The organism is Pseudomonas sp. 7P_10.2_Bac1 (assembly GCF_025465935.1).
GTDB lineage: Bacteria > Pseudomonadota > Gammaproteobacteria > Pseudomonadales > Pseudomonadaceae > Aquipseudomonas.
This window is the reverse complement of sequence record NZ_JANLNV010000005.1, coordinates 57,510-104,969: the sequence shown is the minus strand read 5'-3', so window position 1 is coordinate 104,969 and position 47,460 is coordinate 57,510. Positions and strand designations below refer to the sequence as shown.

Here is a 47,460-nt window from a genome sequence, read left to right as displayed (position 1 = left end):
AAACCACCCCGCCCCACCCACGCTCCTACAGGCGATTTTCAGGGTTTATCCAGCTTCTTCATAAACACGGTCATTTCTTTCTCGGCCTGTTTATCGCCATGGCCTTGCGCCGCGACGATCCCCTGCTCCCATGCCGCACGCGCGCCAGCACGGTCACCGGCAGCCAACCGGGCCTTGCCCAATAGCTTCCAGGCCGCCGAATACTTGGGATCAAACTCAACGCAACGCTGCAAATGCTCCGCCGCCTTCACGTTATCCCCAAGGTCGAGATAACCCTTGCCCAGGCCGAAGCGCAACAGTGCGTTATCCACACCCTTGGCCAGCATTTTTTCCAGTGACTCCAGCATCCCTGACTCCTTAGAAAAAACTCAAGCCCACGTGGAACAGCTTCTCCACGTCGCGAATATGCTTTTTATCCACAAGGAACAAAATCACGTGGTCGCCGGAATTGATCACCGTGGCGTCGTGAGCGACCAGCACTTCATCGTCGCGAATGATCGCGCCAATCGTGGTGCCCGGCGGCAGGTGGATTTCACCGATGCGCCGTCCAATCACCTTGCTCGATTTGGAATCCCCGTGGGCAATCGCCTCGATGGCCTCCGCTGCACCCCGGCGCAGCGAGTGCACGCTCACAATGTCGCCACGGCGCACGTGCGTCAGCAAGGTACCAATGGTGGCCAATTGCGGGCTGATGGCGATGTCGATTTCGCCGCCCTGGATCAAGTCCACATAGGCCGGGTTGTTGATGATGGTCATCACCTTCTTCGCGCCCAGGCGCTTAGCCAGCAACGAGGACATGATATTGGCCTCGTCGTCGTTGGTCAGGGCCAAAAACACGTCGGCATCGGCGATGTTTTCTTCAAGCATCAAATCGCGGTCTGATGCACTGCCTTGCAGCACCACGGTGCTGTCGAGGGTGTCGGACAAATGACGGCAGCGCGCCGGGCTCATCTCGATAATCTTGACCTGATAACGGCTTTCGATGGCCTCGGCCAAGCGCTCACCAATCTGCCCGCCTCCGGCAATCACAATACGTTTATAGCTTTCGTCGAGGCGGCGCATTTCGCTCATGACAGCGCGAATGTTGGCCTTGGCGGCGATGAAAAACACCTCGTCGTCGGCTTCAATCACCGTGTCGCCACGAGGTGTAATCGGTCGGTCGCGTCGGAAAATCGCCGCGACCCGTGTATCCACATTCGGCATGTGCTCACGCAACTGGCGCAGTTGCTGGCCAACCAGCGGGCCGCCGTAGTACGCCTTGACCGCCACCAACTGCGCCTTGCCTTCGGCAAAGTCGATGACCTGCAAGGCGCCGGGGTGTTCGATCAGGCGCTTGATGTAGTTGGTCACAACCTGCTCGGGGCTGATCAGCACATCAACCGGGATCGCATCGTTATCGAACAGCTCCTCGCCACGCGTCAGGTAGGCCGATTCGCGCACCCGGGCGATTTTGGTCGGCGTGTGAAACAGCGTGTAGGCCACCTGGCACGCGACCATGTTGGTCTCGTCGCTGTTGGTCACCGCCACCAGCATGTCGGCATCGTCGGCGCCCGCCTGGCGCAACACGTTGGGCAGCGAGGCGCGGCCTTGCACAGTACGAATGTCGAGGCGGTCGCCCAAATCGCGCAGGCGATCGCCATCGGTGTCGACCACGGTGATGTCATTGGCCTCGCTGGCCAAGTGTTCTGCCAGTGTGCCGCCGACCTGTCCTGCGCCGAGGATGATGATTTTCATGCCGTGATGTCCTGTTCCCGTCGTTAGCCGCGTGCGGCAGCGATCTTGATCAGTTTGGCGTAATAGAAACCGTCGTGCCCACCCTGCTGGGCCAGTAACTGGCGCCCGTGAGGTTGCTTGATGCCAAATTCACCGGCGATATCCAGCTCGCGCGCACCCGAGGTGCGGGCCAGGAAGGCTTCGATCACGTCAGTGTTTTCGGTCGGTAAGGTCGAGCAGGTGGCGTACAACAGGATGCCGCCGACTTCCAGGGTCTGCCACATGGCGTCCAGCAGTTCGCCTTGCAGGCTGGCGAGGGCGGCAATGTCATCTGGCTGGCGGGTCAGCTTGATGTCCGGGTGGCGGCGAATAACGCCCGTCGCCGAGCACGGGGCATCGAGCAGAATGCGCTGGAACGGTTTGCCGTCCCACCAGGTCGCGGTGTCCCGGCCATCGGCAGCAATCAGCTCGGCACTCAGGCCCAGGCGTTCGAGGTTTTCACGCACGCGCACCAAGCGCTTGGCTTCCAGGTCGACGGCCACCACGCCTGCGAGCTTGGGCTCGGCCTCAAGGATGTGGCAGGTCTTGCCGCCCGGCGCGCAGCAGGCGTCGAGCACGCGCTGGCCGGGGGCCAGGTCGAGCAAGTCTGCCGCCAGTTGCGCAGCTTCGTCCTGCACGCTGATCCAGCCTTCGGCAAAGCCCGGCAGCGAGCGCACGTCGCAGGCTTCGGCCAGCACAATGCCGTCGCGGCTGTACGCACACGGTTGCGCCTCAACTCCGTTTTCAACCAGCAATTGCAGGTATTGGTCGCGGGTTTTATGGCGGCGGTTAACCCGCAGAATCATCGGCGGATGGGCGTTGTTGGCCGCACAGATGGCTTCCCACTGGTCGGGCCAGAAGGCTTTCAGCGACTTTTGCAGCCAGCGCGGGTGGGCCGTGCGCACCACTGGGTCGTGCTCAAGCTCGGCCAGCAGTGCTTCGCTCTCACGCTGGGCGTTACGCAGCACGGCGTTGAGCAGGCCTTTGGCCCATGGTTTTTTCAGCTTGTCGGCGCAGCCCACGGTTTCGCCAATCGCGGCGTGCGCCGGAATGCGGGTGTAGAGCAGTTGGTACAGGCCAACCAGCAGCAGCGCTTCAACGTCGGCGTCGGCAGCCTTGAACGGCTTTTGCAGCAACTTGTTGGCCAGCGCCGACAAACGCGGATACCAGCGCGCGGTGCCGAAGGCCAGATCCTGGGTCAGACCGCGGTCGCGGGCATCCACCTTGTCCAGTTGCAACGGCAGCGAACTGTTCAGCGATGCCTTGCCGTTGAGTACGGCAGTCAGTGCCTTGGCGGCGGCCAGACGCGGGTTCATTGCGCAGTGCCCAGAAGGGTGCCGACGGCGAACTTCTCGCGGCGGCTGTTGAACAAGTCGCTGAAGTTAAGCGCCTTGCCACCGGGCAATTGCAGGCGTGTCAGGCACAACGCGCCTTCGCCGCAGGCGACGATCAGGCCGTCTTTGCTGGCGTCGAGAATTTGCCCTGGTTCGCCCTTGGCGTCCGCCAGCGTGGCGGCCAGCACTTTCAGCGCTTCGCCATTGAGCGTGCTATGGCAGACCGGCCAAGGGTTGAACGCGCGAATCAGGCGCTCCAACTCGATCGCGGGGCGGTTCCAGTCGATGCGCGCTTCGTCTTTATTGAGCTTGTGGGCGTAGGTCGCCAGGCTGTCGTCCTGTACCTCGCCGTGCAACGTACCGTCAGCCAAGCCTGCAATGGCCTCGATTACAGCGGGCGGGCCCAGTTCGGCCAAGCGGTCATGCAACGTGCCGCCGGTGTCTTGGCTGCTGATCGGGGTAATGGCTTTAAGCAGCATCGGGCCGGTGTCCAGACCCGCCTCCATGCGCATCACCGTCACGCCGCTTTGCGCGTCGCCCGCTTCGACCGCGCGCTGGATCGGCGCCGCCCCGCGCCAGCGTGGCAGCAGCGAGGCGTGGCTGTTGATGCAGCCCAAACGCGGGATATCCAGCACCACTTGCGGCAGGATCAGGCCGTACGCCACCACCACCATCAAGTCGGGCTTGAGGGCCGCGAGTTCGGCTTGCGCCTCGGGGGCACGCAAGGTGGGCGGCTGCATCACGGCGATGTTGTGTTCCAGTGCCAACTGCTTGACCGGGCTTGGCATCAGCTTTTGCCCACGCCCGGCCGGACGGTCCGGTTGGGTGTAAACCGCAACGATCTCGTGCGGGCTGTCGAGCAGCGCCTTGAGGTGTTCAGCGGCAAATTCGGGGGTGCCGGCAAAGACGATGCGCAGTGGCTCAGTCATGGATTACTCACTTGGAATGGAGGGAAGGCGGGAATAACCCTGTAGGAGCGAGCTTGCCTCGCGATCTTTTGATCGTTGAAAACATCGCGAGGTAAGCTCGGTCCTACAGTGAGTCCGAGACAAGCGCAGGGTTAACCCGAGGATCAAGCGTTCTGGCGGTGCAGCTTTTCCAGCTTTTTCTTGATCCGGTCACGCTTGAGCGTAGACAAGTAATCGACGAACAACTTGCCGTTGAGGTGGTCGCACTCGTGCTGAATGCACACGGCCAGCAAGCCATCGGCGGTCATTTCAAAAGGCTTGCCGTCACGGTCCAGCGCTTTGATCTTGACCTGCTGCGGGCGGTCCACGTTTTCGTAGTAACCCGGCACCGACAGGCAACCTTCCTGGTACTGGCCCATTTCGTCGGTCAGGGTTTCGAACTCGGGGTTGATAAACACCATCGGCGCGCTGCGGTCTTCGCTCAGGTCCATGACCACGATGCGCTTGTGCACGTTGACCTGGGTGGCCGCCAGACCAATGCCAGGGGCTTCGTACATGGTTTCAAACATGTCATCGATCAACTGACGGACTTCGTCGTCCACAACCGTCACCGGCTTGGCGATGGTACGCAGACGCGAGTCTGGAAATTCGAGGATGTTTAAAATAGCCATAAATTTGATTGGGGCACTGTGTGGAAGATTCAAAAACGGTTGTCAGGGCGTCTTGAAGACTCGGCAACCTGTGCAAAACGTCTCCTTCAGAGAGAGCCCGCTCGGGCTCTGGCGTTTCACGCGAGCGCACATAATAAAGGGATTCAACCCCGGATGAAACGACTAGCTGCCCGGCTGCAGGTGGTGGGCGTGTCGCAGTTTGAAACCAATGTGCGCGGCCTGTGGGGAGCGTTCAACTAACGTTGGGGGTGCTGACGTTATTTCAAGGACTGACTAACGATCACACTCAGGGTTACCGACACGTGCCCAACAACTTGTTAACAGAGTTATCCACAGGTTGCTCCTACCGTAACGCTGCTGAAACAGATCAAGGATGATCCGATGTCGCTGTCTGATATTTCCCCAGCCGAGCTGGAAGCCCGTTTGCGTTTACACCGCCTGCCAGAGGTTGGCCCCCAGCGTTACCACGCCTTGTTTCGTGCCTTTGGCTCGGCCAGTTCGGCGCTCAGTGCCCCGGCCAGCGCATGGCGGGCCTTGGGCTTGCCTGCCGCCTGCAGCGACGCGCGGCGCAACCCCGACGTGCGTGACGGCGCTAGCGCTGCAATGCGCTGGCTTGAGGGCTGCAAGCAACATGTGGTGCTGCACGATCAGCCCGATTACCCGGCCTTATTGAGTGAAATAAAAGACGCGCCGCCCCTGTTATTCGTGGCCGGCGACCCTGCCATTCTGGAAAAACCCCAGCTGGCGATGGTGGGCAGCCGGCGTGCTTCACGGCCTGGGCTGGACACCGCGACAGCCTTTTCGCGATGTTTGGCTGGCGCCGGTTTTGTGATCACCAGCGGGTTGGCGCTGGGTATCGACGGGGCTGCACATCAGGCTGCATTGGACATGGGCGGGCAGACCATCGGCGTGTTGGGCACCGGCCTCGAAAAACTTTATCCACAGCGCCACCGCGCGCTGGCAGACGCGATGATTGCCAACGGCAGCGCGGTGGTTTCGGAGTTTCCGCTGGACGCTGGGCCGCTGTCGGCCAACTTCCCCAGGCGCAACAGAATCATCAGCGGCATGTCCTTGGGCGTGCTGGTGGTCGAAGCCAGTGTGGCCAGCGGCTCGCTGATCACTGCCCGTCTGGCGGCCGAACAAGGCCGAGAGGTCTACGCCCTGCCGGGTTCTATTCATCACCCGGGCGCGCGTGGGTGTCATCAACTGATACGCGATGGCGCGACTCTGGTCGAAACGGTGGAACACATCCTGGAAGGCTTGCGCGGCTGGCGCTCAATGCCCTTATCCACAAGTGAACTCTTCACACACAGCTGTCATCCATTAGTGCAATTGTTGCAAGCAGCGCCCTACACCAGTGAAGCCCTGGCCTGTGCCAGCGGCTGGGAGTTGCCCCGGTTGCTGGCGGCGTTGACTGAACTTGAACTCGACGGGCACGTGGTGTTTGAGGGCGGGCGTTGGTTTGCTCGCGCCAGCTAAGTACACTGCGCCCAGCACATATCTGGAGACACTCAATGATCAGCACCTGGCGCGTCCAACAAGCAGCACGAGCCATACGCGCGGGCGGTGTGATCGCCTACCCCACCGAAGCTGTCTGGGGCCTGGGCTGCGACCCGTGGGATGAAGACGCGGTTGAACGTTTGCTGGCGATCAAATCGCGACCTGTGGACAAAGGCCTGATTCTGGTTGCCGACAATATTCACCAGTTCGATTTTCTGTTCGAGGACTTCCCCCAGGACTGGATTGACCGCATGGCCAGCACCTGGCCCGGGCCGAACACCTGGCTGGTGCCGCATCAGGATTTGCTGCCGGAGTGGATCACCGGCCAGCATGACACCGTGGCGTTGCGCGTGAGCGATCATCCGCTGGTGCGTGAGCTGTGTGCGCTGGTGGGGCCTATTGTGTCCACGTCTGCCAACCCGGCAGGTTTGCCGTCAGCCCGTACGCGGTTAAAAGTTGAGCAGTACTTTCGCGGGCAGATTGATCACGTGCTGGGCGGCAACTTGGGCGGGCGTAAAAACCCCAGCCTGATCCGTGATCTGGCGACCGGCAAGGTCATGCGCCCGGCGTAACCCCCACTAAATCTGTATGAGCGAGCATGCCTCGCGATCTTTTGTACGTTTAAAAGATCGCGAGGCAAGGTGTGTTACGGCAGCAAAATTGTCGAGCCGGTGGTGCGGCGCGATGCCAGTTCGATGTGAGCCTTGGCCGTGTCTTTCAACGCAAAGCGTTGGCTGATCTCAACTTTGATCTTGCCGCTGCGGACCATCTCAAACAGCTCGTCGGCCATTTTTTGCAGGTTTTCCGGCGTGTTGGCGTAGCCCGCCAAAGTTGGACGAGTCACGTACAGCGAACCCTTCTGCGACAAAATCCCCAGGTTCACGCCCGTCACCGCACCCGATGCGTTGCCGAAGCTGACCATCAGGCCGCGCAGCGCCAGGCTGTCCAGCGACGTGAGCCAGGTGTCTTTGCCGACGCCGTCGTACACCACCGGGACTTTCTTGCCGTCGGTCAGTTCCAGTACGCGCTGGGCCACGTCTTCATGGCTGTAGTTGATGGTTTCCCAGGCGCCCAGCGCCTTGGCGTAGGCTGCTTTTTCTTGCGAGCTGACTGTCCCGATCAGTTTGGCGCCCAGCGCTTTTGCCCATTGGCAGGCAATCGAGCCGACGCCCCCGGCGGCCGCGTGGAACAGAATGGTGTCCCCGGCTTTAACCTCGTAGGCCTGGCGCAACAGGTATTGCACGGTCAAGCCCTTGAGCATGACGGCAGCGGCTTGTTCGAACGAAATATCGTCCGGCAGCTTCACCACGTTCGCGGCAGGCAACACGTGGAATTCACTGTTGGCCCCCAGCGGGCCAGTGCCGTAAGCCACGCGGTCGCCGACCTTGACGTTGTGTACGTCACTGCCGACCGCGTCGACGATGCCAGCGCCTTCATTGCCCAGCCCCGATGGCAGCTCAGGCAGTGGGTACAGGCCGCTGCGGAAATAGGTATCGATGAAGTTCAGACCAATGGCCTGGTTACGAACACGTACTTGCTGCGGGCCCGGCTCGGCAGGTTGGTAGTCGACATACTCAAGTACTTCGGGCCCGCCGAGGGTCCGAAACTGGATACGTTTAGCCATTTGCACTGTCCTTGCTGAATTGACGAAGGCCCTATCCAACGCTTTAGCGTGATCTTCGTCAACTGCGACGAGGACAAGTGCGGTGTTATGCTAGCCGCCCTTCGCTGGCGGCCCCGCTCTGTCGCTTTGCCCGATTTAAGGTGATGTCATGACTACTCGCACCGAGGCCGTTAAAGCCTACTTGCTCGACCTTCAAGACCGTATCTGCGCTGCGCTGGAAACCGAAGATGGCGGCGCGCACTTCATCGAAGACGCCTGGGAGCGTCCGGCAGGCGGTGGCGGGCGGACCCGTGTGATCGAAAACGGGCAGGTGATCGAAAAAGGCGGTGTGAACTTTTCCCACGTGTTTGGCAGCGGCTTGCCGCCTTCTGCCAGCGCCCATCGCCCGGAGCTGGCGGGCCGTGGCTTTGAAGCCCTCGGCGTATCGCTGGTGATCCACCCGCATAACCCACATGTGCCGACATCCCACGCCAACGTGCGGTTTTTTATCGCTGAAAAAGAAGGCGAAGAGCCGGTCTGGTGGTTTGGTGGCGGCTTCGACCTCACGCCCTACTACGGCGTTGAAGAAGACTGCGTGCACTGGCACCGCGTGGCCGAGCAGGCCTGCGCCCCGTTCGGCGCCGACGTATACCCGCGCTACAAAGCCTGGTGCGACCGCTACTTCCACATCAAGCACCGCAACGAGCCGCGTGGCATCGGCGGCTTGTTTTTCGATGACCTGAACGAGTGGGACTTCGACACCAGCTTCGCCTTCGTGCGTGCCATCGGCGACGCCTTTATCGACGCCTACTTGCCAATTGTGCAGCGCCGCAAGGCTGACGCCTACACGGCCCAACAGCGCGAATTCCAGGAATATCGCCGGGGCCGCTACGTCGAATTCAACCTGGTGCACGATCGCGGGACCCTGTTCGGCCTGCAATCGGGTGGGCGAACCGAATCTATCCTGATGTCGCTGCCGCCCCATGTGCGTTGGGGCTATGACTGGAAAGTGGCGCCTGGCAGTGAAGAGGCCCGGCTGACGGAGTACTTTCTGCAAGACCGCGACTGGTTGGCCAACGCCTGATTTTGCCTGAGGAACCTGCTGATGGACCGTTACGTCGTTTTTGGTAATCCGATCGCCCACAGCAAATCGCCGGTGCTGCACCGTCTGTTTGCCGAGCAAACCGGGCAGTCGATGCAGTACGACACGCTGCTCGCACCGCTCGACGACTTTTCTGGCAGCGCCTCGGCGTTTTTCCAGCAGGGTCGCGGGGCTAACGTCACTGTGCCATTCAAAGAAGACGCCTATCGCCTGGCCAACGGCCTGACCGCCCGGGCGCAGCGCGCGGGCGCGGTGAACACCCTGCACAAACAGCTCGACGGCACGTTGTTGGGCGATAACACCGATGGTGCCGGGCTGGTGCGCGATCTGACGGTGAATGCGGGTTTCAGCCTCAAGGGCAAACGCATTTTGATCCTCGGCGCGGGCGGAGCGGTACGTGGCGCGCTGGAGCCGATCCTGGCCGAAGGTCCGGCGTCGGTGACCATCGCCAATCGCACGGTCGAAAAAGCCGAAGCGCTGGTGGAATTGTTCAGTGATCTGGGGCCGGTGGCCGCCAGTGGTTTTGACTGGTTGCACGAGCCGGTCGATTTGATCATCAACGCGACCTCGGCCAGTTTGGCCGGTGAAGTGCCGCCGATTGCCAGCAGCCTCATCGAGCCGGGTAACACCCTGTGCTACGACATGATGTACGGCAAGGAGCCGACGCCGTTTTGTGTGTGGGCCACCGCCCATGGCGCGGGTCACGTCATGGATGGTCTGGGCATGTTGGCTGAACAGGCGGCTGAAGCTTTTTACCTGTGGCGCGGCGTGCGTCCGGACACCGCCCCGGCGCTGGCCGAATTGCGTCGGTTGCTGGCGCAGTAAACCCCTTGTAGGAGCGAGCTTGCCTCGCGATCTTTTGATCTTCAAAAAGATCGCGAGGCAAGCCCGCTCCTACAGGTCAGTCCTCAAATAAAATCGGGCAGTTGTCCGCGCCTTCCAGCTTCTTCAATTCTTCCACCACCGGCGCCCGCGCCCGGCGCAAGGTCAGGCTGCGGCCCAGCCCCAGCAACCGGCGGGCTTCCTGGTGCAGCATCTCCACGCCCGAATAGTCGATAAAGTTGATCTGCTGCGCTTCAATCACCACCTGTTGCCCGTGGGTGCGCTGCAATCGCACTTGCAGGTAATGGCTGGCACCAAAAAAGATCGACCCGCCCACCCGTAACACCTCTTCATCGCCCTCTGTCCATTGCTGGATGCGCGGGCGCGAGGTGCGCTTGAGATAGAAGAACAGCGAAGCCAGCACCCCCGCGTAAATCGCCGTTTGCAACTCCAGCAACAAGGTGGCGATGCAGGTCAGCGCCATCACCGCGAACTCGGCGCGGCTCACGCGCCACAACGCGCGAATGCCACGCGTGTCCACCAGCCCCCAACTGATCAGCAAAATACTGCCCGCCATGGCCGGGATCGGAATGTGTGCAATCAGCGCCGAGCCGGTGACCGCAAACAGCGCCACCCACAACGCGGAAAACACCCCGGCCAGCGGCGAGCGGGCACCGGCTTCGTAATTGAGCCCCGAGCGGGTAAATGAACCCGACGACAAATACCCCGAGAACAACGCACCCGCGATATTGGATAAGCCCTGTGCACGAATCTCTTGGTTAGCGTCGAGCATTTGCTGCGAACGTGTCGCGATTGAGCGGGCAATCGACAAACTGGTCACCAGCCCCAACATGCCCACCGCCACGGCACTCGGCAACAGACGCAACACCGTCTCCACGTCCAGCGGCAGTGGGCTGAGCGGCGGTAACCGCCCGACAAAAGCCTGCACCAGCTGCACATGCCCAAACACCTGCGGCAACACCCATACGGCCACACTGGCCAGCACCAGCGTTATCAACAGCGTCGGCCAGCGTGGCAGCCAATATTTGAGCGCGGCGCCTAACAGCACCGTCCCCAGGCCCAGCCCCAGCGAGGCCGGATCGAAGTCCCGAACATGCCTGAGCAACGTCAGCAGGCTGTCCAGCGCAGTGGCCTTGCCCGGCACATCCACGCCCAGCACATTGGGTAACTGGCCCAGTGCAATCACCACCGCCGCGCCGAGGGTGAACCCAAGCACCACCGAGTGCGAAACAAAATTGGCCAGTGCGCCGAACTTCAGCATCCCCAGCAGCCACTGGAAAATCCCCGCCAGAAACGTCAGCAGCAGGATCAGGCCGATGTAGTCCTGCGTGCCGGGCACGGCCAGCGGGCTGATACTGGCAAACAATACAATCGAAATCGCCGCCGTCGGACCGCAGATCAAATGCCACGACGAGCCCCACAAACAGGCAATAATCACCGGCACAATCGCCGCATACAGCCCATATTCCGGTGGTAGGCCTGCAATCAAGGCGTAGGCAATGGACTGCGGCAGTGCCAGAATTGCACCACTCAAACCCACCATCGCATCACGGCCTACACTTGCGCGGGTCTGCTGGGGCAGCCAATTTAAAAATGGCAGGATGTGTGCACGATTGAGCTGGGGCATAGCGCTCTCGTCAGGTTGAAGTGCAAGCCAGCACCCTACCATGTCGCCGTAGTACAAGAATGAAGCTTTCGATGCGGGCTTAAGGGCATCAAAAACAGGGACCGTTACCTTCTAAAGAGGCGCTTATGCAACGAATCAAGGGCTATCACGCCCACGTCTATTACGACGCCAGCACCATCGAGCAGGCGCGCGCCCTGTGCGAAGAAGCGGCGCACCGGTTTGGTATTCAAATGGGCCGCGTCCACGAACGCCCGGTCGGCCCGCACCCCGACTGGAGCTGCCAATTGGCCTTCGGCCCCGAAATGCTTGGCATCGTCCTGCCGTGGCTGGCCATCAGCCGACACGGGCTGGTGATCTTTCTGCACCCCGACACGGGCAATGACCTGCTGGATCACACCGATCATGCGATCTGGATGGGTGAAATCAGACCATTGAATTTGGCTATTTTTTGATCGGAAAGCTACGCGCCTCATTTTTTTAGAATTTTTTTCACCCCCCCAAATCCTGCCCGCGACCAGCCGTCGGCAAATCCCGGATAGCCCCGTGCCATAACGGCTGAACGTTCGTACGCGGGCATGTGTCATACCTTGCCATGAGCTAACGTAAGACGCGTGTAGCCAAGGGTAGCGATTAGTCCTCACACGCCATCCATGTTTAACTTGAATGCTCGTTCAAGTTAAACCGGTGGTCCGCTGCCCGCTCACAACAGGAGGCTAACCTTTGCCGAACTCGCTCTTTTTACGCCTGTATCACTGCTGCGAGGTGTATTTGCCATGAGTGCACCTTCGACGTCGCAGACGTCTCTCATCCGCATGAACCCGCCGGTGTTCTACTTTGCCGCCGCGTTTATTCTGGTCTTCGGGCTGGTGGTGATTTCATTGCCCGAAGCCGCCGGTGAATGGCTGTTGGCGGCACAAAACTGGGCGGCCAATACGGTCGGCTGGTACTACATGCTAGCGATGACCCTGTATCTGATCTTCGTGGTCGTCACCGCCTTGTCCGGCTACGGCAAGATCAAGCTCGGTGCCGACCACGACGAACCTGAGTTCAGTTACCTGTCCTGGGCGGGCATGCTCTTCGCCGCCGGGATCAGCATCACGCTATTTTTCTTCTGTGTGTCAGAACCCCTCACCCACATGCTCAACCCGCCACAAGGCCCGGCCGGTAACGCCGAGGCGGCGCGCCAAGGCATGCAGTTGCTGTTTCTGCACTGGGGCCTGCACGGTTGGGGCGTGTTTGCCTTTGTCGGCATGGCGCTGGCGTACTTTGCCTACCGGCATAACTTGCCGCTGGCGCTGCGTTCGGCGCTGTACCCGCTGATTGGTAAACGCATCAATGGCCCCATCGGCTACGCGGTAGACGGCTTTGGCATCATCGCCACGGTGTTTGGTCTGGGCGCCGACATGGGGTTTGGGGTGCTGCACCTCAACTCCGGGCTCGATTACCTGTTCGGCGTGCCGCATACCCAATGGATTCAAGTGGGGTTGATCACCCTGATGATGGGCGCGGCCATTTTGGTGGCCATTGCGGGCGTCGACAAAGGCGTGCGCGTGATGTCCGACATCAACATGCTGCTGGCCTGTGTGCTGCTGCTGTTTGTGTTGTTCGCCGGGCCCACCCAGCATTTGCTCAACACCTTGATCCAGAACATCGGTGACTATTTGGGCGCGCTGCCGACCAAGAGTTTTGATGTGTATGCCTACGACAAGCCAAGCGACTGGCTGGGCGGCTGGACCGTGTTCTATTGGGCCTGGTGGATCGCATGGTCGCCGTTTGTGGGCCTGTTTATTGCGCGTATCTCCCGTGGCCGCACCATTCGCGAATTTGTGTTTGGCGTGCTGCTGATTCCGCTGGGCTTCACCCTGGCGTGGATGTCGATTTTCGGCAACAGCGCCATCGACCAAGTGCTCAACCACGGCCTGACGGCGTTGGGCCAAGCCGCGATCGACGACCCGTCGCGCGCCTTGTACCTGCTGCTCGAAACCTACCCGTGGAGCAAAACCGTGATCACCGTGACGGTGTTCATCAGTTTTGTGTTCTTCGTGACCTCGGCCGACTCCGGCACCGTGGTGCTGTCCACCCTCTCGGCGCGTGGCAATAACGCCGATGAAGACGGCCCCAAGTGGCTGCGGGTGTTCTGGGGCGGGCTGACCGCGCTGGTGACCAGCTCCCTGCTGTTCTCGGGCAGCATCGACGCGCTCAAATCGGCGGTGGTGCTGACCTCGCTGCCGTTCTCGTTGATCTTGCTGCTCATGATGTGGGGGCTGCACAAGGCGTTCTATCTGGAGTCGCAGAAGAAGATCGCGCAGATGCACTCGCTGGCCCCGGTCGCGGTCTCGCGGCGCGGGCGTGGTGGCTGGCGTCAGCGCTTGAGCCAGGCCGTGCACTTCCCGTCGCGTGACGAGGTGTACCGCTTCATGGACACCACCGTGCGCCCGGCGATTGAAGAAGTGAGCGCGGTGTTCGTTGAAAAAGGCCTCAATGTCGTCACCCAGCCGGATCTGGCTTTCGACAACGTCAGCCTGGAGATCGGCCACGGTGACCAGCATCCGTTCGTGTACCAGGTGCAAATGCGCGGCTACTTCACCCCATCATTTGCCCGTGGCGGCATGGGGCCCAAAGAACTGCGCAACCGCCGTTACTACCGTGCCGAAGTGCACCTGAGTGAAGGCAGCCAGGACTACGACCTGATGGGGTACACCAAAGACCAGATCATCAACGACATCCTCGACCAGTACGAGCGCCATATGCAGTTCCTGCATTTGGTGCGTTGAATCTGGGCGGCGATCTTTAGGTGTTCAAGATCTAGAGATCGCGAGGCAAGCTCGCTCCTACAGGGCCTGTGTAACACCTGTGGGAGCGGGCATCAGGACTCGCCAAATAGCCATGGGTTGATCAGATTCAAAGTGCCTTGCGAGAAGTCTTTAACGTTGCGTGTCGCGAGACTTGCCTGAAGCTTGACTGGTTGCGACCCACATTGCGTAACGGGGTGCCGTATGTGCATCGAAAGGCAAGACTCTGTCAGCAAAGTCTTCGTCGAACAAAGCCTGTGCAATGACGTGCAACTGATCTTTACGTTTGCCAGCGGGAAGCCGCTCGATGCCGTGAAGTATTTCGGCCATGGTGATGGCGCTGATAAACAAATCATCAGATGGCTGAGCGTCTACCCACGCAACCACGGCTGGCTGGGTTGGGGGCGCATAAGTTCAGAGAGTACGTTGGTATCGAGAATGATCATTCATCCAAGCCCACGGTGCGCACACGCTCATCTCTAGTGGGTAACTCTAATTCAATGCCGCCTGTCTCAGCGAAGCGAGCGCGGATACGGCTGGCTAAACCTGGGTTTTGGGCGGGTTTTCTTAATGCCCTGCGCAAGATAAGCCGAGCCTCTTCTTCCATGGAATGGCCATTAAGGGCTGCTTCTATACGCAGGCGTTCCTTGATTTGATCATCCAGGTTTCTAATGGTGATGCTGGCCATAAATAACCTCATGCAATCAATGAAATCATTGCAATCATAGGGCGATGAAATTGACACCTTCAGAGCGTGCAGACCAGCGGTCCTTAGCTAAAGCGCGCTTGGTGTAGATGATTTACAGACCTTTCCCTGACTCATGTGGGATGGGGCTTGCAGGCGCTTACCCCCATTGTGGTGCCCGTTGCGGGCTGCCTATAGTCCGCTCCGTCGCTGAATCATCAGCGTTCGGGCGTGCAAGCCTGAGTCATAGGTTTTCAATTTTCCATATCGCTTGGTAGGCTCCGCGCCTGCACTCTGCGTTATGGCGGTTGCGCGCGGGAGATCTTCGGGTCTGCCGGGTTCCTATGGTCGGTCTTGCACACCCGCGCACAACTGCCACCCTCTCTCTGCGTGCAAGCTGATTGAAGTGGCTCCTTAATCCATAGGAGTTTCACCATGTCGCACTTTCTTCCGCTCACCGACAATCCTGTCGATGCCAACGTCCTGTTAATTGATACCCGCGCCTCTGTGTCTGCCCTGCTCACGTGTGCCGAGCAGCGCTTTCAGGCGGCCAAGAATTTGTTGCGCAGTTTGTCCCACATGAACGCCTACAGCAGTGATCCGCATGATGTGAGCGCGGTGTGCGAGGCAACTTCGTTGTTGTTGCAGGAAGGCTGCGATGTGCTGGGGGTGTTGGTGTTGCGCGAGGTGTAACGCCCCGCAGGCTGCGAGCTTGCTCGCGATCTTTTAACGGTCAAAAGATCGCGAGGCAAGTTCGCTCCTACCCGGTCAGTGAATGGCCGGTGGCGGGTTTTTGTTTTCTTTGATGCGGTACCAGGCCACGTACAAGGCTGGCAGGAACAACAAGGTCAGCAAGGTGGCCGAGAAGATGCCGCCGATCATGGCGTAGGCCATCGGGCCCCAGAACACGTCGCGGGCAATCGGGATCATGCCCAGGCTGGCCGCCGCCGCGGTCAGCAAGATGGGCCGACGACGATGATGCGTGGCCTGCAACACGGCGTGCCACGGGTCGAAGCCGTCACGCTCGAACTGGCTGATCTGGGTCACCAGAATCACCGTGTTACGAATGATGATGCCGATCAGCGCCAGGATCCCCAAGATCGCGATAAAGCCCATCGGCGTACCTGTCGGCACCAGCGCCAACACCACACCAATCAGTCCCAGCGGCGCGACGCTCACCACGATGAACATTTTCTGCACGCTTTGCAGTTGGATCATCAGGAAGGTCGCCATCAAAAACAGCATCAACGGGATGACCTTGGCGATCGGGCCTTGGGCCTTGGCGCTCTGCTCCACGGTGCCACCGGTTTCGACTTTGTAGCCTTGCGGCAGTTTGGCGATGAAGTCATCGATGGTCGGTTTGAGATCGTCCACCAGGTCAACCGCTTGAATGTCGCCGCGCACCGCTGCCTTGAGGGTCAAGGTCGGGACGCGGTCGCGGCTCCAGACCAGCGGTTGCTCCAACTCGTAGCGCACCGAGGCAAACGCCAGCAACGGGATCGAGGTGCCGCTCGGGGTGGTGATCTGCAGGTTGAGCAGGGTCTCTGGCGTGTTGCGCTCGCTGCCATTGGCCCGGCCGACGATGTCGATCAGGTAGATGTTGTCTTTGACCTGGCTGACCGTCGCACCGGTCACGATGGTGTTCATCACCTGGGCGACGTCTTCGGAGGACAAGCCAAACTGGCGGGCCTTGTCTTGCGCGATGTCGACGCGCAGCACCTTGCCCGGTTCGTTCCAGTTGAACAGGGTTTCGCCCACGTTCGGGTTGGCGTCCAGTACGGTGGCCAGGTCGATGGCGTGTTTGCGCACCTGGTCGATGTTCGGGCCGCTCACCCGGTATTGCAGCGGCTGGCCCACCGGCGGGCCCAGCTCCAGGGTGTGGACGTAACTGCCCACGCCCACAAAGTCTTGGCGCAGGCGCTTGTTGAGGCGCTCCATCAGAGCGTCGCGGCTCTCTAGGCCGGTGCTGACGATCACCAACTGGGCGAAGAACGGGTTTTGCAGTTGCTGGTCCAGGGGCAGGTAAAAACGAATCGCCCCCTCGCCCACATAGGTGCTCCAGCGCACGATGTCCGGGTCGCCCTTGAGTGACTCCTCAAAGCGTTGAGTGACTTTGAGGGTTTCCTGGATCGAGGCGTTTTGCGGCAGGTTAAGGTCCACCAGAATTTCGGGGCGTTCAGAGGCCGGGAAGAACTGGTTCTGGACGAAGGTCATGCCCACCACCGAGGCCAAGAACATGGCCGCGGTGCCGCCAATGGTCCACCAGCGATGGGTCATGCACCACAGCAGGCCGGTGTTGAAGGCCTGGGCCAGCCGCCCCGGTTTTTCGGGCTTGGGTTTGACCTTGGCCGGCAGCACGTGCACGCCGAGCACCGGGGCAAACAATACGGCCACCATCCACGACACCAGCAGCGCCACGCCAATCACCGCGAACAGGGTGAAGGTGTATTCACCCGCCGCGCTGTTGTTAAGACCAATCGGGACAAAACCCGCCACCGTGACCAAGGTCCCGGTGAGCATGGGGAAGGCCGTGGAGTGATAAGCATACGTCGCGGCCTGTTGCTTGGTTTCACCCAGCTCTAGCCGCGAGATCATCATCTCCACCGTGATCATCGCGTCGTCCACCAGCAGGCCCAGGGCGATGATCAACGCGCCCAGCGACACCCGCTGCATGGCGATGCCGGTGAACTCCATGAACACAAAGACCAGCGCCAGCACCAGCGGGATCGAGATCGCCACCACCATGCCCGCGCGCAGCCCCAAACTGATAAAGCTCACCGCCAACACGATGATCACCGCTTCAAACAGCGCACTGGTAAAGCCGTGCACGGCCACCTGAACCACTTCGGCCTGGTCAGACACCATGTGCACGCCCACGCCAACCGGCAGTTGTGCGGTCAGTTCGTCGATGCGCTCCTGCAGTTGTTTACCGAACTCCTGAATGTTGCCGCCGGTGTTCATGGCCACGGCCAGGCCGATGGCCGGCTGGCCGTTGTAATGGAACATCGGCGCGGCCGGGTCGACATAGCCGCGGGTGATGTCGGCCACATCGGCCAGTCGGTAGAAGCGGTTGTTGACCCGCAGGTTCACGGCCTCAAGGTCGGCCACGCTGTGAAACTGCCCCGATGCACGCACCGACATGCGCTCGGGCCCGGCCTCAATGACGCCTGCCGGGGTCACGGCGTTTTGCTCTTGCAGGCTTTGCAGAATGTGCTGCTGATCCAGGCCCAGTGCGGCCAGTTTGCGGGTCGAGAAGTCGAGGTAGAACGTTTCGGCCTGCTCGCCGATGGTCATCATCTTGCCGCGGTTGGGAATGTCGCGAATCCCCAGGCGCACCTGCTCCACGTAGTCGCGCAGTTGGCGCATGCTGATGCCGTCGCCGGTAAAGGCGTAGATCGTGCCGTACACATCACCGAACTCGTCGTCGAACCCCGGGCCAATGATGCCTTGGGGGAAGTCGCCGCGAATGTCACCGATCTTTTTGCGCACCTCGTACCAGATATGCGGGATGAGCTCGGCCTTGGTGGTGTCTTTCAAAAACACAAACACCGTGGATTCACCCGGCCGGGTATAGCTCTGGACGTAATCGAGGGTGTCCAGCTCTTCGAGTTTTTTCTCGATGCGGTCGGTGACTTGCAGCATGGTGTCATCCACCGTAGCGCCGGGCCATTTGGTCTGGATCACCATGGTTTTGATGGTAAAGCTGGGGTCTTCGGCGCGGCCCAGATTGAAGTACGAAAAGAACCCGGCAAGCACCGCGACGAACATCAGGTACCACACGAATGATTGATGCTCGAGGGCCCACTCGGACAGGTTAAATTTCCCATTCATTGCGAGCTTTCCTTGTCGAGTCTGACTTTCTGTCCGGGTTTGAGGCTGTAAGCGCCTGCACTGACCACGGCGTCACCGTTGTTGATACCGCCCGAGAGCAAGACGCTGTTGCCCACGCGGCGCCACACGGTCACATCGCGGGTGTTGGCGGTGTGGGTTTGCGGGTCTACGACCCAGACGCGGGTCTGGCCATCGGTTTCTTGCAGAGCGGTCAGCGGGACCTGGAAGTGCTGGGTAATCGGGCTGCTGACCGTCACGCTGATGGAGCTGCCCAGGCGGAAAGCCGGTGGCGTCTGGTCCAGGGTCAGGCGTACGCGTCGGGTGCGGGTGGCGCTGTCGGCTTGTGGCGCGATTTCGCGCACATGGGCCTTGGTGTTGACGTTCGGGTCCAGTTGCCCGGCGACCAGGAACGTCACGTCCTTGGGCAGCGCTTCGGCCAGCGGCGCCGGCAGATCGATAACCGCTTCTTTGATTTCAGGCCGCGCCAGGGTGGCCACGGCTTCACCGACACTGACCACCTGGCCGGCTTCGATCGCCCAATCGGTGATCACCGCGTCATGGTCTGCGCGCAGGTTGCAGTAGCTGAGCTGGTCCTTGGCCTGATTGAGCGCCGCCATCGCCTGTTTCACAGAGGCCTGGGTGGTTTTGAGGTCGGCTTGTGCCGTGTCCAGCTGGGCTTGTGCGCCCACGCCCTGGTTGAACAGCTCTTGCTGACGACGGGCATTGGCCTGGGCGTTGATCAACTGCGCCTGGGCCTTGTCGAGATCGCCTTGGGCTGCCCGCACATTGTTTTGCTGATCGGTCGGGTCGAGGCTGGCCAGAATGTCGCCTTCCTTGACCATGGCGCCCACATCGTAATAACGCCGCACAATGCGCCCCGGTACGCGAAAGCCGAGTGTGCTTTCGTAGCGCGCTTCGATATTGCCGGCAAAGCGGCCCAGGTGTTGGGTCAGGTCCGGTTTGGCCAGCACGTACAGCACCGGCCTGACGGGAGGCTCGGGCGATTTTTTTTCAGAGCAACCGAACAGAAACAAGGCCGCGAAGGGGGCTATCCATAAACGGTTCATAGCGCCATCCCCCCTGCTGGCGTGGGGGCGATCTCGACCATCATGCCGGGGTGTAACAATTGTCCGCCTGCGACCACCACCTGTTCTCCGTCCTTGAGGCCTTCACTGATGATCACGCTGCCGGTCAGGTAGCGCCCCACTTTGACTTTCTGCAGGCGGGCCTTGTTATCGCCGTCGACCACCCACACCGCCGGTTCGCTCTCATCTTTGGTCAGGGCCGACCACGGCATCTCAATGCTGCGTTGCGGCGCCGGGGTCAGGTTGACGCTGACAATCGAGCCTAAATCCATGCCCTTGGGCAGTGAGTCCAGCTGCACCTTGATCTGCAACGTGCCGCTTTGGGCTGCCACGGCGGGCGTGATCTCGCGGATAAAGCCCTTGGCCTGGACCTCGGGATTGTTCAGCAGCGTGATGTGCACGGTGGGGTCTTTGGGCGGCTCGATAAACAGCGACTCGTACACGTTGAACACCGCATCGCGGGCACCATCACGGGCCAGCGAAAACATCGGCATGGTGGCCTGTACCACTTGCCCGACCTCAGCCTGGCGCGCGGTGATGATGCCCGGTGCTTCGGCCACCAGGTTGCTGTAACTGAGTTGCTCACGGGCATTGGCCAATTGCGCCTGTGCGGCGGCCAAGGCACTTTGGGCGCTCTGCTGGGCCGCGTAGGCCGTATCGTATTCGCTTTGGCTGGTGTAGCCCTTGGGCAGCAATTTTTGCTGACGCACATAAGCGGCGCGGGTTTGTACCACTTGCGCCTGTTGGGCATACACGTTGGCTTGTGCGGTGTCGACCTGGATCTTCAGATCCTTGGGGTCCAGACGTGCCAAGACTTGATTGGCCTGAATGTGATCACCGACATCGACTTTACGTTCGATAATCTTGCCGCCCACACGAAAGGAAAGCTGCGTTTCGACCCGAGCCTGAATATCGCCACTGAGCGCAATGGGTGGTGCAAATTCGCGGGTGGTAACTTCTTGTACATAAACCCGTGGTGATAAAGGCTCTTTGGGGCCTTCCTTACCGCAAGCCGTCAGGAGCGCCAAAAGGCTCAAGCCCCAAACACACTTGATTCGTGGACCAGCCATGCAGACTCCTTTGCTTGATGCTGATTGATCGGGACAATCCGTCACATAGCGTAGAACAGGGTTCAGACTTTGTGGGACTCTGTTTGCTGCTATCTACACTCACGTTGAGGTCACGCATGCTCACCACACTGGCGGTGGCCAATTATCGATCTATCAATCAATTGGTCGTTCCCTTGGCTCGGCTTAATTTGATAACCGGCCCTAACGGCAGCGGTAAATCCAATCTGTACCGTGCGCTGCGGTTGTTGGCCGAAACGGCTCAGGGCGGGGTGATCAATGCGCTGGCGCGTGAAGGCGGGCTGGAGTCCACGTATTGGGCCGGGCCTGAGGTGATCTCGCGGCGCATGAAATCCGGCGAAGTGGCGATTGAGGGCGGGCCGCGAAACAAGGTCAAACGCCTGCGCCTGGGCTTTGCCGCCCAAGACTTCAGCTACGCCATCGCCTTGGGGATCTCACCGCCTGAGCGCTCTGCGTTTACCCTCGACCCGCAAATCAAGCATGAGAGCATTTGGGTTGGCCCTTGCTACCGCCCGGCCAGTGAGCTGGTGGAGCGAAATGGGCCGATGATTCGTGCCCGTGCCGGGCGCAGTTGGGAGGTGCTGGCGCAACATACGCCGATGTTCGACAGCCTGTTCGACCAGGTGGGCAGCTTGCAGACTTCGCCCGAAGTGCTGCAACTGCGTGAGTCGATCCGTGGTTGGCGTTTTTATGATCACTTTCGCACCGATCCTGATGCGCCGGTGCGTCAGCCGCAACTGGGTACGCGCACGCCGGTGCTGCACCACGATGGCCGCGACCTGGCGGCAGCCTTGCAAACCATCCTGGAAATGGGTGACTCGCAGGCGCTGCACAACGCCATCAGCGACGCCTTCCCCGGTGCTCGCCTCAAGATCAACGCGTTAGTCGGCGGGCGCTTTGCAATCGAGTTTTATCAAGAAGGCTTGTTGCGGCCGTTGTCGGCCGCAGAGCTGTCGGACGGCACTTTGCGCTACCTGCTGCTGGTGGCTGCCCTGCTCACCCCGCGCCCACCGACGCTGATGGTGCTCAACGAGCCCGAAACCAGCCTGCACCCCGACCTGCTGCCTGCGCTGGCGCGGTTGATCATTCGCACTTCTCATCATTCCCAGGTGTGGGTGGTGTCCCACGCCCGACGGCTGATTGCTGCCTTGCAGCAAGACCCGGAGTGCAACTGCATCGTGCTGGAAAAAAACCTCGGCCAGACCGAGGTGGTGGGGCAGCGAATGCTGGATCAACCGGCTTGGCATTGGGCGGATTAATAGAGCGATCAAGCCCCTCGTATCCGGCTTACCCAAGGTAGAAGCCCGGGAGCGGGTATATTGGTGTTGGGCTTCCGAGGCTTGGGCGTTGGCGGTACGGAGGTGCCCTCTTCGGTGGTTTGTTTAACAGTGTGTGACGAGGTTGAGCTCGACGTTAAGGAAGTAGAGCGCCTTTCACCCATTAACTCGGCAACTCTCTTAGCTCTGGCTGCCTTTCTAATGCCTCTCCAGCCCAGCTTAGTGGCCAAGATAGAGCTGCTTAAACCTAAAATGGCCAAGGCCACGCCCGCCACGGTCATTTCAGTGCTGCCTGTGTTGTTATTTCCCGCTGCCAGGCTCAATCGAACGGTGCCGATAATACCTGCGGAGGCTGTAAACCCCACACCAGCGACCTTCGCAAGATCAACGACCTTGAGGGGGCCAGCTTTTAACGCTTTTAAGGATGCGTAAAAGCCCACAGAGGGAATTGCTCCGACCGCTGTCCCGCCCAGCCCAATGACCGACAGGACCACAGGGGCTATCAAGGCAAAGGAAAACTGTCCATTGGGGTCTATCCGGTTAACCGGATCACCCAGGCAATAGCTGTAGGGGTTCACTCCTCCGGCTCCAAACGGGCTCAACGTGTCGGGGCTGTTAAAGCGCATCAATACGGGGTTGTACGCGCGGTGACCGTTGCCCAGCAGATAGTGGCCGGTCAACGGATCGGGCGCTTCTCCGTTAAACCCCAACAGGCCAGGCTGCCCACCCTGATGACCATAGGGGGTGTAAGCCCGCGGGTGTTGGTGTACGCCGCTGAGGGAGTGCAGCACGCTGCGTTGCAGGTCGGTGCCCAGCAACAGAGTGGCGGTTGTGCGTTTTTCAGCCAGCAACTGGTCGTGATTTTGAAAGACTGTCAGGCTGTCTTCACCCTGGCGTACAGTGCCCAAGCGATCATGGTGATAAAAACGCTGAGTCGATGGCTGGGCGACCACTGTGGTGGTTGTCAGGCGATCCAGAGGGTCGTAGGCATAGCGTTTAAGAGGCATGTGGGTTGGCTCTATGCTGGAAGTCCCCCCAGCTTTGCCCCAATGCCAGACCTTGCCTACCTGTGAAATCTGCTAGGTACTATTGCCAAATACTAAAAAACGCCGACGCTGTAGGAGCCGTCGGCGTTTTGAGTGGGTGGGCGTTGGATTAGAACGCTGGCACGACCGCACCGTTGTACTTCTTCTCGATGAAGGCTTTGACTTCTGGGCTGGTCAGCGCCTTGGACAGCTTTTGAATAGCGTCGCTGTCTTTGTTGTCCGGGCGAGCCACCAGGAAGTTCACGTATGGGGACTTGGCGTCTTCGATGATCAACGCGTCTTTAGCTGGGTTCAGGCCCGCTTCCAGCGCGTAGTTGGTGTTGATCATGTCCAGGTCAACCTGGTCCAGCACGCGCGGCAGCAGTGCGGACTCAAGCTCTTTGAACTTGAAGTTGTGCGGGTTCTTGGCGATGTCTTTAGGCGTGGCCAAGGCATTGCTCGGGTCTTTCAGTTCGATCAGACCGTTCTTCTGCAGCAGGAGCAAGGCACGGCCGCTGTTGCTACCTTCGTTAGGGATCGCGATGGTTGCGCCGTCTTTCAGGTCTTTGATGTCTTTAACTTTCTTCGAGTAGCCGCCGAAGGGTTCAACGTGCACACCGACCACGGTTACCAGGTTGGTGCCTTTGCCTTCGTTGAAGTTCTGCAGATATGGCAGGGTCTGGAAGTAGTTGGCGTCCAGACGTTTTTCCGCGACCTGTACGTTAGGTTGGACGTAGTCGGTGAAGACTTTGATGTCCAGATCCACGCCTTCTTTGGCCAGGATCGGTTTAACCACTTCAAGGATTTCAGCGTGAGGAATCGGGGTCGCAGCGACCACCAGTTTTTCGTTCGCTTGTGCCAGGCCTGCCGTCAGGGCAGCCGCCAATGCGGTAAACAACAGAACCTTTTTCATGCCATATCCTTAAAAAATGACCGTGTGAGTAACGGTTTTATTGGAGTCGGAGCGAAAGATACCGACTTTCTTTATTCCAGAACAATAATATTTGTTCATTCGCTTAGATCGTTTTGTTATTTAATTCTCTCCCTGTAGGCGCCAACGGCCTCGCGATCTTTTGATCGTCTAACAGATCGCGAGGCAAGCTCACTCCTACACGTGTGGGGTTATGCCAGCAGTTGTTTGAGCGCCGCCAGCTCCTGTGCCGTCGCGCCTTTAATAAAGTGCTCAATCTGCCCCAGGCTGTCGGGCAGATTCAAATGCTCGGGGCGGATCTCTTCGCCGGTGCTCACCAGCAGCGCAAAGTGGATGACGTTCTCCAGCTCCCGGGTATTGCCTGGCCAGGTGTGGCGCTCCAGCACCCGCTGCGCGCTGTCACTGATAAACGGCACCGGCAGGTTCAGGCGCTGGCTGTAGATGCCCAGAAAGTATTCGGCCAGCGACAAAATATCGCCCACCCGTTCGCGCAGAGCCGGCAACGCCAACTGGCCTTCACTGAGGTAGTGGTAGAGACGCTCGTGGAATTTGCCGGCTTGCACCGCCTGCGCCAGGTCGATGCTGGTGGCTGCGACCAGTCGTACATCCACCGGGCTCGGTTGATGGGCGCCAACCCGGGTGACTTCGTGGGTTTCCAGCGCCGCCAGCAATTTGATCTGAATACCTAACGGCAAATCGCCGATTTCGTCCAGGTACAACGTGCCGCCATTGGCCGAGCCGAACCACCCTGCGCGGCTGCTGGCTGAACTGCTGTGGCTGCCGGGTGCGTACCCGAACAGCTCGGCATCGGCATACGTCGGGCTGATCGCGCCGCAATTGACTGACACAAACAAACCGGTGCGGTCGCTGGCGCGGTGGATATGCCGGGCCAACAGTTCTTTACCGGTGCCGGTTTCGCCGCGGATCAAAACGGGCAGCGCGCGCGGCGCCAGCAGCTCCAGGTCATCACGCAATTGGCGCGAACGCGGGTCGACAAACACCAACGCTTTGGCGCGAATGCTCAGCGGGCTTTTTTCGGCATCGGGAAAGGTCAACAGCGGCTGACCGAAGGTTTCATGCAGGCTCATGGCGGGCTCCCGCCCGCCGCCGATGGGTGGGCGCGGGCGTTACAAAAAATTCAGGCGCGGCGCAGGGCACCGTGCTCAATACGGGTTTGCAGGCGATACAAAAACGCGAAGCCTTGCTCCCAGCGTTGGTGGCCGGACTTGACGTTGATATGTCCGGCGCCGCTGAGAATGCCGACCTCGGCGCCCCATTGGCGGGCGAACTCCATGGCCCGAGGGGCGCTGGCGGCGGCATCGTTATCTGAGCCGACGACTTGGCTCGGGAACGGCAGGGTTTGCGTCGGGATCGGGGCAAAGTTACGCAACGCAGGGGCACAGGTTGGGCGTTCGACATCCGCCGGGGCGACCAGCAAGGCACCGCGCACCTGGCTCAGCAAGCTGGCGGGGGCACGTTCGGCCCAATGTGCAACGGTGATGCAACCCAGGCTGTGGGCAATCAGGATCACCGGCGTGCTGTCGGCGGCAATCGCCTCGGCCAAGGCGGCGATCCAGTCCTCTCGGCGGGGCGTCAACCAGTCGGCCTGTTCCACCCGGGCACTGTTCGGCAAGCTGTTTTGCCAGTGGGTTTGCCAATGATCGTCAGACGAACCTTGCCAACCCGGCACTATCAAATAGCGAATCGATTCATTGCCCATGGCTATGCGCCTCCAGCGGTATGTGTGTTACCGAGTCAGTATAGGGACGGTTTTTAGATTCGCTAAGGAATAAGAAGCTATTTGTTAATAACCAAAAAACCTTCGCTGTTCAGAATGCGACGGCGTATTACACTCAGCTCGTTGCCCACCGCGCGAGCTACTGCCATGAAAAGCCTGGTTGATCATCTGAGCCAATACGCCGCTTATCACCGTGACAAACGCAATATCGTCACTCACTTCGTGGGTATCCCGTTGATTGTGATCGCCGTGGCGGTGCTGTTGTCGCGACCGCAATGGGCGGGTATTTCGCCTGCGGTGTTAGTGATGATCGCCAGTGCGGTGTTTTACCTGCGCCTTGAACGGCGCCTGGGGTTATTGATGGCTGTGTTGCTGGGGCTGGCGGTCTGGCTCGGGCACACCTTGGCGGCGCTGAGTACGGGTGCGTGGTTGGGCTGGGGAGTTGGGCTGTTTGTGGTCGGCTGGGTGATTCAGTTCATCGGGCATTACTACGAAGGGCGCAAACCGGCGTTTATCGACGATGTGACGGGGCTGATTATCGGGCCGCTGTTTGTGGTGGTGGAGTTAGGGTTCCTGTTGGGTTGGCGCCAGGATTTGCAGCGCGAAATCGACGCGAGATTCGCGTAGAAGCGAGCTTGCCTCGCGATCTTTTGGTCGTTTAAAAGATCGCGATCAAGCCCGCTTCGATGGGCTTATCTAAACGCCTGATGAAGCTGTGCCAGGGTTTCAAAGTGGTAGTTGGGCGCGTGCGCGCTCAGCTCTTCAAAGCTGCCAAAACCGTAGCCCACCGCCGCTGCGTCCAGGCCGTTGTGGCGGGCGCCGATGAGGTCGTGTTTGCGGTCGCCGATCATCAGGGTCTGCGCCGGGTCCAGACCTTCTTCGGCCATCAGGTGGGCAATCAGCTCAACCTTGTTGGTACGCGTACCGTCCAGCTCGCTGCCGTAGATCACCTTGAAGTGTTTGGCGAAGTCAAAGTGCCGGGCGATTTCGCGGGCGTAGATCTGTGGCTTGGAAGTGGCGATGTACAGCTGGCGGCCCTGCTTCACCAAGTCCTCAAGCAGCGGTGTGATGCCGTCAAACACGTGGTTTTCGTACAGGCCGGTGACCGAAAAACGCTCGCGGTAGAAACCCACGGCCTCCCAGGCCTGGGCTTCGCTGAATCCGTAAAACTCGATAAAGGCCTGCAGCAACGGCGGGCCGATGAAGTGTTCGAGTTTGCTCAGGTCCGGCTCTTCTATGCCCATTTTGCTCAGGCCGTACTGGATCGAACGGGTGATGCCTTCGCGCGGGTCGGTCAGGGTGCCGTCGAGGTCGAACAATACGTTTTGGTATTTCATGCAGGCTCCACAATAGGCGGCTTAAAGGGGCTGGTCGTAGCCTTCGGCCAAGTGCTGGTCTTTGAGCTTCACGTAGTTGCCAGCGCTGTAGGTAAAAAAGGCTTTCTCTTTTTCAGTCAGTTCACGCACTTGTTTGACCGGGCTGCCGACATACAGAAAGCCGCTGGCCAGTCGCTTGCCCGGCGGCACTAGGCTGCCGGCGCCCACGATCACGTCGTCTTCAATCACCGCTCCGTCCATCACGATGCTGCTCATGCCGATCAATATACGGCTGCCCACGGTGCAACCATGCAACATGACTTTGTGGGCGATGGTCACGTCATCGCCGATCAGCAGCGGGAAACCGTCAGGGTTGAACGGCCCGGCGTGGGTTATGTGCAGCACGCAGCCGTCTTGCACGCTGGTGCGCGCGCCAATGCGGATGCGGTGCATATCGCCGCGAATCACGGTCAATGGCCAGACCGAACTGTCGGCCCCGATCTCGACGTCGCCGATGACAACCGCCGAGCGGTCGACGAAGGCGCGTTCGCCCAATGTGGGTGTGTGCTGCTGGAACGGACGGATGGACACAAATAGCTTCCTTCTTTAGCAGTAATAGGGCGTTACAGGGCTGCGGTAACGGTCGATTGTAATTAAGATGGCCCAAGGTCTGCTGACGTTTCATTACATCGAGGTGAGTGGTTCAGTTTTTGCAGTGAAACCTCAACAGATCCCCCATTTTTTCTAGCCAAGGTGCCAAACGTGAGCGAGAACAACCCTCTATTGCAGCCCTACGACCTGCCGCCGTTTTCGGCGATCCGTCCTGAGCACGTCCAGCCGGCCATCGAGCAGATCCTCGCGGACAACCGTGCTGGCATTCAAAAGATCCTCGCCGATCAGGGCAAGAACCCGACGTGGGCCGGTCTGGTGCTGGCGATGGATGAGTTGAATGACCGCCTGGGCGCTGCCTGGAGCCCGGTCAGCCACCTCAACGCGGTGTGCAATAGCGCTGAACTGCGTGAAGCCTACGAGGCGTGTTTGCCCGCTTTGAGCGCTTACTCCACCGAAATGGGGCAGAACCGCGAACTGTTCCAGGCCTTCGATGCCCTGGCCCACAGCCCGCAAGTGGCTGACTTTGATCAGGCACAAAAGACCATTCTTGAACACTCGCTGCGTGATTTCCGCTTGTCGGGCATTGATCTGCCGGAAGCCGAGCAGAAGCGCTATGCCCAAGTGCAGAGCAAACTGTCTGAGCTGGGCAGCAAGTTTTCCAACCAACTGCTGGACGCGACTCAGGCTTGGACCAAGCACATCACCGACGAAGCCGCGCTGGCGGGCCTGACCGATTCGGCCAAGGCGCAAATGGCCGCGGCGGCACAGGCCAAAGGGCTGGACGGCTGGTTGATCACGCTGGAATTCCCTAGCTACTACCCGGTCATGACCTACGCCCAAGACCGCGCCCTGCGTGAAGAAGTCTACGCCGCGTACAGCACCCGTGCGTCGGACCAAGGCCCTAATGCCGGTCAGTTCGATAACGGCCCGGTGATGGAAGAAATCCTCGACCTGCGTCAGGAACTGGCCAAGTTGCTGGGTTTCGGCAGCTTTGCCGAGTTGAGCCTGGCCACCAAAATGGCCGAAACGCCGGACCAGGTGCTGACTTTCCTGCGCGACCTGGCCAAGCGTACCAAGCCGTTTGCGGCGCGTGACCTTGAGCAGTTGCAAGCCTATGCGTCCGAGCAAGGCTTCCCTGAACTGAAAAGCTGGGACACCGGTTTCTTTGGTGAAAAACTGCGCGAGCAGCGTTACAGCGTTTCGCAAGAAGCCCTGCGCGCTTACTTCCCGATCGATAAAGTGCTGGATGGCTTGTTCGTCATCGTGAACCGCCTGTACGGCATCGACATTGCTGAAATCAAAGGTTTCGACACCTGGCACCCGGATGTCCGCCTGTTCGAAATCAAGGAAAACGGCCAGCGCATCGGGCGTTTCTTCTTTGACCTGTACGCCCGTGCCAACAAGCGCGGTGGCGCGTGGATGGACGGCGCTCGCGACCGTCGCCGCACCGCCGCTGGCGAGCTGCAAAGCCCGGTGGCCAACCTGGTGTGCAACTTCACCCCAGCCGTTGCCGGCAAGCCTGCGCTGCTGACCCACGACGAAGTGACCACCTTGTTCCACGAGTTCGGTCATGGCCTGCACCACATGCTGACCGAGATCGAACACGCGGGCGTGTCAGGTATCAACGGCGTGGCGTGGGATGCGGTCGAGTTGCCAAGCCAGTTCATGGAAAACTGGTGCTGGGAGCCGGAAGGCCTGGCGCTGATTTCCGGTCACTACGAAACCGGCGAGGCGTTGCCTAAAGACCTGCTGGATAAAATGCTGGCGGCCAAGAACTTTCAGTCCGGGCTGATGATGGTCCGCCAACTGGAATTCTCGCTGTTTGACTTCGAACTGCACGCCACCCACGGCGACGGCCGCAGTGTTGCGCAGGTACTCGAAGGCATTCGTGATGAAGTCTCGGTGCTGCGTCCACCGGCGTACAACCGTTTCCCGAACAGCTTCGCGCACATTTTCGCGGGCGGTTACGCGGCGGGTTACTACAGCTATAAGTGGGCTGAAGTGTTGTCGGCCGATGCGTTCTCGCGCTTTGAAGAAGAAGGCGTGTTCAACCCGCAAACCGGCAAGGCGTTCCGTCAGGCGATTCTGGCCCGTGGTGGCTCGTTGGCACCGATGGAACTGTTCAAGGACTTCCGTGGCCGTGAGCCTTCGATTGACGCCCTGTTGCGTCACAGCGGCCTGACTGAGGACGCGGCAGCATGAGTGATGCACCGGTCAATGTGACAAAAAAACGCTTCATCGCCGGGGCTGTCTGCCCGGCGTGCAGCGAGCCTGACAAGTTGCTGATGTGGAACGAAGACGACATACCGCACCGCGAATGCGTGGCCTGCGGCTACTCCGACACGCTGAACGAGCAAGGTTTGTCCGTACCCAAGGAATTGGGCACGCGGGTGAATACTTCGGCGCTGCAAAAAGCCCCCGACCCTAAGGTGCAGGCGGTGCAGTTCTTTCCGAATCCGAAGTTGAAAAAGCCCTGATCCCCCGGGGTGAGTTGCCTGTAGATCAAGGGTGTCGGTTTAATAACACCCTTGGTCTACAGCATTGTTCACGTTATGGCGCAATGCTTATTGTGACGGTGCCTTGGGTGACCTCTATGTTGACTGTTCCGCCATCGTTGTTCGGATCTTCAAAACCACCACTGAATTCAAAACTGGCAACAATGGTGTAGTAACCATTAATCACTTCAAACTGAGTGATAGTGATTGAGCCAAGAGAAGCCGTAAGTTCCTCAGACCAGATGCCATGCAGGGTAGAGCGATAACGTAAAACTGCCTCTGAGCGACCTTCACCGAGTGGGTATGTCCCAACTTTCAAACCTTTTTGAAAGGTAAAGTTAATCTCGTCATAGTCGATAGGGAAAGGGGGTTCCCCCTTATCGATGCGCCTGCTGACAAACATAATCAGTTCGTCATTTAAGGCCGAGCCATACCAATTTGGAGAGTAATCGAAGCCTGTGCCATTGCGATTAATATGCGCACGGGTGGTATTTGCGAGGGATTTGGCGGCAGAGGGTTGGGTCGAGTAGAGGTCCATGGTTATGCCCTGCGTACGTTTTAAAACATCATGTGTTTACACGCTATGAGGGCATGAATCTAAAGTGCGAATCTTGGCTTGTATACTGTCAAAAATGACAGGGGCATTAGACGCGATGGGCTCTTAAAAGCCCTGTAGGAGCTGCCGCAGGCTGCGATCTTTTGACGTTTAAAGATCAAAAGATCGCAGCCTGCGGCAGCTCCAAGGGGATTTGGCTCAGGTGTTTTTAAGCCTTCTGCCACACCTTCGGCTTGAAGAACAACGTCTCGCCGCGCGCCAGTTCGGTCAGGCTGTCATGGTCTTTGACCACTTCTACTTCGATCAGCTCGCTTTGACCTTCAACCTTCAATGTCACCCGGGTGGTCGCACCCAGCGGGCGGATGTCGCGTACCTGGGCGGCATGGTGGTCTTCGAGTTCGTGACGCGACAACGACACTTCGTGCGGGCGGAACAGGACGTGGTTGTCCTCGCCCAAATGCAGGCGGTTGGAATCGCCCAGGAAGTGATAAACAAAGTCGCTGGCCGGGTTTTCGTAGACGTCACCCGGTGAGCCGATTTGCTCGATCACGCCTTTGTTCATGACCACGATGCGGTCCGCGACTTCCATCGCTTCTTCCTGGTCGTGGGTCACGAACACCGAGGTCAGGTTGATGTCTTCGTGAAGGCGCGCCAACCAGCGGCGCAGCTCTTTACGGACCTTGGCGTCAAGGGCGCCGAACGGTTCGTCGAGCAGCAATACTTTAGGTTCTACCGCCAGGGCACGGGCCAGGGCGATACGTTGGCGCTGGCCGCCGGAGAGTTGCTCCGGATAGCGGTCAGAGAGCCAGTCCAGTTGCACCATGTTCAGCAGTTCGTGGACTTTCTCCGCGATGCGGGTTTCGGTCGGACGCTCGCCCTTGGGCTTCATACGCAGACCGAAGGCCACGTTGTCGAATACCGTCATGTGGCGGAACAGCGCGTAATGCTGGAACACAAAACCGACGTTGCGATCGCGCACGTCATGGCCCGAGACGTCTTCGCCGTGGAAGACGATGTTGCCTTGGTCTGGGGTTTCAAGGCCCGCGATGATGCGCAACAGGGTGGTTTTGCCGCAGCCCGACGGGCCCAGTAGGGCCACCAGCTCGCCGCTGTGGATGTCCAGGTTGATGCTGTCCAGCGCCTTGAAGGCGTTGAAGTTCTTGCTGACGTTACGGACTTCGATCGACATGGTTTATTCCTCCGCGGCGCTGGCGCGCAGGCGGTTAATACGGGATTCGCTCCACTGCTTGAGCAGCAGGATGAAGAGCGCCAGGATCAGCAACAGGGTGGCCACAGCGAAGGCGGCGACGTGGTTGTATTCGTTGTAGAGGATCTCGACGTGCAGCGGCAGGGTGTTGGTCACCCCGCGAATGTGCCCGGAAACCACCGACACCGCGCCAAATTCGCCCATCGCCCGCGCTGTACACAGGACAACGCCGTAGATCAGGCCCCATTTGATGTTCGGCACGGTGACGTGCCAGAACATCTGCCAGCCATTGGCACCCAGCAAGCGTGCAGCTTCTTCTTCCTGGGTGCCCTGCTCTTGCATCAGCGGGATCAGTTCACGGGCCACGAAGGGCACAGTGACGAAGATGGTCGCCAGCACGATGCCCGGCAACGCAAAGATGATCTGGATGTCATGGTCTTGCAGCCATGGCCCCAAGAAGCCCTGCGCACCGAACATCAGCACATAGACCAGACCGGCAATCACCGGCGAAACCGAGAACGGCAGGTCGATCAGGGTGACCAGGATACTCTTGCCGCGAAAGCTGTATTTGCTCACGCACCAGGCTGCGCTGACGCCGAAGACCACGTTGAGTGGCACCGAGATCACCACTGCGATGATGGTCAGCTTGAGGGCTGACAGGGCGTCTGGCTCAAGGATCGCATCAAAGAAAGCACCCAGCCCCAGCTTGAGGCCCTGTGACACTACGATCAGCAGGGGCAACAGCAGGAACACGATGAAGAACAACCAGCCGAGAGCAATCAGCAGTCGACGGGAAAACGGGCTGCCACGGCGGGCGGCGTTGGCGGCGGAGGCCGCACTTACGGATGAACTGGACATGCGCTGACCTCCTTCAGGATGGGGTTTCGATGCGGCGCTGGATCAGGTTGATCAGCAGTAGCAACACGAAGGAAACCACCAGCATCATCACGCCAATGGCAGTGGCGCCGGTGTAGTCGTACTGGTCGAGTTTGACCATGATCAGCAGCGGCAAAATCTCGGTTTTCATCGGCATGTTGCCGGCGATGAAAATGACCGAGCCGTACTCGCCGATCCCCCGGGCAAAGGCCAGGGCAAAACCGGTCAACCAGGCGGGCAGCAAGGCCGGCATCAGGATGTAGCGGAACACTTGCAGGGGCTTGGCACCCAGGCAGGCGGCGGCTTCTTCGATTTCACGCGGGATGTCTGCCAGCACCGGCTGCACCGTGCGCACCACAAACGGCATGGTCACGAAGGTCAGGGCCAGGGTGATACCCAGCGGGGTGTAGGCGATTTTGAAACCCAGGTCCGAGGCGAACTGGCCAATCCAGCCGTGAGGCGCGTACAGCGTGGTGAGGGCGATACCAGCTACCGCGGTTGGCAGAGCGAACGGCAGGTCGATCATGGCATCGATGATCTTGCGGCCGGGGAAGGTGTAACGCACCAGCACCCAGGCCAGCACGGTGCCGATGACGCCATTGATGATGGCGGCAAAGAAGGCGGTGCCAAAGCTGAGTTTGAGCGCTGCCAACACCCGGGGAGCGGTGATGATGGCCCAAAACTGTTCCCAGGTGAGTTGTGCGGCATGCACAAACATTGCGGCCAGCGGTATCAGCACGATGAGGCTGAGGTACACCAAGGTGTAGCCCAGCGTCAGCCCGAAGCCGGGTATGACGGGGGAAATACGACGAGACATAAGAGTCCTTGGTTAACGCACGAAGCCCGCAACGGGGTCGCGGGCTCTATGTTCTAGCTTTCAGCGTGGCTTAACGCCCCGCCCCACAGGTTATTGCGCCTGGTAGATCTGGTCGAACACGCCACCGTCATTAAAAAATTTCGGCTGCGCAGTTTTCCAGCCGCCGAAGTCTTTGTCGATAGTGACTAGCTCCAGCTTCGGAAATTGCTCGGCGTATTTGGCCGCTACTTTTTCGTCACGAGGACGATAGAAGTTCTTGGCTGCAATCTCTTGGCCAGCCGGGCTGTACAGGTGTTTCAGGTACTCGGTGGCAATTTCGGTGTTGCCCTTTTTCTCTGCGTTTTTGTCGACAACGGCTACCGGAGGTTCGGCCAGAATCGACAGCGAAGGGACGACGATATCGAACTTGTCAGCACCGCCGTCTTCTTTCAGCGCCAGGAACGCTTCGTTTTCCCACGCCAGCAACACGTCACCTTGACCGTTGTTGACGAAGGTAATGGTCGCGCCACGTGCGCCGGTGTCCAGCACAGGCACGTGTTTGAACAGCTCTTGCACGTAGGCATTGGCCTTGGCTTCGTCGCCGCCGTTGGCTTTCAGGCCGTAGGCGTAGGCTGCGAGGAAGTTCCAGCGAGCGCCGCCGCTGGTTTTAGGGTTCGGGGTGATGACAGAAACGTCTTTCTTGATCAGATCGTCCCAGTCTTTGATGCCTTTGGGGTTGCCCTTGCGCACCAGGAACACGATGGTCGAGGTGTACGGAGTGCTGGCGTCCGGCAGGCGGGTCTGCCAGTTTTCCGGGAGCGAGCCTTTATTGAGTTTGGCGATTTCGTCGATGTCGCCGGCCAGGGCCAGGGTCACAACGTCTGCGCGCAAGCCGTCGATCACGCCACGGGCCTGTTTGCCTGAACCGCCGTGAGACTGCTGGATCTTGACGTTGTCGCCTGGGTGGCTTTGCTTCCAGAAATTGACGAACTCGGCGTTGTAATCCTGGTACAGCTCGCGGGTTGGGTCGTAAGAAACGTTGAGCAGTTCGTAGTCTTTGGCTACAGCGGAGCCAGCAAAAATGGCACTGGCCAGCGCGGCCAAAGCGTAACGGCGTAGGGACATAGGTGAGGCTCCAAAGCGTTTCTAGTTGTTATGAGCGCACTCTGGTGAATGCGCTGGATGGTTCAATTGTTTTTCTGGCTAGGGTTCTGTAGCCGGAATTTCTCTTTACGTTCGATCTGAACCACTTGTGCGTTGTGCACGGTGATTTCGACGGCACCAAAGCGCAGGTCTCGTAGCGCGCTCTGGATTTCCCGCAGAATGGTGGCTTCGTCCTGACCGTCAACGCTACGCAGAGATGCGCTCATGGTGTGCTCCTGAAGATGTGGGTTGCCGACTAAGGTGCTGGCTCGGATGCAATAGTAGTGAGGCACGATTATTCTTAAAAATACTATTTAAGAATGTTTATATAACTGAAATCGTGGTGATTGAAGGTGACGCGCAGTCGCTGACGAGAAACGAACTTTACGAGTGAGTGTACAGCGCACCAGAAACCTGAGCTTGAGCGGTGTCTGGCAGACCCCAATGTCTGATAAACGAGGGCGGTGCGCGCACGTACTCGTTTGTTGGCGCGCGTAATTGAAAGCGGGGTCTACACTCCAATTGCCTCGTCAGAGCATCAATGCGGGGCAGGCCCGACACGTTGTCTTACATAAGGTAGGAACTGTCACTGGACAGCCGGTAACAGTGCGATCACCTTAGAGCCGTTGTCGCCTTTTCCTGCATAGTCTGGAGTCTTTATGTCGTTTACCCCTGAGTTGGTTGCCGAACTGGAAGTCCTAGCACTGTTTGACCTGGAAAGTACGCTTGAGGGCCTGAAGATCCATCAGGCTGCCGATCCACGCTTGATTGAGGGCGCAAAGCGTCTGTATGAGAAGGACCTGATCAATCAGCCCGACGGTGGCTACCTGACAAGCCTGGGCCGTGATGCGGCCGAGCATGTGCAAGGGTTGCTGCTGATCCTCAATTCAGAGTCCAAGCTCGGCGAAAAACTGGCAGAAATTGCCTGATCTCCCCGCCTCGCCCACGGAATCTACTCGTTCGGTGATTCCGCGGGCACACACCTTTGATCTCGTCTAATGTTCAGATATGTAAAAAATCTGACGTCAAAAATACAAACGGCCTAAGCCTTTTGTGCGGCTGGCTGTAAACTCACCTTCCTTTCTCTTTCTCGTTTGGCGAGCCGGCCTAGGTTTGTAATGACGTGCCCCCTGGAAATAAGACCCGCTCTGAGCGAAGGAATCGATCGACAGGTTCTCTATCAGGTGCGTGAGCGGTTTCTGGCCGTCAATAAAGCGCGTTTGCAGCGGGCAATGGAAGGCCTGTTGCCCGCTCAGCAAACGATTCTGAATCTGTTGGCCTTGCTGTTCCATGTGAACGACCCGTTGTTGCCCGGCTATGTTTCGGACGACACGCCGGCTGGTGTCTCGGGCTATACGCCGGACATGCCCACGCTGGAGGCGGCGCTGGCTTTGGCCGGTGACTTTGCCTGCCCAGCTCTGCCCCGGCAGCCGCGTGCCATTCACGGTCTGTATTTGATGGGCAGCCTGGGCACGTTGGCCCAGACCGATCAAAGCGACATGGACGTGTGGTTGTGCCACGCGCCCGACCTAGATGACCGGGCGCTGGCCAACTTGCGCAAAAAATGCCTGCGCCTGGAAACATGGGCTGCGAGCCAGGGCAGCGAGGCGCACTTCTTCCTGATTGATGCGCAACGTTTTGCCCAGGGCGAGCATGCCCTGCACGGCAGCGTGGATGACTACGTAAGCGCGCAACATTCGTTGCTGCTCGATGAGTTTTATCGCACGGCGATCTGGCTGGCTGGGCGCACGCCGTTGTGGTGGTGGGTGCCGGCGCCTGAAGAAGCCCGCTACGGCGATTTCATTCACTCACTCCAGGCTCAGCACTTGATCAGTGCAGATGACGTGATTGACCTCGGCCCTTTGGCACACATCCCAGCGCAAGAGTTTTTAGGCGCAGGGCTGAAGCAGTTGTTCAAGGGCATTGAATCGCCCTACAAATCGGTGCTTAAACTCTTGCTGATCGAGGTTTATGCCAGCGAGCACCCGCGTGTGAACTGCCTGAGCCTGGGGTTCAAGCGTGCGGTGTATGCCCATCAACTGGACCTCGATGAGCTGGACCCGTACGTCATGGTGTACCGGCGCATTGAGGACTATTTGCGCGGGCGTGGCGATTTTCAACGCCTGGAGCTGGTGCGCCGCAGTTTGTATCTCAAGGTGAACCGCAAGCTGACCGGCCGTGCCGCTACCCGGGGTGCCCACTGGCAGCGCGCGCTGCTGGAGCGCCTGACCACTGAATGGGGATGGGATGAGCAGCAGTTGGCGCAGTTGGACAATCGTTCGAAATGGAAGGCCGGGCCAGACAGCCGAGAGCGGTTGGCGCTGTCACGTGAGCTCAATGGCAGCTACCGTTTCCTGAGCCAATTGGCGCGTCATGAGCACGCGATCAGGGTGCCGGTCATTGCGATTTAAGGCGTTGGGGTAGCGCTGCACAACCGAGCGCTACCGCGAATCCTGGGGTGTCGGGGGCGCTTACAGGTCGAAGTGGCCTGCTGCTTCTGGCTGGTATTCAACTTCGAGCAATTTGAGCTTGAGGGTTTTGCCGCCCGGTGCTGGCCAGTCGATGTGTTGACCGGCACTCAAGCCCAGCAAGGCGCTGCCGACAGGCGCCAGAATCGAGATTTTACCTTCGTCTGCGTTGGCCTCTTTCGGGTAGACCAACGTCAGGTGGTAGTCCTTGCCGCTGCTTTCTTCGCGGCAATGTACGCGTGAATTCATGGTCACAACGCCTGCTGGCACTTCTTCGTGGCCGACAATAAGTTCGGCGCGATCAAGCTCGTCCTGCAAGGCAATCACACCGGGCAACGTGTCATCCAGACTGTCGATCAGCTTCTCCAGACGTTGTACGTCCAGGCGTGTGAGGGTGATGGCGGGTGTATTACTCATGACCTGGCAGACTCCTTTTTTTCTGCACGGAAAAGCAAAACCCCGCCAGGACATGGCGGGGTTTTGACCAGCCTCGTGGTGACGAGGCGAACTTGGACACTACCACAGCAAAATAAATACACAAGGTTGCCTGTAGGAGCGAGCTTGCCTCGCGATCTTTTGACCTTTTGAAAGATCGCGAGGCAATCGAGCGTCGACCGGCTGCTCCTACAACAGTCGATCAGCCCCGGCGTTGGCGGGCCTGTTCGCAAATCTCGCGGCGCCGCTGGTCATCGGCCGAACGCCACTCGCGAATATCTTCGACGTGGCGAAAACAGCCTAGACACACTTTGTGTTCATCCAGCCGGCAGGTACTGATGCACGGCGACGGCACTGCCGGACTGACGTTGCTGTAGAGCGGTTTTGCGGGTTTAGCAGGCGCAGTCACAATCAGATCTCTTCAAATTCCAGCTCGGCGCCTGCTTGTTCCAGTGTCAGGCGAGCCACCATTTCACTCAGTAGCTCATCGGTACTGTCGTGTACCCAGCGCGAGTTATCTTCATCGTATTCGAAATGGAAACCACCGCTGCGAGCGGCGAGCCAGAGCTGGCGAAGCGGCTCTTGTCGGCTGAAAATCAGTTGGGTGCCATTTTCAAACTTGACCGTTAAAACGCCGGCCGAGTTCTCAATATCAACATCCAGTTCACTGTCGTCGAAAACGTCTTCCAGGTTTTCCTGGGTTGCATCGACCAGATCGTGAAAACGGGCTTCAGTCAAACTCATGGTGGAACCTCGTAGTGTCTAGTCATGCTCGGAGCTCGCAAGATACGGGCGCTCCAGACCGATTGCAAACCTTAAGACACCCCGTCGCCATGCCACACCTGATTATCCGGACAGGCGCCCCGTGCGCGAGCCGTCTGCTACATAGGCAAGCTGGTGGGTGGTCGGTATACTCGGTCGCAATTAATGCTTTTCAAAGGATTTCGCCATGAAGCGCCTGATCTCTTCGTTTGCTGCGCTTGTCGCGGTTGCTTGCCTTGTTTCTGCCTGTGGTCAAAAAGGACCGCTGTATCTGCCCGATGACAGCAAAAACCCGGATGACCAAGCCAAGTCGTCGCAATCACAAGCGCACAAGCATCAATAAGGGAACACCATGGACGCTTTTAATTACCGGGACGGCGAGCTGTTTGCCGAAGGTGTTGCGCTGACGGCGATTGCCGAGCGCTTCGGTACGCCGACCTACGTCTATTCCCGCGCGCACATCGAGGCGCAATACAACGCCTACGCCCATGCCCTGAACGGCATGCCGCATCTGGTGTGCTTTGCCGTCAAGGCCAACTCCAACTTGGGTGTACTCAATGTCCTGGCGCGTCTGGGCGCTGGTTTTGACATCGTGTCGCGCGGTGAGCTGGAGCGTGTGCTGGCCGCTGGCGGCTCGGCAGACAAAATCGTGTTTTCGGGCGTCGGCAAGACCCGCGACGACATGCGTCGTGCGCTGGAAGTGGGCGTTCACTGCTTCAACGTCGAGTCCACTGACGAGCTGGAGCGCCTGCAAGTAGTGGCTGCCGAACTGGGCGTTCGCGCGCCCATCTCGCTGCGCGTCAACCCGGACGTAGACGCGGGTACGCACCCGTACATTTCCACCGGCCTCAAGGAAAACAAGTTCGGCATCGCCATCGCGGACGCCGAAGATGTGTACATCCGTGCCGCGCAGTTGCCGAACCTGGAAGTGGTCGGTGTCGACTGCCACATCGGTTCGCAACTGACCACCCTCGAGCCGTTTATCGATGCACTTGATCGCCTGCTGGGGTTGGTTGACCGTCTGGGCGATTGCGGCATTTACCTGCGCCACATCGACCTCGGCGGTGGCTTGGGTGTGCGTTATCGCGATGAAGAGCCGCCTTTGGCTGCTGACTACATCAAGGCCGTGCGTTCGCGCATCGAAGGCCGTGACCTGGCGCTGGTGTTTGAGCCGGGCCGCTTCATTGTGGCCAATGCGGGCGTGCTGCTGACTCAGGTCGAGTACCTCAAGCACACCGAGCACAAAGACTTCGCGATTGTCGACGCGGCCATGAACGATCTGATTCGCCCGGCGTTGTATCAGGCCTGGATGGACGTGACCGCGGTTCGCCCGCGTGACACCGAAACCCGCGCTTACGACATCGTGGGCCCGATCTGCGAAACCGGCGACTTCCTGGCCAAGGACCGCCAACTGGCACTGGCCGAAGGCGATCTGCTGGCCGTGCATTCGGCGGGTGCCTACGGGTTTGTCATGAGCTCGAACTACAACACTCGTGGCCGTGCAGCCGAAATTCTGGTGGATGGTGACCAAGCGTTTGAAGTACGCCGTCGCGAGACCGTTGCCGAGTTGTACGCCGGCGAAAGCCTTCTGCCGGAGTGAGCCCATGTTGCTGCGTTTTACCAAAATGCACGGCCTGGGTAATGACTTCATGGTTCTCGACCTGGTCAGCCAGCACGCGCACATCCTGCCCAAGCACGCCAAGCAGTGGGGTGATCGGCACACGGGTGTTGGCTTTGATCAATTATTGATCGTTGAAGCGCCGAGCAACCCGGAGGTGGATTTCCGTTACCGGATCTTCAACTCCGACGGTTCCGAAGTTGAACAGTGCGGCAACGGTGCCCGCTGTTTTGCCCGCTTCGTGCTCGACAAGCGTTTGACCACCAAGCGTCAGATCAAGGTCGAAACCAAAAGCGGCATCATTGAGCTAAACGTGCGCAACGACGGGCAAATCAGCGTCGATATGGGCCCGCCGCGTCTGGTCCCGCAAGAGATCCCGTTTGTGGCCGACGCGCAGGCGTTGAGCTACGCAGTGGATGTCGAAGGGCAGCCGGTTCAGTTGGCCGCCGTGTCGATGGGCAACCCGCATGCAGTGTTGCGTGTTGACGACATCAACGCCGCGCCGGTGCACGAGCTCGGGCCAAAAATTGAGCATCACCCGCGTTTTCCGGCGCGGGTCAATGTCGGCTTTTTGCATGTGATTGATCGTCAACGCGGGCAACTGCGGGTGTGGGAGCGTGGTGCCGGGGAAACCCAGGCCTGCGGTACCGGCGCTTGCGCAGCAGCTGTGGCAGCGATCAGCCAGGGCTGGATGGACTCACCGGTGACCCTTGATTTGCCCGGTGGTCGTTTGTCCATTGAGTGGGAAGGCCCCGGCCATTCTGTGATCATGACCGGCCCGGCGATGCGTGTTTACGAAGGACAAGTCCGTTTATGAGCGAGCGCACCTGATGACCGACCAGCCACAGCCTTCCGACCTTGAACTGCCTGCTGACGCCCAGGAGGCCGCGACGGTTGCGGCGTACCTGGAGCGTCACCCGGACTTCTTCAGTCAGCGCGATGAGTTGCTGTTGGCGTTGCGCATTCCGCACCAGCGCGGCGACACCATTTCGCTGGTAGAACGCCAGTTAGAGCTGTTGCGCAGTCGCAACATCGAGATGCGCCATCGTTTGTCGCAATTGATGGATGTGGCCCGCGACAATGACCGGTTGTTTGAAAAGACCCGTCGCCTGAACCTCGCGCTGATGGACGCCACCAGCCTTGAAGAACTGGTGATGGCTGTCGAAGACAGCCTGCGTCAGGATTTCCAGGTGCCGTTTGTCAGCCTGGTGCTGTTTGGTGACAACCCGATGCCCGTCGGGCGTTGGGTGAGCAGCGCCGATGCACAGCGCGCCTTGGGCGGTTTGCTGGCTGAGGGTAAAGCGGTCAGCGGTAGCCTGCGTGAGCATGAGTTGGACTTCCTGTTTGGCGAAGATCAGCGCAAGCAAATTGGTTCGACGGCGGTGGTGGCGCTCAATCACTTGGGCTTGCATGGCGTATTGGCGGTGGGTAGCCGTGACCCGCAGCACTATAAAAGCTCGGTGGGCATGCTGTTCCTTGGGCATATCGCCGAAGTGCTCGGCCGGGTCTTGCCGCGATTCACCAGCGCTTTGCGCTCGGTCCGCTAGAGGTGGAACGACAGCTGGACGCTTACTGCACGCACCTGCGCAGTGAGCGCCAAGTGTCGCCTCACACGTTGCAAGCCTATCGCCGCGACCTGAACAAGGTGCTGGCGTTCTGTAGCAAAGAATCCATTCCCGATTGGTCCGCGCTGGATATCCAGCGCTTGCGCCAACTGGTCTCGCGTCTGCACCAGCAAGGCCAGTCGTCGCGCAGCATTTCGCGCCTGCTGTCGGCGGTGCGCGGGCTTTATCAGTACCTCAATCGCGAAGGCCTGTGCGATCACGATCCGGCCAACGGCCTGTCGCCTCCCAAGGGTGAGCGCCGCCTGCCCAAAACCCTCGACACAGACCGCGCACTGCAATTGCTTGAAGGCGCTGTCGAGGACGATTTTCTGGCCCTGCGTGATCAAGCCATTCTTGAGCTGTTTTATTCCTCAGGGCTGCGCCTCTCGGAGCTGACCGGGCTTAACCTGGACCAGCTCGACCTGGCTGACGGCCTGGTTGAAGTGCTCGGTAAAGGCAGCAAGACGCGCGTGCTGCCAGTCGGTAAAAAAGCCCGGGAAGCGTTACTGGCGTGGCTGCCTTTGCGCGGCCTGGCCAACCCGCATGACGACGCGGTGTTTGTCAGCCAGCGCGGCAGTCGCCTCGGTCCGCGGGCCATCCAGTTGCGGGTTAAAGCGGCGGGCGAGCGCGAGCTGGGGCAGAACCTGCACCCGCACATGCTGCGCCATTCATTCGCCAGCCATTTGCTGGAGTCGTCTCAGGATTTACGTGCGGTGCAAGAGTTGCTGGGGCATGCGGACATTAAAACCACGCAGATCTATACCCATCTGGATTTCCAGCACTTGGCATCGGTTTACGACAGCGCCCACCCACGGGCTAAACGCAGTAAGGGCAGTGAATGACCATTGAGCTGATTACCTTCGACCTCGACGACACCTTGTGGGATACCGCGCCGGTGATTGCCAGTGCCGAGACGGCCATGCATACCTGGCTGACGGCGAATGCACCGGATTTGGGCGCGCTGGATCTCGCCAGTTATCAGGCGCTGCGCCAGCGTGTGTTAGGCGATGAACCGCAGCTCAAGCACCGGATCAGTGCGCTGCGTCGGCGGGTGTTGTTCCACGCCTTGAGTGACGCCGGTTATGCGGGCGCGCAAGCGATGGCCGATGAAGCGTTCGAGGTGTTCATTGAGGCGCGTCATGCCCTGGAGGTGTTCCCGCAGGCTGAGCCCACCCTGGTGGCGCTGGCCCATGACTATGCCTTGGGCGTAGTCACCAATGGCAACGCTGACGTGCGGCGGATCGGGCTGGGGCATCACTTTCGATTTGTGTTGTGTGCGGAGGACATTGGCATTGCCAAGCCAGATGCGCGGCTGTTTCACGAGGCGTTGCGCCGCGGGGGTGATATTTCCCCTGCGGCGACCGTGCACGTGGGCGATCATCCTGGGGATGACATTGCCGGTGCCCAGCAAGCGGGCCTGCGGGCAGTGTGGTTCAACCCTGGTGGCAAACGCTGGGAAGGCGACAAAGCCCCGGATGCAGAAGTGGGTTGCCTGAGCGAACTGCCCGCGGTGCTGAAGCGCCTGAGCTGAAACGTCGCCCACTGTCGCGATCTTTTGATCTTGATCCGGCTCTTGATCCAAGAAGCCCCGTTAACAGCCGCCTGAAAACTGTGTAGATACCTAACCCATTGGGGGTGCTGCCAATGATCGGTGGTCTGTTTGCTGCGCGACAGCGCGGTGTCGAAGACGGGGCTGCGCCTACGGGTCTTGTTCGGCGCTAATGGCTGACCCACAAAAAAACCCGCAGCGACGGCGGGTTTTTTCTTCAAGCGATGGAGCAGGCCTTAGATAGGGCGGCTGCCGTACTTGTTGTCAGGCTTTTTGGGTGGGTCTGCCACCACGTTCGCCTCGACTTCCTGTACCTTGCCGCCGCGCGCCAGGAACTCTTCCATGGCACGGGCCAGAGCGTCACGCTCCTTGTTTTTGACTTCAATGCTTGGCAGGTCATCAACCGACACCGCCGCCTTGGATTTACCCTTGGCCGCAGGAGCCGGCACATCTTCGCCAGCGTCGTCGTCTGCAACGTCCTCGGCAGTTGTGTCCAAGCCTTCCTCGGTTTCGTCTTCGTCACCTACTTCGAGGTCATCATTTTCCAGATCATCGTCGCTCATGTTCTACCCCATGACTTGCGTAAAGCAGATTAGTTATAGACCAGCTGCGCCAAGTGTTGATCGCCTCTGGTGAAAAAATAGCCTTGGGCAAACCGAGGCTCAAGTCTCTTCATCCATTTAGGTGACGAGAACTCATCGAGCTTCGCGATATCGCGCTGCTCGTTCAGGTAAACACGTTGCCTGCAGCCCGGGCTGCGAGCCTTGAAAGCGTCGGGTGTCTATCCTCGCCTCCGTCCTGCCAGGGGTCTGTTTTTCGCCCCTTGGCGCGCATTCTAGCGTGCTGAATAAAAAAGCAAAGCAGCTAATAGTCGAGTTATTGCGTAAGCCTTCATCCTACAAATAAGCGTAGAACTGATCTGGGCCTAAAGTGGACAGAAAAATCATTTCATCGCTGCGAATAGCGCCAGATTTGAGGTAAAAAAATACCCGGCAAGCCGGGTATTTTTTTAGCAGGTTACTTACAGGTTGTAACCACGTTCGTTGTGCTGTGCGAGATCGAGGCCGACAGATTCTTCCTCTTCGGTCACACGCAGGCCCATCACGGCGTCCAGCACCTTGAGGATGACGTAAGTCACCACTGCGGTGTAGATCACGGTGAAGGCGACGCCTTTGAACTGGATCCACACTTGTGTGCCGATGTCAGTCACGGTGCCGAAGCCACCCAGTGCTGGCGCTGCAAACACACCGGTGAGGATGGCGCCGACGATACCGCCGATACCGTGCACGCCGAAGGCATCCAGCGAATCGTCATAGCCCAGCTTGCGCTTGAGGCTGGTGGCGCAGAAGAAGCAGATCACGCCTGCCGCCAAGCCGATCACGATCGAACCCATCGGGCCCACGGTGCCTGCCGCCGGGGTGATTGCAACCAGACCGGCCACCACACCCGAGGCGATACCCAGTGCGCTTGGTTTGCCGTGGGTGATCCACTCGGCAAACATCCAGCCCAGCGCAGCCGTGGCGGTAGCGATCTGGGTCACCAGCATCGCCATGCCGGCAGTGCCGTTGGCGGCGGCTGCCGAGCCTGCGTTGAAGCCGAACCAGCCGATCCACAGCATCGCAGCGCCGACCAGGGTGTAACCCAGGTTGTGCGGAGCCATTGGGGTGGTCGGGTAGCCTTTACGCTTGCCGAGCACGATGCACGCAACCAAGCCAGCAATACCGGCGTTGATGTGCACCACGGTGCCGCCTGCGAAGTCCAGTACGCCCCAGTCACCCAGCAAGCTGCCCGGGCCGCCCCACACCATGTGGGCGATAGGTGCATAGACCAGAGTGAACCACACGCCCATGAAGATCAGCATGGCCGAGAACTTCATGCGCTCTGCGAACGCACCGACGATCAGGGCTGGCGTGATGATCGCGAAGGTCATTTGGAAGGTCACGAACACCGCTTCCGGGAACAACGCCGCCGGACCTGTGATGCTGGCCGGGGTGATGCCGGCCAGGAACACTTTGCCGAAACCGCCTATGAACGAGTTGAAGTTGGTGACGCCCAGTTCCATGCCCGTGGTGTCGAACGCGATGCTGTAGCCATAAATGACCCACAGAATGCTGATCAGACCGGTAATGGCGAAGCACTGCATCATCACGGAAAGAAGGTTTTTGGAGCGAACCATGCCGCCGTAAAACAGCGCCAGGCCGGGAATGGTCATAAACAGGACCAATGCCGTTGCAGTCAGCATCCAGGCGGTATCGCCAGAGTTGAGGACTGGAGCAGCCACTTCGTCTGCCGCCATGGCCAGGCCAGGCATTACGGCGGACAACAGGGCTCCGAGCCCTGCGATTTTACGCAGAGTCATAGTGTTTTCTCCTGGGGCGTTGGGTTTGGCGGCTTAGATTGCGTCGGTATCGGTTTCGCCGGTACGGATGCGAATAGCCTGTTCCAGATTGACCACAAAAATCTTGCCATCACCAATCTTGCCGGTGTTGGCAGCCTTGGTTATCGCCTCGATAACCCGGTCAAGATCTTTGTCGTCGATAGCGACATCAATCTTCACCTTTGGCAGAAAGTCGACCACGTACTCCGCACCGCGATACAGCTCGGTGTGGCCTTTCTGCCGGCCGAAGCCTTTGACCTCTGTAACGGTAATGCCCTGCACGCCGATTTCAGACAGCGACTCGCGTACGTCGTCTAATTTGAACGGCTTGATAATGGCGGTGACTAGCTTCATGAAACTTCTCCCGAATTGGTGGACTTGCCCCAGGAAAACAAACCCGGCTCAAGTCTAAGCGCAGTGTCTGGCTTTGTAACGCTTCGTTGACCTTCTTCAGGTCACGCAACGTGCATCAATCGCTGGTGACGCAAACACTCCCTGAATCACCTGCCGCACTACCATCGTCACAGCAACTGCATCAGTACATGAGTCATGAGCACATAAGCAGAAACCTTGCCATGTCTGGAAAATCCAATAAATACAGTCGCTTATTGTTGGTTGGTGGCGTTATGCCGGAATTGCCGATAGTTTTGTGCACGTAAATGGTGCGCAGCCAGTGGGTGGTGCGCCCAAAAAATGTGCGTCGTGGGCTTGGGAATGAGCTCGCGACACTGCGTGATACACTCGCCGGCATCAGTTTTGAGGACCTTATCCATGCTAGCGCCCAAAGATTTTCTCGATGCCCTGAGTGGCCAAGCCTCACGTTTGTTCAGCGGCGACACCGCGTTGCCCCGCAACGAAATCGAAAGCCAGTTCAAAGCCTTGCTGCAAAGTGGCTTCAGCAAACTGGACCTGGTCAGCCGTGATGAGTTTGACACCCAGATGGTGGTCCTGGCCCGCACCCGCGCGCGCCTAGAAAGCCTTGAGGCCAAAGTGGCTGAGTTGGAAGCCAGGTTGTTGCCACCAACCGAGTAATGCCCGGATGCGGTGCGTTTTTATATAAGAACAAGGATGTTTTTTATGGTGGTAATGAACGCACTGGTGCCTGAACTGATCGTCGCGGATCTTGCGCGCAGTTTGCATTTCTACTGCGATGTGCTGGGCTTCACCGTCGAGTATCAACGGCCGGAGCATCTTTTTGCTTTTCTGTCTTTTCATGGCAGCCAACTGATGCTGGAGCAAGATGACCATGAAGAGTCCGCTTGGCGTGTAGGGCCGTTGGAGCCGCCGTTTGGGCGGGGCATGAACCTTTCGATCGCATGCCCGGACGCGCAAGGTTTGATCGTGAACCTCCAGGCCGCCGGGCACACGCTACGCAAACCCCTCGAAGAACGCTGGTATCGCAGCAACGATGTGCTGTTTGGTGAGCGCAACTTTTTAGTGCTCGACCCCGACGGCTATCTGCTTCGCTTTGCCGATGATTTGGGAACCAAGGCTGTGGAGGGGTAGCCCCGTCCCAAACCTGCCCTATGCCTACAGTTTGGAGGGCTATTAACTAATGGCCATTTGACTCCAATATCGCTTTAACATTACTGTCCTTCTATTTCTGGGAGGCGGTGCGGGCATCAGTCCGGGTTTTACCGCGCGAATTAATGAGTGGAGCAAGGATGCGCGGCGCACTTTTACGCAGTGGCAAAAGTGGGGCTTTTACGGCCTTGGGTGAAACTGGGCAGCCGGTCTATCGGGCTGCACTGCAACTGCGCGAAGCGATTCGCCGCAAAAATCCTGACATGGCCGTGCACTTGGCCGTTCCGCAAAGTGATGAGCTGGGGGACAACATTGACTGGTACAGCGATG

At 59.2% G+C, this 47,460-nt stretch carries 51 protein-coding genes and 1 pseudogene (1 of these 52 cut by a window edge); 22 read left to right on the top strand and 30 right to left on the bottom strand.

Annotated features, from left to right (window positions below; all coding sequences use genetic code 11):
- Nucleotides 1-38: 38 nt before the first annotated feature.
- The 5 genes from NTD86_RS01065 to def all read right to left on the bottom strand — a co-directional run bounded on the left by NTD86_RS01065 (nt 39) and on the right by def (nt 4,665).
- Nucleotides 39-347 carry a tetratricopeptide repeat protein gene (locus tag NTD86_RS01065; RefSeq protein ID WP_262200284.1) on the bottom strand — a complete coding sequence of 103 codons (309 nt, stop codon included), beginning with the start codon at nt 345-347 and terminating at the stop codon, nt 39-41.
- A gap of 10 nt (nt 348-357) precedes the next feature.
- Entirely contained in the window at nt 358-1,734 is a 1,377-nt protein-coding gene (gene trkA, locus NTD86_RS01060) for a Trk system potassium transporter TrkA (protein ID WP_262200283.1), read from the bottom strand.
- 23 nt (nt 1,735-1,757) lie between these two features.
- Nucleotides 1,758-3,068 (bottom strand): 16S rRNA (cytosine(967)-C(5))-methyltransferase RsmB, encoded by a 1,311-nt coding sequence (rsmB, locus tag NTD86_RS01055; protein ID WP_262200282.1) that lies wholly within the window; start codon nt 3,066-3,068, stop codon nt 1,758-1,760.
- Complete coding sequence (gene fmt / locus NTD86_RS01050; RefSeq protein WP_262200281.1) at nt 3,065-4,015, bottom strand: methionyl-tRNA formyltransferase; 951 nt, start codon at nt 4,013-4,015, stop codon at nt 3,065-3,067. The genes rsmB and fmt overlap by 4 nt, the downstream gene beginning before the upstream one ends.
- Before the next feature lie 143 nt (nt 4,016-4,158).
- Nucleotides 4,159-4,665, bottom strand: coding sequence for a peptide deformylase (gene def / locus NTD86_RS01045; RefSeq protein WP_262200280.1), 507 nt, complete (start codon nt 4,663-4,665; stop codon nt 4,159-4,161).
- 381 nt (nt 4,666-5,046) lie between these two features.
- On the opposite strand from def, the gene dprA reads away from it, so the two are divergent.
- Nucleotides 5,047-6,144: a DNA-processing protein DprA gene (gene dprA, locus NTD86_RS01040; protein ID WP_262200279.1), complete on the top strand. Its 1,098-nt coding sequence runs from the start codon at nt 5,047-5,049 to the stop codon at nt 6,142-6,144.
- 35 nt (nt 6,145-6,179) lie between these two features.
- Nucleotides 6,180-6,737, top strand: a complete 558-nt coding sequence (locus tag NTD86_RS01035; RefSeq protein WP_262200278.1) for an L-threonylcarbamoyladenylate synthase — start codon at nt 6,180-6,182, stop codon at nt 6,735-6,737.
- 74 nt (nt 6,738-6,811) lie between these two features.
- Here the strand turns inward: NTD86_RS01035 and NTD86_RS01030 are convergent, their stop codons facing one another.
- A complete protein-coding gene (locus NTD86_RS01030; protein ID WP_262200277.1) occupies nt 6,812-7,789 on the bottom strand; it encodes a quinone oxidoreductase family protein in 978 nt (325 codons plus the stop codon).
- Nucleotides 7,790-7,937: 148 nt separating this feature from the next.
- Between NTD86_RS01030 and hemF the strand changes: the two genes are divergently transcribed.
- Nucleotides 7,938-8,852 (top strand): oxygen-dependent coproporphyrinogen oxidase, encoded by a 915-nt coding sequence (gene hemF / locus NTD86_RS01025; RefSeq protein ID WP_262200276.1) that lies wholly within the window; start codon nt 7,938-7,940, stop codon nt 8,850-8,852.
- Nucleotides 8,853-8,873: 21 nt separating this feature from the next.
- The gene (gene aroE / locus NTD86_RS01020) at nt 8,874-9,695 is read left to right on the top strand and encodes a shikimate dehydrogenase (RefSeq protein WP_262200275.1); all 822 of its coding nucleotides are present in this window, start codon (nt 8,874-8,876) and stop codon (nt 9,693-9,695) included.
- A 76-nt stretch (nt 9,696-9,771) separates the two neighbouring features.
- On the opposite strand, the gene NTD86_RS01015 is transcribed toward aroE, so the two are convergent.
- A complete protein-coding gene (locus NTD86_RS01015; RefSeq protein WP_262200274.1) occupies nt 9,772-11,340 on the bottom strand; it encodes a SulP family inorganic anion transporter in 1,569 nt (522 codons plus the stop codon).
- 125 nt (nt 11,341-11,465) lie between these two features.
- Here NTD86_RS01015 and NTD86_RS01010 point away from each other — a divergent pair, with 125 nt between their 5' ends.
- Together NTD86_RS01010 and betT are read left to right on the top strand one after the other, a co-directional pair.
- Nucleotides 11,466-11,792 (top strand): DOPA 4,5-dioxygenase family protein, encoded by a 327-nt coding sequence (locus NTD86_RS01010; protein ID WP_262200273.1) that lies wholly within the window; start codon nt 11,466-11,468, stop codon nt 11,790-11,792.
- A gap of 360 nt (nt 11,793-12,152) precedes the next feature.
- Nucleotides 12,153-14,114 carry a choline transporter BetT gene (gene betT, locus NTD86_RS01005; protein ID WP_262200290.1) on the top strand — a complete coding sequence of 654 codons (1,962 nt, stop codon included), beginning with the start codon at nt 12,153-12,155 and terminating at the stop codon, nt 14,112-14,114.
- 150 nt (nt 14,115-14,264) lie between these two features.
- Here betT and NTD86_RS01000 read toward each other — a convergent pair whose 3' ends face one another.
- The gene (locus NTD86_RS01000; protein WP_315974718.1) at nt 14,265-14,519 is read right to left on the bottom strand and encodes a PIN domain-containing protein; all 255 of its coding nucleotides are present in this window, start codon (nt 14,517-14,519) and stop codon (nt 14,265-14,267) included.
- 55 nt (nt 14,520-14,574) lie between these two features.
- Nucleotides 14,575-14,820, bottom strand: a complete 246-nt coding sequence (locus tag NTD86_RS00995) for a FitA-like ribbon-helix-helix domain-containing protein (RefSeq protein ID WP_262200272.1) — start codon at nt 14,818-14,820, stop codon at nt 14,575-14,577.
- A gap of 432 nt (nt 14,821-15,252) precedes the next feature.
- Here NTD86_RS00995 and NTD86_RS00990 point away from each other — a divergent pair, with 432 nt between their 5' ends.
- A complete protein-coding gene (locus tag NTD86_RS00990; RefSeq protein ID WP_262200270.1) occupies nt 15,253-15,510 on the top strand; it encodes a hypothetical protein in 258 nt (85 codons plus the stop codon).
- Between the two features lie 75 nt (nt 15,511-15,585).
- On the opposite strand, the gene NTD86_RS00985 is transcribed toward NTD86_RS00990, so the two are convergent.
- The 3 genes from NTD86_RS00985 to NTD86_RS00975 are packed head-to-tail and all read right to left on the bottom strand — an operon-like array spanning nt 15,586 to nt 20,803.
- The gene (locus NTD86_RS00985) at nt 15,586-18,648 is read right to left on the bottom strand and encodes an efflux RND transporter permease subunit (protein WP_262200269.1); all 3,063 of its coding nucleotides are present in this window, start codon (nt 18,646-18,648) and stop codon (nt 15,586-15,588) included.
- Nucleotides 18,645-19,715: an efflux RND transporter periplasmic adaptor subunit gene (locus NTD86_RS00980; protein ID WP_262200268.1), complete on the bottom strand. Its 1,071-nt coding sequence runs from the start codon at nt 19,713-19,715 to the stop codon at nt 18,645-18,647. Before NTD86_RS00980 ends, NTD86_RS00985 begins: the two co-directional genes overlap by 4 nt.
- Entirely contained in the window at nt 19,712-20,803 is a 1,092-nt protein-coding gene (locus tag NTD86_RS00975) for an efflux RND transporter periplasmic adaptor subunit (RefSeq protein ID WP_262200267.1), read from the bottom strand. The genes NTD86_RS00980 and NTD86_RS00975 overlap by 4 nt, the downstream gene beginning before the upstream one ends.
- A 116-nt stretch (nt 20,804-20,919) precedes the next feature.
- Between NTD86_RS00975 and NTD86_RS00970 the strand changes: the two genes are divergently transcribed.
- On the top strand, nt 20,920-22,080 hold the full coding sequence (locus NTD86_RS00970; RefSeq protein ID WP_262200266.1) for an AAA family ATPase: 1,161 nt from the start codon (nt 20,920-20,922) through the stop codon (nt 22,078-22,080).
- Nucleotides 22,081-22,088: 8 nt separating this feature from the next.
- Here the strand turns inward: NTD86_RS00970 and NTD86_RS00965 are convergent, their stop codons facing one another.
- The 4 genes from NTD86_RS00965 to NTD86_RS00950 form a co-directional block, all read right to left on the bottom strand.
- On the bottom strand, nt 22,089-23,105 hold the full coding sequence (locus NTD86_RS00965; RefSeq protein ID WP_262200265.1) for an RHS repeat-associated core domain-containing protein: 1,017 nt from the start codon (nt 23,103-23,105) through the stop codon (nt 22,089-22,091).
- A 148-nt stretch (nt 23,106-23,253) separates the two neighbouring features.
- Nucleotides 23,254-24,036: a MetQ/NlpA family ABC transporter substrate-binding protein gene (locus tag NTD86_RS00960; RefSeq protein WP_262200264.1), complete on the bottom strand. Its 783-nt coding sequence runs from the start codon at nt 24,034-24,036 to the stop codon at nt 23,254-23,256.
- Nucleotides 24,037-24,245: 209 nt separating this feature from the next.
- A complete protein-coding gene (locus NTD86_RS00955; protein ID WP_262200263.1) occupies nt 24,246-25,142 on the bottom strand; it encodes a sigma 54-interacting transcriptional regulator in 897 nt (298 codons plus the stop codon).
- A 50-nt stretch (nt 25,143-25,192) separates the two neighbouring features.
- Nucleotides 25,193-25,774, bottom strand: coding sequence for an alpha/beta hydrolase (locus tag NTD86_RS00950; protein WP_048387212.1), 582 nt, complete (start codon nt 25,772-25,774; stop codon nt 25,193-25,195).
- A gap of 165 nt (nt 25,775-25,939) precedes the next feature.
- Between NTD86_RS00950 and NTD86_RS00945 the strand changes: the two genes are divergently transcribed.
- Nucleotides 25,940-26,419: a DUF962 domain-containing protein gene (locus tag NTD86_RS00945; RefSeq protein WP_262200262.1), complete on the top strand. Its 480-nt coding sequence runs from the start codon at nt 25,940-25,942 to the stop codon at nt 26,417-26,419.
- Between the two features lie 65 nt (nt 26,420-26,484).
- Here NTD86_RS00945 and NTD86_RS00940 read toward each other — a convergent pair whose 3' ends face one another.
- Entirely contained in the window at nt 26,485-27,129 is a 645-nt protein-coding gene (locus NTD86_RS00940) for an HAD family hydrolase (protein WP_262200261.1), read from the bottom strand.
- Between the two features lie 21 nt (nt 27,130-27,150).
- Entirely contained in the window at nt 27,151-27,699 is a 549-nt protein-coding gene (locus tag NTD86_RS00935; protein WP_262200260.1) for a gamma carbonic anhydrase family protein, read from the bottom strand.
- 171 nt (nt 27,700-27,870) lie between these two features.
- Between NTD86_RS00935 and prlC the strand changes: the two genes are divergently transcribed.
- Nucleotides 27,871-29,922 (top strand): oligopeptidase A, encoded by a 2,052-nt coding sequence (prlC, locus tag NTD86_RS00930; protein WP_262200259.1) that lies wholly within the window; start codon nt 27,871-27,873, stop codon nt 29,920-29,922.
- Nucleotides 29,919-30,197, top strand: a complete 279-nt coding sequence (locus tag NTD86_RS00925) for a YheV family putative zinc ribbon protein (RefSeq protein WP_262200258.1) — start codon at nt 29,919-29,921, stop codon at nt 30,195-30,197. The genes prlC and NTD86_RS00925 overlap by 4 nt, the downstream gene beginning before the upstream one ends.
- Nucleotides 30,198-30,270: 73 nt before the next feature.
- On the opposite strand, the gene NTD86_RS00920 is transcribed toward NTD86_RS00925, so the two are convergent.
- From NTD86_RS00920 to oscA, 6 genes are all read right to left on the bottom strand, one after another.
- Complete coding sequence (locus NTD86_RS00920; RefSeq protein ID WP_262200257.1) at nt 30,271-30,753, bottom strand: DUF6252 family protein; 483 nt, start codon at nt 30,751-30,753, stop codon at nt 30,271-30,273.
- 226 nt (nt 30,754-30,979) lie between these two features.
- Entirely contained in the window at nt 30,980-31,960 is a 981-nt protein-coding gene (locus tag NTD86_RS00915) for a sulfate/molybdate ABC transporter ATP-binding protein (protein WP_262200256.1), read from the bottom strand.
- Between the two features lie 3 nt (nt 31,961-31,963).
- Nucleotides 31,964-32,836 carry a sulfate ABC transporter permease subunit CysW gene (cysW, locus tag NTD86_RS00910; RefSeq protein ID WP_262200255.1) on the bottom strand — a complete coding sequence of 291 codons (873 nt, stop codon included), beginning with the start codon at nt 32,834-32,836 and terminating at the stop codon, nt 31,964-31,966.
- Between the two features lie 13 nt (nt 32,837-32,849).
- Entirely contained in the window at nt 32,850-33,671 is an 822-nt protein-coding gene (gene cysT / locus NTD86_RS00905; RefSeq protein WP_262200254.1) for a sulfate ABC transporter permease subunit CysT, read from the bottom strand.
- A 90-nt stretch (nt 33,672-33,761) separates the two neighbouring features.
- The gene (locus tag NTD86_RS00900) at nt 33,762-34,775 is read right to left on the bottom strand and encodes a sulfate ABC transporter substrate-binding protein (protein ID WP_262200253.1); all 1,014 of its coding nucleotides are present in this window, start codon (nt 34,773-34,775) and stop codon (nt 33,762-33,764) included.
- A gap of 62 nt (nt 34,776-34,837) precedes the next feature.
- Nucleotides 34,838-35,020 carry a sulfur starvation response protein OscA gene (oscA, locus tag NTD86_RS00895; protein WP_019411821.1) on the bottom strand — a complete coding sequence of 61 codons (183 nt, stop codon included), beginning with the start codon at nt 35,018-35,020 and terminating at the stop codon, nt 34,838-34,840.
- Between the two features lie 432 nt (nt 35,021-35,452).
- On the opposite strand from oscA, the gene NTD86_RS00890 reads away from it, so the two are divergent.
- Nucleotides 35,453-35,722, top strand: a complete 270-nt coding sequence (locus NTD86_RS00890) for a TIGR02647 family protein (protein WP_262200252.1) — start codon at nt 35,453-35,455, stop codon at nt 35,720-35,722.
- Nucleotides 35,723-35,911: 189 nt separating this feature from the next.
- Nucleotides 35,912-37,180, top strand: a pseudogene (locus NTD86_RS00885) (class I adenylate cyclase); the annotation flags it as partial.
- Between the two features lie 84 nt (nt 37,181-37,264).
- On the opposite strand, the gene rnk reads toward NTD86_RS00885, so the two are convergent.
- The 3 genes from rnk to cyaY form a co-directional block, all read right to left on the bottom strand.
- Nucleotides 37,265-37,678: a nucleoside diphosphate kinase regulator gene (gene rnk, locus NTD86_RS00880; RefSeq protein ID WP_262200251.1), complete on the bottom strand. Its 414-nt coding sequence runs from the start codon at nt 37,676-37,678 to the stop codon at nt 37,265-37,267.
- Between the two features lie 220 nt (nt 37,679-37,898).
- Entirely contained in the window at nt 37,899-38,105 is a 207-nt protein-coding gene (locus NTD86_RS00875) for a DUF1289 domain-containing protein (protein WP_410016931.1), read from the bottom strand.
- A gap of 2 nt (nt 38,106-38,107) precedes the next feature.
- Nucleotides 38,108-38,440: an iron donor protein CyaY gene (cyaY, locus tag NTD86_RS00870; RefSeq protein WP_262200250.1), complete on the bottom strand. Its 333-nt coding sequence runs from the start codon at nt 38,438-38,440 to the stop codon at nt 38,108-38,110.
- Nucleotides 38,441-38,645: 205 nt separating this feature from the next.
- Here cyaY and lptM point away from each other — a divergent pair, with 205 nt between their 5' ends.
- Genes lptM through NTD86_RS00840 form a run of 6 tightly spaced genes read left to right on the top strand, consistent with a single transcriptional unit; the run spans nt 38,646 to nt 43,211 of the window.
- Nucleotides 38,646-38,801, top strand: a complete 156-nt coding sequence (gene lptM, locus NTD86_RS00865) for an LPS translocon maturation chaperone LptM (protein WP_048372563.1) — start codon at nt 38,646-38,648, stop codon at nt 38,799-38,801.
- A gap of 9 nt (nt 38,802-38,810) precedes the next feature.
- A complete protein-coding gene (lysA, locus tag NTD86_RS00860) occupies nt 38,811-40,058 on the top strand; it encodes a diaminopimelate decarboxylase (RefSeq protein ID WP_262200249.1) in 1,248 nt (415 codons plus the stop codon).
- Between the two features lie 4 nt (nt 40,059-40,062).
- Nucleotides 40,063-40,893 (top strand): diaminopimelate epimerase, encoded by an 831-nt coding sequence (gene dapF, locus NTD86_RS00855; RefSeq protein WP_262200248.1) that lies wholly within the window; start codon nt 40,063-40,065, stop codon nt 40,891-40,893.
- A gap of 13 nt (nt 40,894-40,906) precedes the next feature.
- Entirely contained in the window at nt 40,907-41,623 is a 717-nt protein-coding gene (locus NTD86_RS00850) for a DUF484 family protein (protein WP_262200247.1), read from the top strand.
- Nucleotides 41,624-41,625: 2 nt separating this feature from the next.
- On the top strand, nt 41,626-42,522 hold the full coding sequence (gene xerC / locus NTD86_RS00845) for a tyrosine recombinase XerC (RefSeq protein ID WP_262200246.1): 897 nt from the start codon (nt 41,626-41,628) through the stop codon (nt 42,520-42,522).
- Nucleotides 42,519-43,211, top strand: coding sequence for an HAD family hydrolase (locus NTD86_RS00840; protein WP_262200245.1), 693 nt, complete (start codon nt 42,519-42,521; stop codon nt 43,209-43,211). The genes xerC and NTD86_RS00840 overlap by 4 nt, the downstream gene beginning before the upstream one ends.
- 254 nt (nt 43,212-43,465) lie before the next feature.
- On the opposite strand, the gene sutA is transcribed toward NTD86_RS00840, so the two are convergent.
- From sutA to glnK, 3 genes are all read right to left on the bottom strand, one after another.
- Entirely contained in the window at nt 43,466-43,792 is a 327-nt protein-coding gene (gene sutA / locus NTD86_RS00835) for a transcriptional regulator SutA (protein ID WP_262200244.1), read from the bottom strand.
- Between the two features lie 458 nt (nt 43,793-44,250).
- On the bottom strand, nt 44,251-45,588 hold the full coding sequence (locus NTD86_RS00830; protein ID WP_262200243.1) for an ammonium transporter: 1,338 nt from the start codon (nt 45,586-45,588) through the stop codon (nt 44,251-44,253).
- Between the two features lie 33 nt (nt 45,589-45,621).
- On the bottom strand, nt 45,622-45,960 hold the full coding sequence (gene glnK, locus NTD86_RS00825) for a P-II family nitrogen regulator (RefSeq protein WP_002555808.1): 339 nt from the start codon (nt 45,958-45,960) through the stop codon (nt 45,622-45,624).
- A 417-nt stretch (nt 45,961-46,377) separates the two neighbouring features.
- Here glnK and NTD86_RS00820 point away from each other — a divergent pair, with 417 nt between their 5' ends.
- The 3 genes from NTD86_RS00820 to NTD86_RS00810 form a co-directional block, all read left to right on the top strand.
- A complete protein-coding gene (locus NTD86_RS00820) occupies nt 46,378-46,638 on the top strand; it encodes an accessory factor UbiK family protein (RefSeq protein ID WP_262200242.1) in 261 nt (86 codons plus the stop codon).
- A gap of 45 nt (nt 46,639-46,683) precedes the next feature.
- Nucleotides 46,684-47,112 carry a bleomycin resistance protein gene (locus tag NTD86_RS00815; protein WP_262200241.1) on the top strand — a complete coding sequence of 143 codons (429 nt, stop codon included), beginning with the start codon at nt 46,684-46,686 and terminating at the stop codon, nt 47,110-47,112.
- 158 nt (nt 47,113-47,270) lie between these two features.
- On the top strand, nt 47,271-47,460 hold the 5' end (the start) of the coding sequence (locus NTD86_RS00810) for an SrfA family protein (protein ID WP_262200240.1). Its footprint extends 1,214 nt past the window's final position; only the first 190 of its 1,404 coding nucleotides appear in the window; it begins with the start codon at nt 47,271-47,273; the stop codon falls past the right edge of the window.

Bases quoted from the DNA above. Each gene is read 5' to 3' on its own strand.
- NTD86_RS01065 (WP_262200284.1), bottom strand. From the start codon at position 347: ATGCTGGAGTCACTGGAAAAAATGCTGGCCAAGGGTGTGGATAACGCA.
- trkA (WP_262200283.1), bottom strand. From the start codon at position 1,734: ATGAAAATCATCATCCTCGGCGCAGGACAGGTCGGCGGCACACTGGCA.
- rsmB (WP_262200282.1), bottom strand. From the start codon at position 3,068: ATGAACCCGCGTCTGGCCGCCGCCAAGGCACTGACTGCCGTACTCAAC.
- fmt (WP_262200281.1), bottom strand. From the start codon at position 4,015: ATGACTGAGCCACTGCGCATCGTCTTTGCCGGCACCCCCGAATTTGCC.
- def (WP_262200280.1), bottom strand. From the start codon at position 4,665: ATGGCTATTTTAAACATCCTCGAATTTCCAGACTCGCGTCTGCGTACC.
- dprA (WP_262200279.1), top strand. From the start codon at position 5,047: ATGTCGCTGTCTGATATTTCCCCAGCCGAGCTGGAAGCCCGTTTGCGT.
- NTD86_RS01035 (WP_262200278.1), top strand. From the start codon at position 6,180: ATGATCAGCACCTGGCGCGTCCAACAAGCAGCACGAGCCATACGCGCG.
- NTD86_RS01030 (WP_262200277.1), bottom strand. From the start codon at position 7,789: ATGGCTAAACGTATCCAGTTTCGGACCCTCGGCGGGCCCGAAGTACTT.
- hemF (WP_262200276.1), top strand. From the start codon at position 7,938: ATGACTACTCGCACCGAGGCCGTTAAAGCCTACTTGCTCGACCTTCAA.
- aroE (WP_262200275.1), top strand. From the start codon at position 8,874: ATGGACCGTTACGTCGTTTTTGGTAATCCGATCGCCCACAGCAAATCG.
- NTD86_RS01015 (WP_262200274.1), bottom strand. From the start codon at position 11,340: ATGCCCCAGCTCAATCGTGCACACATCCTGCCATTTTTAAATTGGCTG.
- NTD86_RS01010 (WP_262200273.1), top strand. From the start codon at position 11,466: ATGCAACGAATCAAGGGCTATCACGCCCACGTCTATTACGACGCCAGC.
- betT (WP_262200290.1), top strand. From the start codon at position 12,153: ATGAACCCGCCGGTGTTCTACTTTGCCGCCGCGTTTATTCTGGTCTTC.
- NTD86_RS00995 (WP_262200272.1), bottom strand. From the start codon at position 14,820: ATGGCCAGCATCACCATTAGAAACCTGGATGATCAAATCAAGGAACGC.
- NTD86_RS00990 (WP_262200270.1), top strand. From the start codon at position 15,253: ATGTCGCACTTTCTTCCGCTCACCGACAATCCTGTCGATGCCAACGTC.
- NTD86_RS00985 (WP_262200269.1), bottom strand. From the start codon at position 18,648: ATGAATGGGAAATTTAACCTGTCCGAGTGGGCCCTCGAGCATCAATCA.
- NTD86_RS00980 (WP_262200268.1), bottom strand. From the start codon at position 19,715: ATGAACCGTTTATGGATAGCCCCCTTCGCGGCCTTGTTTCTGTTCGGT.
- NTD86_RS00975 (WP_262200267.1), bottom strand. From the start codon at position 20,803: ATGGCTGGTCCACGAATCAAGTGTGTTTGGGGCTTGAGCCTTTTGGCG.
- NTD86_RS00970 (WP_262200266.1), top strand. From the start codon at position 20,920: ATGCTCACCACACTGGCGGTGGCCAATTATCGATCTATCAATCAATTG.
- NTD86_RS00965 (WP_262200265.1), bottom strand. From the start codon at position 23,105: ATGCCTCTTAAACGCTATGCCTACGACCCTCTGGATCGCCTGACAACC.
- NTD86_RS00960 (WP_262200264.1), bottom strand. From the start codon at position 24,036: ATGAAAAAGGTTCTGTTGTTTACCGCATTGGCGGCTGCCCTGACGGCA.
- NTD86_RS00955 (WP_262200263.1), bottom strand. From the start codon at position 25,142: ATGAGCCTGCATGAAACCTTCGGTCAGCCGCTGTTGACCTTTCCCGAT.
- NTD86_RS00950 (WP_048387212.1), bottom strand. From the start codon at position 25,774: ATGGGCAATGAATCGATTCGCTATTTGATAGTGCCGGGTTGGCAAGGT.
- NTD86_RS00945 (WP_262200262.1), top strand. From the start codon at position 25,940: ATGAAAAGCCTGGTTGATCATCTGAGCCAATACGCCGCTTATCACCGT.
- NTD86_RS00940 (WP_262200261.1), bottom strand. From the start codon at position 27,129: ATGAAATACCAAAACGTATTGTTCGACCTCGACGGCACCCTGACCGAC.
- NTD86_RS00925 (WP_262200258.1), top strand. From the start codon at position 29,919: ATGAGTGATGCACCGGTCAATGTGACAAAAAAACGCTTCATCGCCGGG.
- NTD86_RS00920 (WP_262200257.1), bottom strand. From the start codon at position 30,753: ATGGACCTCTACTCGACCCAACCCTCTGCCGCCAAATCCCTCGCAAAT.
- NTD86_RS00915 (WP_262200256.1), bottom strand. From the start codon at position 31,960: ATGTCGATCGAAGTCCGTAACGTCAGCAAGAACTTCAACGCCTTCAAG.
- cysW (WP_262200255.1), bottom strand. From the start codon at position 32,836: ATGTCCAGTTCATCCGTAAGTGCGGCCTCCGCCGCCAACGCCGCCCGC.
- cysT (WP_262200254.1), bottom strand. From the start codon at position 33,671: ATGTCTCGTCGTATTTCCCCCGTCATACCCGGCTTCGGGCTGACGCTG.
- NTD86_RS00900 (WP_262200253.1), bottom strand. From the start codon at position 34,775: ATGTCCCTACGCCGTTACGCTTTGGCCGCGCTGGCCAGTGCCATTTTT.
- oscA (WP_019411821.1), bottom strand. From the start codon at position 35,020: ATGAGCGCATCTCTGCGTAGCGTTGACGGTCAGGACGAAGCCACCATT.
- NTD86_RS00890 (WP_262200252.1), top strand. From the start codon at position 35,453: ATGTCGTTTACCCCTGAGTTGGTTGCCGAACTGGAAGTCCTAGCACTG.
- rnk (WP_262200251.1), bottom strand. From the start codon at position 37,678: ATGAGTAATACACCCGCCATCACCCTCACACGCCTGGACGTACAACGT.
- cyaY (WP_262200250.1), bottom strand. From the start codon at position 38,440: ATGAGTTTGACTGAAGCCCGTTTTCACGATCTGGTCGATGCAACCCAG.
- lptM (WP_048372563.1), top strand. From the start codon at position 38,646: ATGAAGCGCCTGATCTCTTCGTTTGCTGCGCTTGTCGCGGTTGCTTGC.
- lysA (WP_262200249.1), top strand. From the start codon at position 38,811: ATGGACGCTTTTAATTACCGGGACGGCGAGCTGTTTGCCGAAGGTGTT.
- dapF (WP_262200248.1), top strand. From the start codon at position 40,063: ATGTTGCTGCGTTTTACCAAAATGCACGGCCTGGGTAATGACTTCATG.
- NTD86_RS00850 (WP_262200247.1), top strand. From the start codon at position 40,907: ATGACCGACCAGCCACAGCCTTCCGACCTTGAACTGCCTGCTGACGCC.
- NTD86_RS00840 (WP_262200245.1), top strand. From the start codon at position 42,519: ATGACCATTGAGCTGATTACCTTCGACCTCGACGACACCTTGTGGGAT.
- sutA (WP_262200244.1), bottom strand. From the start codon at position 43,792: ATGAGCGACGATGATCTGGAAAATGATGACCTCGAAGTAGGTGACGAA.
- NTD86_RS00830 (WP_262200243.1), bottom strand. From the start codon at position 45,588: ATGACTCTGCGTAAAATCGCAGGGCTCGGAGCCCTGTTGTCCGCCGTA.
- glnK (WP_002555808.1), bottom strand. From the start codon at position 45,960: ATGAAGCTAGTCACCGCCATTATCAAGCCGTTCAAATTAGACGACGTA.
- NTD86_RS00820 (WP_262200242.1), top strand. From the start codon at position 46,378: ATGCTAGCGCCCAAAGATTTTCTCGATGCCCTGAGTGGCCAAGCCTCA.
- NTD86_RS00815 (WP_262200241.1), top strand. From the start codon at position 46,684: ATGGTGGTAATGAACGCACTGGTGCCTGAACTGATCGTCGCGGATCTT.